The 56,670-nt window shown below is 62.0% G+C and carries 51 protein-coding genes (1 of these 51 only partly in view); 23 read left to right on the top strand and 28 right to left on the bottom strand.

Annotated elements, in window-relative coordinates; translation table 11 throughout:
- Together gppA and rhlB are read right to left on the bottom strand one after the other, a co-directional pair.
- Positions 1-508: the 5' end (the start) of a guanosine-5'-triphosphate,3'-diphosphate diphosphatase gene (gppA, locus tag OKB87_RS21740; protein WP_043165729.1), read on the bottom strand. 983 nt of this gene lie to the left of the window's left edge; 508 of the gene's 1,491 nt are visible here — the first part of the coding sequence; it begins with the start codon at positions 506-508; its stop codon lies off the left edge, out of view.
- Positions 509-522: 14 nt separating this feature from the next.
- The gene (gene rhlB / locus OKB87_RS21735; RefSeq protein ID WP_252376168.1) at positions 523-1,812 is read right to left on the bottom strand and encodes an ATP-dependent RNA helicase RhlB; all 1,290 of its coding nucleotides are present in this window, start codon (positions 1,810-1,812) and stop codon (positions 523-525) included.
- 113 nt (positions 1,813-1,925) lie between these two features.
- Here rhlB and trxA point away from each other — a divergent pair, with 113 nt between their 5' ends.
- The 5 genes from trxA to fre all read left to right on the top strand — a co-directional run bounded on the left by trxA (position 1,926) and on the right by fre (position 7,206).
- The gene (gene trxA / locus OKB87_RS21730; protein WP_005307306.1) at positions 1,926-2,252 is read left to right on the top strand and encodes a thioredoxin TrxA; all 327 of its coding nucleotides are present in this window, start codon (positions 1,926-1,928) and stop codon (positions 2,250-2,252) included.
- A gap of 207 nt (positions 2,253-2,459) precedes the next feature.
- A complete protein-coding gene (gene rho, locus OKB87_RS21725; RefSeq protein ID WP_005307308.1) occupies positions 2,460-3,725 on the top strand; it encodes a transcription termination factor Rho in 1,266 nt (421 codons plus the stop codon).
- 106 nt (positions 3,726-3,831) lie between these two features.
- On the top strand, positions 3,832-4,839 hold the full coding sequence (locus OKB87_RS21720; protein WP_270828508.1) for a hypothetical protein: 1,008 nt from the start codon (positions 3,832-3,834) through the stop codon (positions 4,837-4,839).
- A 30-nt stretch (positions 4,840-4,869) separates the two neighbouring features.
- Complete coding sequence (gene ubiD / locus OKB87_RS21715; RefSeq protein WP_270828507.1) at positions 4,870-6,339, top strand: 4-hydroxy-3-polyprenylbenzoate decarboxylase; 1,470 nt, start codon at positions 4,870-4,872, stop codon at positions 6,337-6,339.
- Positions 6,340-6,507: 168 nt separating this feature from the next.
- Complete coding sequence (fre, locus tag OKB87_RS21710; RefSeq protein WP_016348960.1) at positions 6,508-7,206, top strand: NAD(P)H-flavin reductase; 699 nt, start codon at positions 6,508-6,510, stop codon at positions 7,204-7,206.
- Positions 7,207-7,325: 119 nt separating this feature from the next.
- Here fre and ubiK read toward each other — a convergent pair whose 3' ends face one another.
- Positions 7,326-7,583 carry a ubiquinone biosynthesis accessory factor UbiK gene (ubiK, locus tag OKB87_RS21705; RefSeq protein WP_270828506.1) on the bottom strand — a complete coding sequence of 86 codons (258 nt, stop codon included), beginning with the start codon at positions 7,581-7,583 and terminating at the stop codon, positions 7,326-7,328.
- A gap of 301 nt (positions 7,584-7,884) precedes the next feature.
- Here ubiK and OKB87_RS21700 point away from each other — a divergent pair, with 301 nt between their 5' ends.
- Entirely contained in the window at positions 7,885-10,302 is a 2,418-nt protein-coding gene (locus OKB87_RS21700) for a VolA/Pla-1 family phospholipase (RefSeq protein WP_270828505.1), read from the top strand.
- Positions 10,303-10,441: 139 nt separating this feature from the next.
- Here OKB87_RS21700 and glpG read toward each other — a convergent pair whose 3' ends face one another.
- Positions 10,442-11,275 (bottom strand): rhomboid family intramembrane serine protease GlpG, encoded by an 834-nt coding sequence (glpG, locus tag OKB87_RS21695; protein ID WP_011704134.1) that lies wholly within the window; start codon positions 11,273-11,275, stop codon positions 10,442-10,444.
- Positions 11,272-11,595: a thiosulfate sulfurtransferase GlpE gene (gene glpE / locus OKB87_RS21690; protein WP_011704135.1), complete on the bottom strand. Its 324-nt coding sequence runs from the start codon at positions 11,593-11,595 to the stop codon at positions 11,272-11,274. Before glpE ends, glpG begins: the two co-directional genes overlap by 4 nt.
- A gap of 168 nt (positions 11,596-11,763) precedes the next feature.
- Here glpE and OKB87_RS21685 point away from each other — a divergent pair, with 168 nt between their 5' ends.
- Complete coding sequence (locus OKB87_RS21685) at positions 11,764-12,351, top strand: LysE family translocator (RefSeq protein ID WP_029302601.1); 588 nt, start codon at positions 11,764-11,766, stop codon at positions 12,349-12,351.
- On the opposite strand, the gene OKB87_RS21680 is transcribed toward OKB87_RS21685, so the two are convergent.
- From OKB87_RS21680 to OKB87_RS21655, 6 genes are all read right to left on the bottom strand, one after another.
- Entirely contained in the window at positions 12,348-13,181 is an 834-nt protein-coding gene (locus OKB87_RS21680; protein WP_270828504.1) for an AraC family transcriptional regulator, read from the bottom strand. The genes OKB87_RS21685 and OKB87_RS21680 overlap by 4 nt on opposite strands.
- Positions 13,182-13,184: 3 nt before the next feature.
- Positions 13,185-13,886, bottom strand: a complete 702-nt coding sequence (locus OKB87_RS21675) for an ABC transporter ATP-binding protein (protein ID WP_011704138.1) — start codon at positions 13,884-13,886, stop codon at positions 13,185-13,187.
- Positions 13,887-13,896: 10 nt separating this feature from the next.
- Complete coding sequence (gene livG / locus OKB87_RS21670) at positions 13,897-14,670, bottom strand: high-affinity branched-chain amino acid ABC transporter ATP-binding protein LivG (protein ID WP_024945484.1); 774 nt, start codon at positions 14,668-14,670, stop codon at positions 13,897-13,899.
- A gap of 100 nt (positions 14,671-14,770) precedes the next feature.
- The gene (locus OKB87_RS21665; protein WP_017410832.1) at positions 14,771-16,039 is read right to left on the bottom strand and encodes a high-affinity branched-chain amino acid ABC transporter permease LivM; all 1,269 of its coding nucleotides are present in this window, start codon (positions 16,037-16,039) and stop codon (positions 14,771-14,773) included.
- A 94-nt stretch (positions 16,040-16,133) separates the two neighbouring features.
- Entirely contained in the window at positions 16,134-17,060 is a 927-nt protein-coding gene (livH, locus tag OKB87_RS21660; protein ID WP_011704141.1) for a high-affinity branched-chain amino acid ABC transporter permease LivH, read from the bottom strand.
- 64 nt (positions 17,061-17,124) lie between these two features.
- On the bottom strand, positions 17,125-18,246 hold the full coding sequence (locus OKB87_RS21655; RefSeq protein WP_016348967.1) for a branched-chain amino acid ABC transporter substrate-binding protein: 1,122 nt from the start codon (positions 18,244-18,246) through the stop codon (positions 17,125-17,127).
- A gap of 435 nt (positions 18,247-18,681) precedes the next feature.
- On the opposite strand from OKB87_RS21655, the gene OKB87_RS21650 reads away from it, so the two are divergent.
- Positions 18,682-19,686 carry a substrate-binding domain-containing protein gene (locus OKB87_RS21650; protein ID WP_270828503.1) on the top strand — a complete coding sequence of 335 codons (1,005 nt, stop codon included), beginning with the start codon at positions 18,682-18,684 and terminating at the stop codon, positions 19,684-19,686.
- Between the two features lie 69 nt (positions 19,687-19,755).
- Here OKB87_RS21650 and OKB87_RS21645 read toward each other — a convergent pair whose 3' ends face one another.
- Both OKB87_RS21645 and OKB87_RS21640 read right to left on the bottom strand, forming a co-directional pair.
- On the bottom strand, positions 19,756-21,075 hold the full coding sequence (locus OKB87_RS21645) for a 6-phospho-alpha-glucosidase (protein WP_270828502.1): 1,320 nt from the start codon (positions 21,073-21,075) through the stop codon (positions 19,756-19,758).
- Between the two features lie 2 nt (positions 21,076-21,077).
- Positions 21,078-22,664 (bottom strand): alpha-glucoside-specific PTS transporter subunit IIBC, encoded by a 1,587-nt coding sequence (locus OKB87_RS21640; RefSeq protein ID WP_270828501.1) that lies wholly within the window; start codon positions 22,662-22,664, stop codon positions 21,078-21,080.
- A 284-nt stretch (positions 22,665-22,948) separates the two neighbouring features.
- Here OKB87_RS21640 and OKB87_RS21635 point away from each other — a divergent pair, with 284 nt between their 5' ends.
- Entirely contained in the window at positions 22,949-23,656 is a 708-nt protein-coding gene (locus OKB87_RS21635; protein ID WP_270828500.1) for a GntR family transcriptional regulator, read from the top strand.
- A gap of 79 nt (positions 23,657-23,735) precedes the next feature.
- Here the strand turns inward: OKB87_RS21635 and norR are convergent, their stop codons facing one another.
- Positions 23,736-25,262 (bottom strand): nitric oxide reductase transcriptional regulator NorR, encoded by a 1,527-nt coding sequence (norR, locus tag OKB87_RS21630; RefSeq protein WP_270828499.1) that lies wholly within the window; start codon positions 25,260-25,262, stop codon positions 23,736-23,738.
- Between the two features lie 170 nt (positions 25,263-25,432).
- Between norR and norV the strand changes: the two genes are divergently transcribed.
- The 5 genes from norV to OKB87_RS21605 all read left to right on the top strand — a co-directional run bounded on the left by norV (position 25,433) and on the right by OKB87_RS21605 (position 31,350).
- Positions 25,433-26,917, top strand: a complete 1,485-nt coding sequence (norV, locus tag OKB87_RS21625) for an anaerobic nitric oxide reductase flavorubredoxin (protein WP_270828498.1) — start codon at positions 25,433-25,435, stop codon at positions 26,915-26,917.
- Positions 26,914-28,092, top strand: a complete 1,179-nt coding sequence (norW, locus tag OKB87_RS21620) for an NADH:flavorubredoxin reductase NorW (protein ID WP_270828497.1) — start codon at positions 26,914-26,916, stop codon at positions 28,090-28,092. Before norV ends, norW begins: the two co-directional genes overlap by 4 nt.
- Positions 28,093-28,139: 47 nt before the next feature.
- Entirely contained in the window at positions 28,140-28,478 is a 339-nt protein-coding gene (locus OKB87_RS21615; protein ID WP_270828496.1) for a DUF1971 domain-containing protein, read from the top strand.
- Between the two features lie 139 nt (positions 28,479-28,617).
- Positions 28,618-29,835, top strand: coding sequence for a 4Fe-4S binding protein (locus OKB87_RS21610; RefSeq protein WP_270828495.1), 1,218 nt, complete (start codon positions 28,618-28,620; stop codon positions 29,833-29,835).
- A gap of 288 nt (positions 29,836-30,123) precedes the next feature.
- Positions 30,124-31,350, top strand: coding sequence for an aromatic amino acid transporter (locus OKB87_RS21605; RefSeq protein WP_270828494.1), 1,227 nt, complete (start codon positions 30,124-30,126; stop codon positions 31,348-31,350).
- A gap of 91 nt (positions 31,351-31,441) precedes the next feature.
- Here the strand turns inward: OKB87_RS21605 and OKB87_RS21600 are convergent, their stop codons facing one another.
- From OKB87_RS21600 to OKB87_RS21590, 3 genes are all read right to left on the bottom strand, one after another.
- The gene (locus OKB87_RS21600) at positions 31,442-31,921 is read right to left on the bottom strand and encodes a DM13 domain-containing protein (protein ID WP_270828493.1); all 480 of its coding nucleotides are present in this window, start codon (positions 31,919-31,921) and stop codon (positions 31,442-31,444) included.
- A gap of 112 nt (positions 31,922-32,033) precedes the next feature.
- Positions 32,034-32,438, bottom strand: coding sequence for a g-type lysozyme inhibitor (locus OKB87_RS21595; protein ID WP_076362839.1), 405 nt, complete (start codon positions 32,436-32,438; stop codon positions 32,034-32,036).
- 260 nt (positions 32,439-32,698) lie between these two features.
- Complete coding sequence (locus OKB87_RS21590; protein WP_025202441.1) at positions 32,699-33,079, bottom strand: hypothetical protein; 381 nt, start codon at positions 33,077-33,079, stop codon at positions 32,699-32,701.
- Positions 33,080-33,643: 564 nt separating this feature from the next.
- Between OKB87_RS21590 and OKB87_RS21585 the strand changes: the two genes are divergently transcribed.
- Positions 33,644-34,150, top strand: coding sequence for an AAA family ATPase (locus tag OKB87_RS21585; protein ID WP_270828492.1), 507 nt, complete (start codon positions 33,644-33,646; stop codon positions 34,148-34,150).
- Positions 34,151-34,658: 508 nt separating this feature from the next.
- Positions 34,659-34,973 carry a hypothetical protein gene (locus OKB87_RS21580; RefSeq protein ID WP_119197153.1) on the top strand — a complete coding sequence of 105 codons (315 nt, stop codon included), beginning with the start codon at positions 34,659-34,661 and terminating at the stop codon, positions 34,971-34,973.
- Between the two features lie 82 nt (positions 34,974-35,055).
- Here OKB87_RS21580 and glyS read toward each other — a convergent pair whose 3' ends face one another.
- Positions 35,056-37,125, bottom strand: coding sequence for a glycine--tRNA ligase subunit beta (gene glyS, locus OKB87_RS21575; RefSeq protein ID WP_270828491.1), 2,070 nt, complete (start codon positions 37,123-37,125; stop codon positions 35,056-35,058).
- A gap of 9 nt (positions 37,126-37,134) precedes the next feature.
- On the bottom strand, positions 37,135-38,058 hold the full coding sequence (gene glyQ / locus OKB87_RS21570; protein WP_005339464.1) for a glycine--tRNA ligase subunit alpha: 924 nt from the start codon (positions 38,056-38,058) through the stop codon (positions 37,135-37,137).
- 210 nt (positions 38,059-38,268) lie between these two features.
- On the opposite strand from glyQ, the gene OKB87_RS21565 reads away from it, so the two are divergent.
- On the top strand, positions 38,269-38,850 hold the full coding sequence (locus tag OKB87_RS21565; RefSeq protein ID WP_270828490.1) for a DNA-3-methyladenine glycosylase I: 582 nt from the start codon (positions 38,269-38,271) through the stop codon (positions 38,848-38,850).
- A gap of 76 nt (positions 38,851-38,926) precedes the next feature.
- Here OKB87_RS21565 and OKB87_RS21560 read toward each other — a convergent pair whose 3' ends face one another.
- The gene (locus OKB87_RS21560; RefSeq protein WP_270828489.1) at positions 38,927-40,963 is read right to left on the bottom strand and encodes a bacteriohemerythrin; all 2,037 of its coding nucleotides are present in this window, start codon (positions 40,961-40,963) and stop codon (positions 38,927-38,929) included.
- Positions 40,964-41,215: 252 nt separating this feature from the next.
- Here OKB87_RS21560 and OKB87_RS21555 point away from each other — a divergent pair, with 252 nt between their 5' ends.
- The gene (locus OKB87_RS21555; protein WP_011704158.1) at positions 41,216-41,872 is read left to right on the top strand and encodes an OmpA family lipoprotein; all 657 of its coding nucleotides are present in this window, start codon (positions 41,216-41,218) and stop codon (positions 41,870-41,872) included.
- Positions 41,873-42,017: 145 nt separating this feature from the next.
- Here the strand turns inward: OKB87_RS21555 and OKB87_RS21550 are convergent, their stop codons facing one another.
- Positions 42,018-42,365 carry a RidA family protein gene (locus OKB87_RS21550; RefSeq protein WP_016348988.1) on the bottom strand — a complete coding sequence of 116 codons (348 nt, stop codon included), beginning with the start codon at positions 42,363-42,365 and terminating at the stop codon, positions 42,018-42,020.
- Positions 42,366-42,386: 21 nt separating this feature from the next.
- Positions 42,387-42,632: a sulfurtransferase TusA gene (gene tusA, locus OKB87_RS21545; RefSeq protein ID WP_005307416.1), complete on the bottom strand. Its 246-nt coding sequence runs from the start codon at positions 42,630-42,632 to the stop codon at positions 42,387-42,389.
- A gap of 171 nt (positions 42,633-42,803) precedes the next feature.
- Here tusA and OKB87_RS21540 point away from each other — a divergent pair, with 171 nt between their 5' ends.
- Positions 42,804-42,995, top strand: a complete 192-nt coding sequence (locus tag OKB87_RS21540; protein WP_005307420.1) for a hypothetical protein — start codon at positions 42,804-42,806, stop codon at positions 42,993-42,995.
- Positions 42,996-43,067: 72 nt separating this feature from the next.
- Here OKB87_RS21540 and OKB87_RS21535 read toward each other — a convergent pair whose 3' ends face one another.
- From OKB87_RS21535 to OKB87_RS21510, 6 genes are all read right to left on the bottom strand, one after another.
- Positions 43,068-44,306, bottom strand: coding sequence for an ABC transporter substrate-binding protein (locus tag OKB87_RS21535; protein WP_043126371.1), 1,239 nt, complete (start codon positions 44,304-44,306; stop codon positions 43,068-43,070).
- 4 nt (positions 44,307-44,310) lie between these two features.
- Positions 44,311-45,756 carry an ATP-binding protein gene (locus OKB87_RS21530; RefSeq protein WP_016348991.1) on the bottom strand — a complete coding sequence of 482 codons (1,446 nt, stop codon included), beginning with the start codon at positions 45,754-45,756 and terminating at the stop codon, positions 44,311-44,313.
- A gap of 51 nt (positions 45,757-45,807) precedes the next feature.
- A complete protein-coding gene (locus OKB87_RS21525) occupies positions 45,808-46,530 on the bottom strand; it encodes a response regulator (RefSeq protein ID WP_016348992.1) in 723 nt (240 codons plus the stop codon).
- Between the two features lie 325 nt (positions 46,531-46,855).
- Positions 46,856-48,019 carry an acetyl-CoA C-acyltransferase FadA gene (fadA, locus tag OKB87_RS21520; protein ID WP_011704164.1) on the bottom strand — a complete coding sequence of 388 codons (1,164 nt, stop codon included), beginning with the start codon at positions 48,017-48,019 and terminating at the stop codon, positions 46,856-46,858.
- A 21-nt stretch (positions 48,020-48,040) separates the two neighbouring features.
- Positions 48,041-50,188 (bottom strand): fatty acid oxidation complex subunit alpha FadB, encoded by a 2,148-nt coding sequence (gene fadB, locus OKB87_RS21515; protein WP_270828488.1) that lies wholly within the window; start codon positions 50,186-50,188, stop codon positions 48,041-48,043.
- 202 nt (positions 50,189-50,390) lie between these two features.
- Entirely contained in the window at positions 50,391-52,328 is a 1,938-nt protein-coding gene (locus OKB87_RS21510; protein ID WP_270828487.1) for an acetoacetate--CoA ligase, read from the bottom strand.
- A gap of 190 nt (positions 52,329-52,518) precedes the next feature.
- Between OKB87_RS21510 and pepQ the strand changes: the two genes are divergently transcribed.
- Genes pepQ through hemG form a run of 4 tightly spaced genes read left to right on the top strand, consistent with a single transcriptional unit; the run spans position 52,519 to position 56,484 of the window.
- Complete coding sequence (gene pepQ, locus OKB87_RS21505; RefSeq protein WP_011704167.1) at positions 52,519-53,841, top strand: Xaa-Pro dipeptidase; 1,323 nt, start codon at positions 52,519-52,521, stop codon at positions 53,839-53,841.
- On the top strand, positions 53,841-54,458 hold the full coding sequence (locus OKB87_RS21500; RefSeq protein ID WP_268014055.1) for a YigZ family protein: 618 nt from the start codon (positions 53,841-53,843) through the stop codon (positions 54,456-54,458). The genes pepQ and OKB87_RS21500 overlap by 1 nt, the downstream gene beginning before the upstream one ends.
- A gap of 36 nt (positions 54,459-54,494) precedes the next feature.
- Complete coding sequence (locus tag OKB87_RS21495; RefSeq protein ID WP_011704169.1) at positions 54,495-55,952, top strand: TrkH family potassium uptake protein; 1,458 nt, start codon at positions 54,495-54,497, stop codon at positions 55,950-55,952.
- Positions 55,953-55,959: 7 nt separating this feature from the next.
- Positions 55,960-56,484: a menaquinone-dependent protoporphyrinogen IX dehydrogenase gene (hemG, locus tag OKB87_RS21490; RefSeq protein ID WP_024945460.1), complete on the top strand. Its 525-nt coding sequence runs from the start codon at positions 55,960-55,962 to the stop codon at positions 56,482-56,484.
- The last annotated feature ends 186 nt before the right edge of the window (positions 56,485-56,670 follow it).

Here is a 56,670-nt window from a genome sequence, read left to right as displayed (position 1 = left end):
GGTTGTTGAGCCAGGTGACGCAGCCCATGTGCAGGCTGTTGAGCAGTTTCGCTTCGCTGTGTTCGCCGATCACCAGCTCGGTACTGGCGCCGCCGATATCGATCACCAGCCGGTTGCCTTCGCCGGCCGAGGTCCAGGAGACCCCCTCATAGATGGTCTTTGCCTCTTCCTCGCCCGAGATGATCTCGATGCTGTGGTTGAGCACCCGTTCCGCTTCGCTGAGGAACTCGTCGACGTTGGTGGCAAGGCGCAGGGTGGCGGTGCCCACTACCCGGATGTTGTCGGCCGGAATGTCCTGCAACTGTTCGGAGAACAGGCGCAGGCAGTCCCAGCCCCGCTCCATGGCGGCACGGCTGAGACGAAACTCCGGATCGAGCCCGGCGGCGAGGCGAACCTTGCGCTTGACCTTGGTGACGGTGCGCAGGGCACCGGCGACCTCGCGCACCACCAGCATGTGAAAGCTGTTGGAGCCGAGGTCGATGGCGGCATAGAGCGGCGAGTTGTGCAACTGGGCCAGTCCTTTCAGCTCTTGCGGGGCGGACGACGGCGGTTGTTGCTGTTGCCACCGCCTTGGCGATCGCGCATGTTGCGATTCACCGGCTGACGGTTGCGGAACACCCGCTTCGGTGCGGTCACATCATCCAGCAGCGCCTCGCGGTCATACTTGCTGACCGGGATCGGGTGGTGGATGTACTCCTCGATGGCCGGCAGGTTGAAGGCATAGTCTTCACAGGCCAGACTGATGGAGTGACCGCTCTTGCCGGCACGACCGGTACGACCGATGCGGTGTACGTAGTCTTCGGCGTCGTCGGGCAGGTCATAGTTGAAGACGTGGGTCACGTCCGGGATGTGCAGACCGCGGGCGGCCACGTCGGTGGCAACCAGAATGTCGAGCGTGCCCTTGGTGAAGTCTTCCAGGATCTTCATCCGCTTCTTCTGCGGCACGTCACCGGTCAGCAGGCCGACGCGGTGGCCGTCGTTCTCCAGCCAGGCATGAACGTCTTCACAGACGTGCTTGGTGTTGGCGAAGACAATGGCTTTCTCCGGCCACTCCTCTTCCATCAGGGAGAGCAGCAGCAACATCTTGTCTTCGTTGGAGGGGTAGAACAGCTCCTCCTTGATCCGCACGCCGGTCATCTGCTCCGGCTCGATCTGTACATGTTCCGGGTGGTTCATGTGTTCGTAGGCCAGCTCCTGCACCCGCAGAGAGAGGGTGGCGGAGAACAGCATGCTCAGACGCTCGGTGGCGGGCGGCATGCGGCGGAACAGGAAACGGATGTCCTTGATGAAGCCGAGATCGAACATGCGATCCGCTTCGTCCAGTACCACGACCTGAATATTGCTCAGATCGATGACCTTGGACTTGAAGTAGTCGATGATGCGGCCGGTGGTGCCGATCAGGATGTCGACCCCTTGCTCCAGCACGGCCAGCTGCTTGTCGTACCCTTCGCCACCGTAGGCGAGGCCGAGCTTGAGGCCGGTCGAGGCGGACATGCTCTCCGCGTCGTTGTAGATCTGGACCGCCAGCTCCCGGGTCGGGGCCATGATGATGGCGCGCGGCTGGTTGATGAGGCGCGGCTTGGTCAGCGGATGGGTCAACAAATAGTTGAAGGTGGCGGCCAGGAAGGCAAGGGTTTTGCCGGTCCCTGTCTGGGCCTGACCGGCGAGGTCATGACCTTCTACCAGCAGTGGCAGAGACAGTGCCTGGATGGGGGTGCAATAGTGAAATCCCTTTGATTCCAGACCAGCCAGAACTTCGGGTTCGAGGCCCATTTGGGCGAATTTGTCGGTCGTTAAATGTGTTTTGCTCATGGCGGTAGGTTATCAGGTTAGGCTTGCAATAATAAACAGGATCATTTCAAATAGGGCAACTATTGCCTTTGTTGATACGTCAATAAAGCCTTAATTACTGACTGGAGTTGGAGATGAGTGACAAGATTGTTCAGCTGAGCGATGCCAGCTTCGAGGCAGATGTAATCAAAGCCGATGGCGCCGTTCTGGTCGACTTCTGGGCCGAATGGTGTGGTCCGTGCAAGATGATTGCCCCGATCCTGAACGAAGTCGCCCAAGAGTATGCCGGTCGCGTGACCGTGGCGAAATTGAACATCGACCATAACGCCGACACTCCGCCCAAGTATGGCATTCGTGGTATTCCGACCCTCTTGCTGTTCAAAAATGGCGAAGTGGCAGCGACCAAGGTCGGTGCCCTGTCCAAGACTCAGCTGAAAGAGTTCCTGGACGGTAACCTGTAATAATCAAAGAGGAGCGCATTGCAATAATGCGCTCCTTCTGTTTTATCACCTAGACGCTCACCCCGATTGGTGCTAATTTATCGCTCGTTTGCTAACCTTTTTGCCTGACTCTTTGCTCACACATCAGCCTGGCAAATCAAATCCGATCAGCATCAATCCAGCAGACTGTCTCCTCATTTCAATCCTTGCTTACAGACTTTCACCACTATGAATCTGACTGAATTAAAGAACACTCCTGTGTCCGAGCTGGTACAGCTTGGCGAATCCATGGGGTTGGAAAATCTGGCTCGGGCGCACAAGAAAGACATTATTTTCGCGATCCTCAAGGCGCACGCCAAGGGTGGCGAGGATATCTTTGGCGACGGTGTGCTGGAAATCCTGACCGATGGTTTCGGCTTCCTGCGTAGTGCAGACGGCTCCTACCTGGCCGGCCCGGACGACATCTATGTCTCCCCGAGCCAGATCCGCCGTTTCAACCTGCGTACCGGCGATACCATCTCCGGCAAGATCCGGCCGCCGAAAGAGGGCGAACGCTACTTCGCGCTGCTCAAGGTCAACGAGGTCAACTACGACCGTCCGGAAAACTCCCGCAACAAGATTCTGTTTGAAAACCTCACTCCGCTGCACGCCAACGAGCGTCTGCGCATGGAGCGTGGCAACGGTTCCACCGAAGACATCACCGCCCGCGTACTGGATCTGGCTTCCCCGATCGGTAAAGGCCAGCGCGGCCTCATCGTCGCACCGCCCAAGGCCGGTAAGACCATGCTGCTGCAGAACATCGCCCAGAGCATCGCCTACAACCACCCTGACTGCGAACTGATCGTCCTGCTGATCGACGAGCGTCCGGAAGAAGTGACCGAGATGCAGCGCATGGTGAAGGGTGAAGTGATCGCCTCCACCTTCGACGAGCCGGCTTCCCGTCACGTTCAGGTCGCCGAAATGGTGATCGAGAAGGCCAAGCGCCTGGTCGAGCACAAGAAGGACGTGGTGATCCTGCTGGACTCCATCACCCGTCTGGCCCGTGCCTACAACACCGTCATCCCGTCATCCGGCAAGGTACTGACCGGTGGTGTGGACGCCAACGCCCTGCACCGCCCGAAGCGCTTCTTCGGTGCCGCGCGCAATGTTGAAGAGGGCGGCAGCCTGACCATCATCGCCACCGCGCTGATCGATACCGGCTCTAAGATGGATGAAGTCATCTACGAAGAGTTCAAGGGTACCGGCAACATGGAACTGCACCTGTCGCGCAAGATTGCCGAGAAGCGCGTCTACCCGGCCATCGACATCACTCGCTCCGGCACCCGCAAGGAAGAGCTGCTGACCACCGGCGACGAGCTGCAGAAGATGTGGATCCTGCGCAAGATTGTGCACCCGATGGGCGAGATCGACGGCATCGAGTTCCTGATCGACAAGTTGGCCATGACCAAGACCAACGATGAGTTCTTCGACGCCATGCGGCGCCAGCAGAAGTAACCGACTCGAAAATCATCAAACCGCGGCCCAGGTCGCGGTTTTTGTTTATCTATTTTACGGTCGCCTGAGTAGTATGAAACCTCGATGTCACAAGGATAGGGACGTCATGAAGCATGTACTCCTGATATTGCTGAGCTGGTTGCTGGTGCTGCCGGTCGGGGCTGCCGAGACGCAGCCGCCCCGGGCTGCACTGGTGGCCGACGAGGGGCTGCAGGGTCACCTCGACTATCTGACCGGCCGGCTGCAGCTGGGGCAGTTTGCCGCCATCGACACCCTGCTGGACTCCCTGGCCGTGGGGCAGCGGGAGTATCTGTTGTGCCAGCTGCTGGCCACCCTCAATAGCCAGCCCAGGGCCACCACTCCACAACTGCTGGCCTGGGTGCGTGCCCAGTCGTTCAAGGCCCCCAGCTGGTTGGTGGAAAAAGAGGTGGACGGCTTTCTGGTGCAGCAACCCGCCTACGACTTTGCCGCCGCCGCGCGGCAGGTGTTGAGCCGCTGGCAGCAGCAGGCCTGGCAGGACAACTATCGCCAGCAGCTGGAAGAGGGCACGTTCGAGTTCAAGCAGATCTACAACAGCCGCAATCCCGATCTGGCCCAGCAGCAGCAGGCGCTGCTGACCGTACTCGATCGGCAGCCACTTCCGCTCCTGCAGCGGGAGGCGCACACGCTGGCCGCCATGAGCATCTTCCTGCCCGACAACCGGCTGCTGCGGCTGCTGGCCGAGCGTACCGGTGACAGCGCCCTCTATCAGAAGCTGTGGCATCAACCGGTGGATCACGACAGCGTGGCCGCGCTCGCCAGCGTGGGCCGTTTTCATCAGGGCCAGGCGGCCAGCGATCTGCTGATTGCCGCCAGTCGCAATGCCCGTCTCAAGCTGCCCGCTCTGCAGCAACTCAGTCAACTTTCGCCGCTGCCAGACACGGCCCAGCAGTTCCTGCTGGCGGAGCTGGGCAATCGCCAATACAGCGGTCAGGTGGCCAGCCTGCTGCTGCAGATGGACGAGCCCAGGCTGCTGGCCCAGCTTGCCGATCGGCTGACCCGGCAGGAAAAGCGCCATGCAAGTCCGGTGATGCTGCCCGATTCGGGTACACCCGCCGCCCGCCCAGGGTTATAATGCGGCATCGCCTGAACACAGGGTACCTGCATGAAATACAAGGATTTGCGTGATTTCATCGCGCAGCTGGAACAAAGCGGACAACTCAAGCGCATCAGTCGCGAGATAGACCCCTATCTGGAGATGACCGAGATCAGCGACCGCACCCTGCGGGCGGGCGGGCCTGCCCTGCTGTTCGAAAATCCAAAGGGTTATGCCATGCCGGTGCTGACCAACCTGTTCGGCACCCCGGACCGGGTCGCCATGGGCATGGGCCAGCCCAATGTGGCCGCCCTGCGCCAGGTGGGGATCTGGCTCTCCTACCTGAAGGAGCCGGAGCCGCCCCGTGGCTTCAAGGAGCTGATGGAGAAGCTGCCGATCTTCAAGCAGGTGCTCAACATGCCGACCAAACGGCTCTCCTCTGCCCCCTGTCAGCAGCGGGTGCTGGAGGGAGAGGCGGTCGATCTGGACCAGATCCCGATCCAGCACTGCTGGCCCGGCGACGTTGCCCCGCTGGTGACCTGGGGTCTGACCATCACCCGCGGCCCCTACAAGAAGCGGCAGAACCTCGGCATCTATCGCCAGCAGAAGATCGGCAAGAACAAGCTGATCATGCGCTGGCTGGATCACCGCGGCGGTGCCATCGATTTTCGCGAGTGGCAGGAGGCCCACCCGGGTGAGCGCTTCCCGGTGGTGGTGGCGCTCGGTGCCGATCCGGCGACCATCCTCGGCGCGGTGACGCCGGTGCCGGATACCCTCTCCGAATACGCCTTTGCCGGTCTGCTGCGCGGCAGCCGCACCGAGGTAGTAAAAGCCATCAGCTGCGATCTGGAGGTGCCCGCCAGCGCCGAGATCGTGCTGGAAGGCTATCTGGAGCCGGGCGAGATGGCTCCCGAAGGGCCTTATGGCGATCACACCGGCTACTACAACGAGGTGGACGAGTTCCCGGTGTTCACCATCACCCACATGACGATGCGCAAGGATGCCATCTATCACAGCACCTACACCGGCCGTCCGCCCGATGAGCCGGCGGTGCTCGGGGTGGCGCTCAACGAGGTGTTCGTGCCGCTGTTGCAGAAGCAGTTCCCCGAGATCGTGGACTTCTACCTGCCGCCGGAGGGGTGCTCCTACCGGATGGCGGTGGTGACCATCAAGAAGCGCTATCCTGGCCACGCCAAGCGGGTGATGCTGGGGGTCTGGTCCTTCCTGCGCCAGTTCATGTACACCAAGTTCGTGATCGTCTGTGACGACGACATCAATGCCCGCGACTGGAAGGACGTGATCTGGGCCATCACCACCCGGATGGACCCGGCCCGTGACACCACCCTGATCGAGCACACCCCGATCGACTACCTGGACTTCGCCTCGCCGGTCTCCGGGCTCGGCTCCAAGATGGGGCTGGACGCCACCAACAAGTGGCCGGGGGAGACCAATCGGGAGTGGGGCCAACCCATAGTCCAGGACGAGGCGGTGAAGCAGAAGATCGATGTCCTCTGGGACGAGCTGAACATTCTCGGCTGACGACCGGCGGCAGGCCCGACGGGCCGTGCCGCCTGGCCGGGATGCAAAAGATTGATGCCATTTGAGCTGAATTGGGTATGCTCGACTGACCTGACCACTTTGCTGGTCGCCAGTCCACAGTGAATCAAGAGCGAAAGCGGGCCGAGCGAGCCCGTCACAAGGATAAGAATGCAACGTATCAAGTGCCGCGTAGAGGAACTGCGCGAATATGTCGACACCATCTGGCACGTGGCCTTGACGCCACTGCAAGAGGTCAGCTTCAAGCCGGGCCAGTATCTGCTGGTGGTGATGAGCGATTCGGACAAGCGTCCCTTCTCCATCGCCAACTCGCCGACCCGTCCGGGCATGCTGGAGCTGCAGATCGGCGCCACCCCGGAAAACGCCTATGCCGGTCAGGTGCTGGCCCGCATGCGCGAGCAGGGGGAGATCGAGATTGAACTGGCTGCGGGCAAGGCCTTCCTGCGGGAGGAGTCACCCCGGCCGCTGATCCTGATGGCCGGTGGCACCGGCTTCTCCTATGCCCGTTCCATTCTGGAATACCTGATCGATACCGGCAGCAAGCGCCCGGTGTTCTTCTACTGGGGCGTGCGCCAGGCGCACTGGCTCTACGAGCAGGAGCAGATGCAGCAGTGGGAGCGCGACTACGCCCCGCTCACCTTCATCCCGGTGGTACAGGAGCCGGAAGCGGACTGGACCGGCAAGACCGGGCTGGTGCACAAGGCCATCATGGATGACTTCGTCAGCCTGCATGACTACGACATCTATGTCGCCGGTCGTTTCGAGATGGCAGGCGCGGCGCGGGAGGAGTTCAAGATCCTGGGTGCCGAGCCAGAGCGCATCTTCGGCGACGCCTACGAATTCATCTGAGTTCGGCATGAGGAGCGTGACCGAGGAGGCCTCGCTGAATCAGCCTGCTGCTTGCCTTGCGGCAGGCCAGAAACAACAAACCCCAGCCTGGCTGGGGTTTGCTTTATGGGCGACCTGCGTTATTCGCCCTTGGCGCCGAGCTGCTGCTCGAGCTGGGCCAGCTTGACCTCGAGCGCGGTCAGCTTCTCGCGGGTGCGCAGCAGCACCTTGGTCTGCACGTCAAACTCTTCGCGACTGACCAGGTCCAGCTTGCCCAGCTGGGACTGCAGCACCTGACGGATCTTCTTCTCCACCTCTTCACCCATGCTGCGAATGCCGGGCGGCAGGGAGTTGTGCACCTGTTTGGCGATCTCTTCCAGTTTCTTCGGGTCGATCATGTGGTTCTCCTTAAGCAATGCGCCATTCTACCGGCAATCGATCCGCTTTGCCGAGATCGAGGGTCGCTTTTTGCCAGCTGCCATACGGGCCGTCGCTGGTCGGGTCTGGTATTCGGGATGAAGCTGTTAACCTATCGAGTCCCGTTTCTATTCCAATTCCTTGATGCTGTACACAAAAAAAGCAGATCAGATGACCGACCAGAGGCTTAATAATTGTTGCGTTGCTGTTAAGATGTACCGGTCGGGTTCTCACCCAACTCAGTCAGCATTTCATGGATAACAACTAAAAAGAGATAAGGATATGAAAAAGAAGCTAATTTACGCCGCAGTTGTCAGTGCTATGCTGGCTGGCTGTGGTGGCAGTGACGATAACAAAGGCGACACCTCCAGCTATCTCGACTATCTGTTGACCGGTTCCAACGCCGTGCGCCCCAGTGCTCTGGCAGCCCGGGCCAGCGATGGCACCCTGAAATTCTCCACCGAAACGGCAGATCTCTCCAACCCGGTGTCGGCCATGTCGACCCTGGATGGCTGGTCCACGACCCAGGCTATCCAGATCGTGCCCGTGACCTCATCCGGCATCCAGGTGCAGGCCCCGGCCGCGGCGGAGTTTGCCGCCTCGGTCGCGCCGCTCTACCTGCTGGAGCTGAGCTTTGACAGCGCCGCCCTGCGCCCGAACGGCGTGAAGAAGGTGCTGACCTACGGGGTGGACTTCGTGGTGGCCGCTTCGGCCGGCAAACTGAACCTGGTGCCGCTCAAGCCGCTGAATCCCTCCTCCTACTACATGATCGTGGCCACCGACTCCCTCAAGGACAGCAGCGGCAACGCGGTCAAGGCCGGCAACGACTACGGCAACTACAAGAACAACGTCGGCAGCAATGCCCAGGAGCAGACCATCAACGGTCTGATCGCCCTGCAGGAAGGCCTGTTCAAGGCTGCCACCGGCGTCTCCACCGATCACGTCATCTTCTCCGACTGGTTCGGTACCCAGTCTGGTGCCGACGTGCTGGTGGCGGTGAAAGGGGCAGCGGCGTCCGTGCTGAAGAGCCCGACCCTGGATGCGGCCGCCCTGTGGAAGCAGGATGCCAAGGGCAACACCAGCCTGCCGGGCACCTATACCCTGAGCGTGACCGGCAGCAATGCCTTCCTGACCCAGCTGGACGCCGAGCAGTTCCTGCCGCAGGAGCAGAAAGATGCGATCGCCACCGCCTTCGGCCCCGGTGCTCCACTCAACCCGATTGCTCAAGCGACCAAGGTCTATACCGGTACCGTCAAGCTGCCTTACTTCCTCGCCTCACCGGCCACCGCCGGTTCCTGGGACAAGGCCAAGACCCAGTCCTGGCACGGCGCCATCCCCAGCCTGTACGCCATCGCCAATGCCCTGAAAGCGTCCGACAGCGAAGTGATCGCCGGGCTGGTGGGTGCGGGCGTGGACCCGGCCCTGCTGGCGACGCTGATTGCCGATCCGACCCGTCAGGCCGAGCTGCTGGCTGAGGCAAGCAAGCTGATCGGGGTGACCCTCACCTCCGGCGGCAAGCCGCTGGATGCCGAGCAGAACATCGGCCGCTTCAACCCGCTGCCCATGCTGGAAGAGGTGCAGTCGGTGCCGATGCGCATCTTCGCCAAGGATGCCCTCAACACCATCACCGACGTGATCATCTACCAGCACGGCGTGACCTCGGTGAAAGAGAACGCCTATGCACTGGCGCTGGGCCAGATCTATGCCGGTATGCAGGCAGGCAAGAAGGTGGCGCTGGTGGTGATCGATCACCCGCTGCACGGTGAGCGTGGCTTCGCCCTGAGCGGCAGCATGGCGACCGTGACCACCTCCGACAACCCGACCCCGTATCTGAACCTGAGCTACCTGACCGTGGCCCGCGACAACCTGAAACAGAGCGTGGCGGATCTGCTGGGCCTGCGTCTGGCGGTCGGTCTGGCCAATGCCAAGGGTGCCATCGGCACCGCCGGCAGCCTCAAGGTGCACTTCCTGGGCCACTCCCTGGGTGCCATCTCCGGTACCAACCTGCTGGCGGTTGCCAACCAGCCGATCGGCAATGCGCAGGCGGATGCTCTGTTCAAGTTCGACACCGGCGGCCTGGCCATGCCGGGTGGCGGCATCGCGCCGCTGCTGCTGAACTCGCCGACCTTCGGTCCGACCATCAAGATGGGCGTGCTGACCAGCGGCAGTGCCGAGCTGAAAGCGGGCTTCACCGCCTACGCGCCCAACTGCAAGACCGCGGTGCCTACCTGCTTCGTCAACGAGTTCCTGCCAAGCCTGAGCACCACCCAGCAGGCGGCGGCGGCCAGCACGTTGCAGAGCTACAGCTTCGCGGCCCAGTCGGTGCTGGATTCGGCTGACCCGATCAACCTCGGCCGCGGCATCCAGAGCAGCTTCCCGCTGTTCGCCACCGAGATCGTCGGCGATGGCGCGCTGAGCCTGTCTGACCAGGTGATCCCGAACAGCATCGCCTCCGCCCCGCTGGGTGGTACCGAGCCGCTGTTCAAGGTGCTGGCACTGCAGCCGCTGACCGCCACCGGTGCGGCCAGCCACAACGCGGCCCGCTTCGTGGCCGGTGGCCACAGCTCGCTGCTGGCGCCGGACGAGAACTTCGACCCGAGCGGCGATGTGACCACCGAGATGCAGTCCCAGTTCGCCAGCTTCTTCATGAGCGGCGGTACTGCGGTCAAGGTGACCAACGGTAGCCTGCTCAAGCAGTAAGCCAGTCGGCCAATAAAAACGCCGCCCCTCGGGGCGGCGTTTTGTTTTCCGGCATCGCACTTGTCGCCGGTTCAGATTGGCCTGGTTGGTGGCCGCTCTGGCTGGCAAGCTGATTGCTCACCTCGATGACCACTACCACTCAGGCGGGCTGATGGTGTCTGTCCAGCCAGCCCTGCAGCAGCCCGACCAGCAGACCGGCCAGGTGGGCCATGTTGGCGGTACGGGTGCCGAGCAGATCGAAGAAGCCGAGCGCCAGCCAGAACAGCATGAAGCCCATCAGCGCCGGTGGCAGGGTGAGGCCGCAGGCCGGCTGCAACTTGCTGCGCAGCCAGCAGTAGCCGAGCAGGGCATAGACCACCCCGGAGAGGCCGCCAAACAGCGGGCCGCTGGCGAAGAACTCGGCCAGGTTGGGCAGGGCGGCGCCTACCAGCAGCAGGATCAGCAGCTTGCCGCTGCCGAGCCGTTGTTCGATCTGGCCCCCCAGATACCACCACCACAGCAGGTTGAACACCAGGTGCAGCACCGAGAAGTGGATGAAGGCCGGGGTGAAGTAGCGCCACGCCTGCCAGTCGGTGAACTGGGCCAGGGTCGGGTGGAAGGCCAGCTCATCGAAGATCGGCAAGCCGATGGCATCGAGCCCGTAGATGGCCAGACAGGCGATGATCACCACCAGAGTCAGCGGCCCGGCCTGATGCAGGAAGTCGGTGACCGGGTCGGTCATCCCCTTGCTGTAGTCGATGCGGGCATCGGCCCGGCCGGATTGCCAGGAGGCTTCCATGTAGCGGGGGTGGGTCGGCTCGGCCAGGAAGCGTTTCACCTCCAGCTGGGCCTGGGCGAGGCGCTGTTCGTCTGCCAGCCAGACCGAGACGCCAAGCTCGGACTGGGTCAGTTCGCACGAGATGCCGAGGGTGGAGAGATAGTCCACCAGCGCCTGGGCCATGCGGGCATTGTCGAGCACCAGCAGCTGGATCATGCGTCGCCCGCCTGGATCGGGAACTCCCTGCGCCACGCCTCGAAGCCGCCATCCAGGCTGTAGACCTCATCGTACCCCTGTTGCAGCAGGTACTGGGCGGCGCCCTGGCTGCTGTTGCCGTGATAGCACATCACGATCACCGGGGTATCGAAGTCCACCTCGTTCATGAAACGCACCAGGGTGCCGTTGGTGAGGTGGAAGGCGCCGACCGCGTGGGCCGTCTCGAACGACTGGGGGTCGCGAATATCCACGAGGCGGGCTGCACCGGCGGCAAGCTTCTGGTGGGCATCATGGGCACTGATATGGGCAAACTGGTCCATTAACATGTCCTGCGAATAGGTGATTGAGGGTCAGTTTACCGCAAGCGGGGGCCGGCGCTAAGCCCGCAATGTGTCCGGTTATTGCCGTGACCGATCGCAATTTCCTTCAATACCGGGGGCGGGGTGCCGGCTAGGCTGGGGCACCTTTTGTTGCTACGAGCGTTATTCATGGAGACGAGTCTGCTGTTATCCATGGCCGGGTTTGCCCTGGCCATGTCCATCACCCCGGGGCCGGTCAATCTGGTCGCCCTCGGCAGCGGCGCCAGGCACGGCTTTGCGGCCAGCCTGCGCCATGTGGTCGGGGCCACCCTGGGGTTCATTCTGTTGCTGCTGTTGATGGGATTGGGGCTGGGCGCCACCCTGCTGCAGTGGCCGCTGGCGGCGGATGCACTGCGCTGGGCCGGGGTGATCTTTCTCGGCTGGATGGCCTGGCAGCTGCTGGTGGACAGCGGCCGGGTGGAGGGGGTCGACGGGGTGGCACCCTCCTTCTGGTACGGGGCACTGATGCAGTGGCTCAATCCCAAGGCCTGGCTCGCCGCCAGCATGGGGATGGGCGCCTATGGCAGTGCGGGCGGGGTGGGGCAGGTGGCCCTGTTCAGCGGCCTCTACCTGGTCATCTGTCTCGGCTCCATCGCTTGCTGGGCCTATGCCGGCAGTCGCCTGCAGGGGTTGCTGCTCGCGCCGCAGCGGCTGCGCTGGTTCAACCGGGCGATGGCGCTGTTGTTGCTGCTCTGCGCCGCCTATCTGGTGCGCTAGCTCTGCCGGATCAGCTGATTGCGGTAGTGACCCGGGGTTGCAGCGACCCGTCGTTTGAACTGGCGCTGGAAGTGGGCCTGATCGGCAAAACCGCTGGCCAACGCCACCTCCGCCAGCGGCTCTCCCCGCCTGAGCAGGGTGCGGGCATGGCGGATGCGCTGATCGAGCAGGTAGGCGTGGGGCGTCATGCCGTAATGGCGGCTGAAGCTGCGCACGAAGTGGGAGGGGGTGAGCCCGGCCACCACGCTCAATTGCGCGAGGGTGAGGGGGCTGCTGCAGTCGTCCTGCATCAGCTCGGCGGCCCGCTGCAGGTGCTGCGGCGGCCGATCGTCCCAGCTGGCCGGGGTGAGCCTGGCCAGCAGCTGGCGACTGAACTGGTGACAGGCCACCTCGCATGCGAGCGGCTCCGGCTCCTGCCACAACTGCTGATGGAGCCGGCACAGCTCCTGGTAGAGCAGGGGATCTCGGCTTGCGGTCATGTCGAAGGGACGAAACGCGTCGCCCAGCCCCGCCTCTTCCTGCTGGCGCTGTAGCCAGCCGGTGTCGAGGTAGAGCATCAGATAGGACCAGGGTTCATCCGCAATCGGGTTGCAGGCGTGCACCTCTTCCGGGTTCATCAGCACCAGGTGGCCGCGGCCGACCTCCTGCCGGCTGCGCTGGTTGAGGTAGTGGCTGTGGCCGCCGGTGATGGCGCCGATGGAGAAGTGGGGGTGGCTGTGCTTGTCATAGCAGACGCGGCGGCCATCCTGCACCGCCCGTGCCTCGATGAAAGGCAGGGCCGGATCGTGCCAGAAACTGTGGTGATCCGGCGCCGTGTCGGCCCTGCTCATGGGTCAGCCGCCGAGATAGGCCTGGCGGACGGCCGGGTTGGCCAACAGGGCCGCCCCGGTGTCCTGCAGTACCACGTGGCCGTTCTCCAGCACATAGCCGCGATCGGCCAGCTTGAGCGCCTGGTTGGCGTTCTGCTCCACCAGGAAGATGGTCATGCCGTCGCGGCGCAGCTGCTCTATGGTGTCGAAGATCTGCTGGATGACGATGGGGGCCAGCCCCAGCGAGGGTTCATCCAGCAGCAACAGGCGCGGTTTGCTCATCAGGGCGCGGCCGATGGCCAGCATCTGCTGCTCGCCGCCGGACATGGTGCCGGCGCGCTGCTCCAGGCGCTCGTGCAGGCGGGGGAACAGGGTGAAAATCTGATCCAGCAGACCGCGCTGCTCGGCCTTGTCGACGAAGAAGGCCCCCATCAGCAGGTTCTCCTCCACCGTCAGGCGAGCGAAGATGCGGCGCCCCTCCGGCACCACGGCGATGTCCTTGCGCATGATGCGGGCGGTGGAGAGCGAGTCTATCTGCTCTCCCTCGAACCAGATGGAGCCGCTGCTGGGCTTGGGTTCGCCGCACAGGGTCATCAGCAAGGTGGTCTTGCCGGCGCCGTTGGCACCGATCAGGGTGACGATTTCCCCCTCTTTTACCTGGACGCTGACGTCGTGCAGCGCCTGAATTTTGCCGTAGTGGGTCGATACGTTGCGAAGTTCTAACATCTTTTTGTCCTTACGACTCGCCCAGATAGGCCTTGATCACTGCCGGATTGCTGCGGATCTCGTCCGGCTTGCCGTGGGCCAGCGGGGTGCCCTGATTGACCACGAAGATGCGGTTGGAGATCTCCATCACCAGCTTCATGTCGTGCTCGATCAGCAGCACCGAGACCCCGAACTCGTCCCGCAGGTTGGAGATGAGCTCGTTCAGCTCGTCGGTCTCGTGGGGGTTGAGGCCGGCGGCCGGTTCGTCCAGCATCAGCAGCTCGGGCCGGGTCGCCATGCAGCGGGCAATCTCGAGCCGGCGCTGCTGGCCATAAGCCAGGTTGCCGGCGGCGCGGTTGGCGAGATCCTTGAGCCCCACCTTCTCCAGCCAGAAGGCGGACTGCTCCAGCCCCTCCCGCTCGGCACGGCGAAAGGCCGGGGTCTTGAACAGCCCGGCCAGAAAGCCGGTGTTGAGGTGCCTGTGCTGGGCCACCAGCAGGTTTTCCACCGCCGTCATGTCCTTGAACAGCCGCACGTGCTGAAAGGTGCGCACTATCCCCTTGCGGGCGATGAGGTGACCGGGCAGCCCCTGGATCTCCTCACCCTTGTAGCGGATGATGCCGCCGCTCGGGCGGTAGAAGCCGGTCAGGCAGTTGAAGACGGTGGTCTTGCCCGCCCCGTTGGGACCTATGATGGAGATCACCTCCCCCTTGTCCACGTCCAGCTTGACCCCGTTGACCGCCAGCAACCCTCCGAAGCGCATCGACAGATCAGAGACTTCCATTAACTTCTGATGAGTACTCATTTTCTCAGCTCCCGGGTCAGAGTGGAGTGAGCCAGCGCCAACAGCCCACCCATGTGGCGCATCGACAGATCAGAGACTTCCATTAACTTCTGATTGGCACTCATTTCTTTAACTCCAGATGCGGACGGGTCATCGGCAGCAATCCCTGTGGCCGCCAGATCATCATGAACACCATCAAGAGGCCGAACATCAGCATGCGGTACTCGTTGAACTCGCGCGCCAGCTCAGGCAGCACCGTCATCACGATGGCGGCCAGCACCACCCCGATCTGGGAGCCCATGCCGCCCAGCACCACGATGGCGAGCACGATGGCCGACTCGATGAAGACGAAGGACTCCGGGCTGATGAAGCCTTGGCGCGAGGCGAAGAAGCTGCCGGCGAAGCCTGCGAAACAGGCGCCAATGGTGAAGGCGGTCAGCTTGATGATGGTGGGGTTGAGCCCCAGCGACTTGCAGGCGATCTCGTCTTCCCGCAATGCCTCCCAGGCGCGGCCGAGCGGCATGCGCAGCAGGCGGTTGATGACGAACAGGGTGGCGATCACCAGCACCAGCGCCATCAGGTAGAGGAAGATCACCTTGTGGTTGGCGTTGTAGGCGATGCCGAAGAACTCGTGGAAGGTCTCGAAGCCGCCATCCTTGACGGTGCGGTTGAACTCCAGACCGCCCAGGGTCGGCTTGGGAATGCCGGAGATGCCGTTCGGGCCGCCGGTCAGGCTGGTCATGTTGTTGAGCAGGATGCGGATGATCTCGCCAAAGCCCAGGGTGACGATGGCCAGATAATCCCCCCGCAGCCGCAGCACCGGGAAGCCGAGCAGGAAGCCGAAGGTGGCCGCCGTCAGCCCGGCGATGGGCAGGCACTCCCAGAAGCTGAGCCCGAAGTAGGTGTTGAGCAGGGCATAGCTGTAGGCGCCGACCGCGTAGAAGCCGACGTAGCCGAGATCCAGCAGGCCGGCGAGGCCGACCACCACGTTCAGACCCAGCCCCAGCATGATGTAGATGAGGGCCAGGGTGGCCAGATCGATGGCACCGCGCGAGGCCATGAAGGGCCAGCTCACCGCGAACAGCAGCACCAGCACGGCGGTGAGGTTATAGAGCTTGGGGGCCTCTTCGGGGCTCGGCAGCACCAGCTTGGTGAAGCCGACCGAGAAGCCGCTGATGGAGGCCTGAAACAGCCGGCTTATCTGGCCGCGCAGCATCTGGAACCAGAACACCAGGGTGGCGCCGCCCAGCAGCCAGGCCAGCGACACGTCGAGCCGGCTGGTCACCAGCAGGCGAGTACCGTCGGTTTCGAGCTTGAAGCCGAGCAGCCAGAAGGAGAGCACCAGCAGCACCAGGCTGGCGATGCAGGCATGAATGAATTGTTTTTTCATACCTTTTCGACCTCCGGGCGACCCAGGATGCTGTATATGGACATGAACAGCAGCATCAGACAGGTGATAGGTGCATGAATGAATTGATGTTGCATCATACCTTCTCCACCTCCGGGCGACCCAGAATGCCGGTGGGCATGAACAGCAGCACGCCGATCAGCAGGGCAAAGGCCATCACATCCTTGTACTCGGTGCTGAGATAGCCGGCGGTGAGCGCCTCGACCACGCCGAGCAACAGACCGCCCAGCACGGCGCCGGGAATGCTGCCGATACCGCCGAGGACTGCCGCGGTGAAGGCTTTCAGTCCGGCCATGAAGCCGAGGTAGGGGTTGATGACGCCGTAATACATGCCGAGCAGCACGCCGGCGACGGCGGCCAGGGTGGCCCCTAGCACGAAGGTGATGGAGATGACCACGTGGGTGTCTATCCCTAACAGGTTGGCCATCTTGATGTCTTCCGAACAGGCGCGGCAGGCGCGGCCCATGCGGGAGCGACCGATGAACTGGGTCAGCGCCAGCATGGTGATAAAGGTCACCACGAAGATGATGAGCTGCATCCAGGAGAGGCTGGCCTGGAAGCCGTCGGCTTCACCCAGGGTCCAGCCGCCGGAGATCAGGGTGGGCATGGCGATGTCGCGCGAGCCCTGGGCCATCCGCATCATGTTCTGCAGGAAGATCGACATGCCGATGGCGGAGATGAGGGGGATCAGCCGGTTGCCGCCCCGCAGCGGGCGGTAGGCGACCCGCTCTATGGTCCAGCCATAGGTGCCGGTGATGACGATGCTGACCAGGAAGGCGCCCCCCAGCAGCAGGAAGGTGCTGTCGATGCCCATCATCATGAGCCCCGCCATCACCATGAAAGCGACATAGGAGCCGATCATGTAGACCTCGCCGTGGGCGAAGTTGATCATGCCGATGATGCCATAGACCATGGTGTAGCCGATGGCGATCAACGCATAGGTGCTGCCTATGGTTAACCCGTTCAGCAACTGCTGAACCAGGTAAAGGAAGTGTTCGGACATACTGCGTTCCCTGTACTTGCCCGCAAAGAAAGGAGGGGTGACTCATGTCACCCCGACCGGCAGATTATTTGACTTGAGTGGAGGTACCGTCGGCGTGCCACTGGAACACACCGAATTCAAAGCCTTTCAGGTCGCCACTCGGAGCCCAGCTCAGGGTGCCCATGACGGTATCGATCGGTGCGGCCTTGATGGCGGCAGCCACGGCAGCCGGGTCATCCTCACCCGCCTTGGCGATACCGGCAGCCAGGGTTTGCACTGCGGCATAGGTGGTCCACACGAACGGACCGGAGGAGTCCTGACCCTTGGCCTTGAACGCGGCCACCAGCGGGGCGTTGGCCGGCACCAGGTCATATTTGTTCGGCAGGGTCACCAGCAGGCCTTCGGAGGCCGGACCGCCGATGGCGGAGATGTCCTTGTTGCCGACCCCTTCCGGACCCATGAACTTGGCCTTGAGGCCCTTCTCGCCAGCCTGACGCAGGATCAGACCCAGCTCGGGGTGATAGCCGCCGTAGTAGACGAAGTCGACGTTCTCTTTCTGCAGCTTGGCGATCAGGGCGGAGAAGTCCTTGTCACCGGCAGTGATGCCTTCAAACGCCACCACCTTGACGCCAGCCTTGTCCAGCGCCGCTTTCACGCTGGAGGCGATGCCTTCGCCGTACTGTTTCTTGTCGTGGATGACGGCCACGCGCTTGGGTTTGACCTGCTCGATGATGTACTTGGCGGCGGTCGGACCCTGGTCGCTGTCCAGGCCGATGGTACGCAGCACCAGCTGATAGCCGCGCTCGGTGATCTTGGGGTTGGTGGAGGCCGGGGTGACCATCAGCACGCCTTCATCTTCATAGATGTCGGAAGCGGGCAGGGTGTTGTCGGAGCAAAGGTGGCCTACCACGAATTTGACGCCGTCGTTGATCACCTTGTTGGCGACCGCCACGGCCTGCTTGGGATCGCAGGCGTCGTCATAGATGACTGCTTCGATCTGCTTGCCCTTGATGCCACCGGCCTTGTTGATCTGCTCGACCGCCATCTTGCCGCCGGTGAACTGCATGTCGCCGTACTGGGCGACCGGGCCGGTGACCGGACCGGCGATGCCGATCTTGATGGTGTCCGCCGCGTGGACCAGTGATACCGATCCGAACAGGGCCATAGAAACCGCTGTCCTGACTGCCATTTTGCTCAACTTATTCATCGATTCGTCCCTTAATCAGTGGATTGTTTCATTTTCCGTGTGCCATTCCGAACCGTGATCCCGCCAGTCCGGCAATAGGTATGGTTCTATCATTCCTCGCTGGGCAATAACAAGCTGTTAAAGATACTAACCAGAGAGGGTGGAATAGTGCTTTTTTGAAACAAATAACCAATATTTAAATGTGATTTAGATATTGATGCTGAATGTGTTGATTAACATCTTCTCAACAAGGTGTGCTTTCGATAAATGATAGATGAAAAAACTGACGATATTTTACCCTGACACTGCTCCCATTTTGACCAAAATCCGTTTGCGCAAATAGAAATGAGCGCCTAGATTAGCCAGCATTGACAATTCATTGGCAGTGCTCGTTAAAACCAAGCCTTTATTCGGGAAATCTGCTAATGTTCCGCCTTTGATCTTCAGGAGACAGAGATGGCCACTATCAAGGATGTCGCCTCCCGCGCAGGCGTATCCATCTCCACCGTCTCACATGTACTCAATCACACCCGTCGGGTCAGCGAAGACGCAACCCAAAAAGTGCTTGAGGCGGTGGCAGAACTCAACTACGCGCCCAACTCGGTAGCGCGCAGCCTCAAGATAAACTCGACCAAGACCATCGGCATGCTGGTGACTACCAGTGCCAACCCCTTCTTTGCGGAAGTGGTGCAAGGGGTGGAGGCGTATTGCTTCGAGCAGGGCTACAGCCTGATCCTCTGCAACACCGAGAACCAGCCGCCCCGTCAGCAGCACTACCTGCGCATGCTGATGGAGAAGCGGGTCGACGGTCTGCTGGTGTTGGGAACCGACATCGATACCCCGCTGCGCGACATGCTGCGCATCCACAAGAACGTGCCGCAAGTGGTGCTGGACTGGGGTACCGAGTGTGACTTTGCCAACGTCATCAACGACAACGCCCGCATCGGTGCGCGTCTGGCCGTGCGCCACCTGCTGGAGCAGGGTCACCGCGACATCGTCTGCATCACCGGTCAGCTGGCCAAGCCGACCACCCAGCAGCGACTGGACGGGGTGCGCGATGCCCTGGGCGAGCAGGGTCTGACCCTGAAAGACGAGCAGATCTTCGAAGGGGATTACGAGAGCCAGAGCGGATTCGATGCCATGCAGCGGATCCTGGCCCTCAAGCCGCGGCCGACCGCGGTGTTTGCCTTCGACGATCCCATGGCGATCGGCGCCATCTGCGCCGCCTGGGAAGCCGGGGTCAAGGTGCCGGACGATATCTCCATGATCGGTTATGACGACGTGGAGATGGCGCGCTTCTCCAGCCCGCCGCTGACCACCATCCGCCACCCCAAGGCCGAGCTCGGCCTGTTGGCGGTGCAGCAGTTGGTGAGCCGGATCCGCAACAAGGAGCTGGAAGTCGAGTCGATGACGGTCCAGCCGGAGCTGATCGTCCGCCGCTCGGTCAAGTCCCTGTGCTGATCGCGCCACGGCAGAGCCATCAACAAGAAAACCCCCTCGCTAGCGAGGGGGTTTTTGTTTGGCCCGCGTTTATTGCAAGGGCGGCCAGTACTCCTTGTTGGCGGCGATCAGGTCGTCCAGGATGGCTTTGGCCACCGAGGCGCTCGGCACCGTCTTGGAGAGGGTGATCGCCTGCCACAGCTTCTGATAGGAGCGCTCGATCCATGCCTCCACCACCAGCTTCTCGACGGCCACCTGCTGGCCCATCATGCCCTGCTGGAACAGCGGGATGTTGCCCACCTGCAGCGGCTCGGGGCCGCTGCTTCCCACCAGGCAGGGGATCTCGACCATGGCCTCCGGGTCGAAGTTGGGGATGGCGCCCCGGTTCGGCACGATCAGCAGCATCCGCTCCTGGGTGTTGAAGGCGATGGCGGTGGCCAGATCCACTATGTAGGAGGCGTGCTCGTCGATCTCCAGCTCGCCGGCCGCGGCGTTGCCGGCCGCCACGATGGCGCGGCAGGCGCTGAACACGTGCTTCTCGCGGTGTTCCATCACCTCGTTGGCGCGGGTGTGCTCCGGATTGGAGTGGGTCACCACATAGTCCGGGTAGAGGTAGTACTTCAGATAGGTGTTGGGCAGGGTATCCGGATCAAGCGCCCACACGTCCTTGGCCTTGGCGAAGGTGTCGTTCCAGCTGGCCTCGGCGTGGCCGGCCTGCTTGGGCACATAGCCGTGTTTGGCCACGTGGGCCTTGATGGCCGGCATCAGGTCGTTGCCCGCCAGATCCTCGATGCGGGTCCACCAGCCGAAGTGGTTGAGGCCGTAGTAGCGTACCCGCATCTCCTTGCGTGACGGCAGGCCGGCGATCTGGGCCATCCGTCCCTCGATGCCGATGGGCATGTCGCAGATGTTGAGGATCCTGGCGTGGGGGCGCAGGCGACGGGTCGCCTCCGCCACGATGGCGGCCGGGTTGGAGTAGTTCAGCATCCAGGCATCCGGCGAGTACTGCTCCATGTAGTCGACCAGTTCCAGCACGCCGCCGATGGAGCGCATGCCGTAGGCGATGCCGCCCGGGCCGCAGGTCTCTTGGCCGACCACGCCATGGCGCAGCGGGATCTTCTCGTCCAGCTCGCGCATGGGGTACTTGCCGACCCGGATGTGGGCCATCACGAAGTCCACCCCGCTGAAGGCCGCCTTGGGGTCGGTGCCATAGCTGAAGGCGATGTCCGGGGCCTGCTCCCGCAGCAGGACGCGGCAGGCTTCGGTGATCACCTCCTGGCGGGCGCCATCGTTGTCGTAGAACTTGATCTCCCGCAGCGGGAAGCGGTGCTGGTTCTCCAGCAGCATGAGAACGATGCCCGGGGTAAAGGTGCTGCCACCGCCGGCAATGACGACAGAGAATTTTTTCATGATCATGACTCCGTTACGAAAGAAGAGGAGGAGGGGTTGTTCATCAGGCTCTCCATGTTTTCCCTTAGCTGGGGCACATGCAGACCGATAATGATCTGGATGCTGTCACCGTGGCGGACCACGCCGTGGGCACCCAATTGTTTGAAAGCATCATCCGGTGCCGCTAGGCCCGCATCGCGTAGCGATATGCGCAGCCGGGTGGCGCAGTTGTTCAGGCTGTTGATATTTTCCACACCACCGAGCGCCGCCAGAATATGGCCGGCAATATCATGGCCGCGCTGTTTTTTGGCGGCCTGATAATCGGCCTTGGAATACAGTTTTATTTCGCTTTCATCCCGCCCAGGGGTTTTCAAATTGAATTTCAGAATGAGCGTGCGGAATATCAGGAACCAGATCCCGGTAAAGGTCAGGCCGATGGCAATCTGGGTAAACATCATGCCGGCGTGATTGTGGAACATGGGGATCCAGTTCTGCGGCAGGAACTGGTCGAGCAGACCACCACCCATGTTGCCGACGACCCCGAACAGGTACATCACGGTCGCCATGGTGGCCGCCAGCAGGGCATGGATGGCGAACAGCAGGGGCGAGATGAAGAGGAAGGTGAACTCGAGCGGCTCTGTGATCCCCACCAGCATGGCGGTCAGGGTGGCCGGGATCAGCAGGCCGGCCACCTTGGCCTTGTTCTCTTTGGCGGCGGTGGCGTAGATGGCGAGCGCAATCCCCATGGCCCCGAAGATCTTGGAGTTGCCGTGCAGGGCGAAGCCGCCCTGGGGGAACAGCTCGATCAGTGGCCGGGTGCTCTGGCTGAACTCCAGCATGTGCTGAGCCCAGTAGAGCTGGATGCCACCTTCCACCGCGGCCGGGCCGAAGATGAAGGGGCCGTAGATGAAGTGGTGCAGGCCGGTCGGGATCAGGATCCGCTCGAGGAAGGTGTAAACCCAGACGCCGAGCGGGCCGGAGACCAGCATGAATTCCTGCAGGGAGGCGATGCCCATCTGCACCTTGGGCCAGCCCAGCAGGGTCAGCCAGGCGCAGGGGATCATCACGAAGAAGGCGACGATGGTGACGAACGAGCTGCCCTGGAAGATGCCGAGAAAGACCGGCAACTGCCGGTCGAACAGCCGGTTGTGCAGGGCGGTGACGATGCCGGAGATGGCGATGGCACCTATGATGCTGGTGTCCAGGGTCTTGATGCCGGCCACCATGGCCAGCCCGCTCTCACCACCCACCGCCTGGTTGAAGTCGACCCCGAAATAGTCGCCCCAGGTCATCCCCATGGCATTGATGAAGTAGTTCCAGGTCATGAAGCTGACCAGCACGGAGAGGCAGGCGCGGGCCTGAGCCTTGTTTGCCAGCCCGATCGGCAGGCCGATGGCAAATATCAGCGGCATATTTCGAAATACCGTCCAGCCACCCTCTTCAATAATATGGACTATTTGAAAAAACAGTCCCTGAGGATTGGCCAGCGTCTCTCCCACGAACATGGGATTTTTCAGCATGATTGCAATGCCTACCACCATACCTGCGAATGGAAACAGTAATACAGGCGTAAACATTGCCCCGCCAAAACGTTGAATTTGACTGAGCATATAGCGTCCCTTTTTATTAGAGAATTGTCTGACTGCTGTTGTCGTACTGCTGAATTGAACCTAACAACAAGCGATCAGGCCCTCATGAAATATGTGGTGGTTATGTGATCCGGCGCATGCACTTATTTAGACAAAGAGATCTAAATTTTGCGATATTGTTGTACGTCTTGTTTTTGTGACGTTTTTATCGGGTTATTTGAATTTAAAATTTTTTATTTTCAGCTGGTTGAAATAAAGGCGAGCAAATGGGCCGCCACCCCGGCTGGGTAAAGAGAGGTCTAGTAGTGATCTACAAATCGGTGGCGGATCGATTGCGTATCCGGGTCAACGGGGCGGATTGCCGGGTGGGGGATGTCCTGCCGAGCGAGAAAACCCTGGCGAGTCAGTTCGGGGTATCGCGGATGACGGTGCGCAAGGCGGTGGACATGCTGATCGAGTGGGGGCTGGTGGAGCGGCGCCACGGCAGCGGCACCTACGTGACCAAGAAGGACGTGCAGCACGAGACCAAGGGGCTGAGCGGTTTCACTGAGCTGATGCGTGAACAGGGCCGCAGCCTGACCAGCGAGGTGCTGGAGTTTCGCACCATGCCGGCCCCACCCGCCATCGCCAGCCAGCTCAGGGTCAAGGTGAACGAGCCGGTCTACTTCTCCAACCGGGTGCGCTCGGTGGACGGCCGGGCCCTGCTGGTGGAGGAGAGCTATATGCCGGTGCGGCTGTTTCGCCCCCTCTCGGTGGCCCACCTGGAGGGATCCAAGTTCGCCTACATCGAGAACGAGTGCCAGCTCCCCATCGCCGGCAACTACGAGAGTTTCAGCGCCGTGCTGGCCGACCGGCGCATGGCCGAGCTGCTGCACATCGAGCAGGGGGCGCCCATCCTGCGGCTCACTTCGCTCTCATACGGTGAGAACGGCGAGTTTCTCAACTACTCCATCATGTTCCGCAATGCCAACGACTATCACGTCGACTACCACCTGCGCCGCGCCCGCGGCTAGCCCGTCCCCCATCTTGCTGCGTATGCCAACCCCCTCGCCAGCGAGGGGGTTTTTGTTTGATGGGCCCTGGATGCACGCCTCAGGCCTTGAGGCCAAGCCGCTTGGCGAGGCGGTGCAGGTTGCCACCGTCGAGCTCCAGCGCGCGGGCGGTGGCGGCCCAGTTACCGTCGTGGGCGGCCAGGGTCTGCTCGATCAGCGCAAGCTGGAAGGCGTCGGTGGCGGCGCGCAGGCCGAGGCCGCCGGGCAAGGGGGTCATTGGCGCCATGGCGGGGCTGGTGGAGGGGGGTAGGGGGCCGGCCGCCAGGTTGAAGTGATGGCTGGCGAGGGTCGGGGCCTGGCTGCCCTGTTCGGCCCGCGCCAGCACGGCGGCGCGGTGGATGGCGTGCTCGAGTTCCCGCACGTTGCCGGGCCAGTCGTGGCGCTCGAGCAGTTGCAGCGCTTGTGGCTGGATGCGCAGCCGCTCTAGCCCCAGGCTGAGCCGGCAGCGCTCGCAAAAGTAACCGGCCAGCAGGGGAATGTCGCCGGGGCGCTCGCGCAGCGCCGGGGCGTGGATCGGGAACACGCTCAGCCGGTGGTAGAGGTCGGCCCGGAACTGCCCCTCGACCACCGCCTGCTTCAGATCCCGGTTGGTGGCCGCCAGGATGCGCACGTTCACCTTGAGCGGGGTGTCGTCACCGATCCGCTGCAGATCGCCGTATTGCAGCACCCGCAGCAGCTTGGCCTGCAGCGCCAGGGAGAGCTCGCCGATCTCGTCGAGGAACAGGGTGCCCCGATCCGCCAGCTCGAACTTGCCCGCCCTGTTGTGGATGGCGCCGGTGAAGGCCCCCTTCACGTGACCGAACGGCTCGCTCTCCGCCACCGACTCCGGCAGGGCGGCGCAGTTGAGGTAGACAAGGGGCGCGTTGGCGCGCTGGGAGCCGCGATGCACCGCCTTGGCGATCAGCTCCTTGCCGACCCCGGTCTCCCCCAGGATCAGCACGTTCAGCTCCGAGTTCGCCACCACCTCGATCTCGTGGCGCAGCCGGGCCATGGCGGGGGACTGGCCGATCATCTCCGGCTGCTCAGGTCCGGGCCGGGCGCCGGGGGCGAGCGGCTCGCTGCTCTGGCGGGCGAGTCGCTCCAGCAGCAGGGCGTTGCTGAGGGCGGCGGCGGCCAGGGCGCCCACCAGCCGCAGCTCCTCGTCGCTGATGGCGTCGAACTGGGTCGGGTTCATGCCGTCTATGGTCAGGGCGCCGATCAGCGCCTGATCCGAGAACAGCGGCAGGCCGACGCAGGCGTGCACCCTGAAGTCGTCGTGATCCGGCAGCAGGCCGTCATAGGGGTCGGGCAGGCTGCTGTCGGCGGGGAAGCGCACCACGTCGCCGGCGCGGGCGATGGCCTCCATGCGCGGGTGATCCTTGAGGGCGAAGCGGCGCCCCAGCACGTCCTGCATCAGGCCGTCGATGGCCAGCGGGATGAACTGGCCCCCCTCGTAGCGCAGCAGGGCCGAGGCATCCGAGTTCAGCAGGCTGCGCACGCTCTGGATCAGGCGGTGAAAGCGGTCCTGATGGGAGATGCCGAGTTGCAGGTCGAGGGCGATGCGCGCCAGGCTGTCGGTCGAGATCACGATAATTGTCCAAATGACAGTGTGTTTGTGATTTTGACTATGAATGGTGGTTGTCTAAATGACAATAATGACTGTGTGCATCCATTAAAAACAACAAGTTACAGGTTGGCACGTCCGCTGCAATAGCTGGTTCAGTCGAACATACACTATTGCATTCGAGGAACTGCCTGATGAGCATTCACGTCAAGAACAACATCCACTGGGTCGGCCAACGGGACTGGGAGGTACGCGACTTCCACGGTACCGAGTACAAGACCCACAAGGGCACCAGCTACAACAGCTATCTCATCCGCGAAGGGAAGAACGTGCTGATCGATACCGTCGATCACAAGTTCAGCCGCGAGTTCGTGCAGAACCTGGCGGCGGAGATCGATCTCGCCGCCATCGACTTCGTGGTGATCAACCACGCCGAGGAGGATCACGCCGGCGCCCTGACCGAGCTGATGGCCCGCATCCCCGGCACCCCCATCTACTGTACCCGCAACGCCATCGACTCCATCACCGGCCACCATCACCACCCGGAGTGGAACTTCCAGCCGGTCAAGACAGGGGACAGCCTGGACATCGGCAACGGCAAGCAGCTGGTGTTTATCGAGACCCCCATGCTGCACTGGCCCGACAGCATGATGACCTACATGACCGAGGATGCGGTGCTCTTCTCCAACGACGCCTTCGGTCAGCACTACTGCGACGAGCACCTGTTCAACGACGAGGTGGACCAGACCGAGCTGATGGAGCAGTGCCAGCGCTACTACGCCAACATCCTCACCCCCTTCAGCCCGCTGGTGACCGCCAAGATCAAGGAGGTGCTGGGCTTCAACCTGCCGGTGAGCATGGTAGCCACCTCCCACGGCATCGTCTGGCGCGAGGATCCCACCCAGATCATCCTGAAATACCTGGAGTGGGCGGATCAGTATCAGGAGGATCGCATCACCCTGTTCTACGACTCCATGTCCAACAACACCCGCATGATGGCCGACGCCATCGCCCAGGGCATCCACGAGGTGGACCCCGGCGTGGCGGTGAAGATCTTCAACGTGGCCCGCCACGACAAGAACGAGATCCTGACCCAGGTGTTCCGCTCCAAGGGGATACTGGTGGGCTCCTCCACCATGAACAACGTCATGATGCCCAAGGTGGCGGGCATGCTCGAGGAGATCACCGGCCTGCGTTTTCGCAACAAGCGCGCCTCGGCCTTCGGCAGCTACGGCTGGACCGGCGGTGCGGTGGACCGGATCCAGACCCGGCTGATGGATGCAGGCTTTGACATCAGCCTCTCCCTCAAGGCCAAGTGGCGGCCGGATGGCTCGGCCCTGGCCGAATGCCGCGAGCACGGTCGCCGGCTCGCCCGTCAGTGGGCGCTGCATCCGCTGGACGCGCCCCGCCCGCTCGCCACCACTCCGGCGGCGGTGGCACCCGTCCCCGCGATGCCTGCTGTTGAGCCGAAAGCCGCAGCGGCTGCCGCTGAATGGGATGACGACCAGGCCATGCTCTGCACCGTCTGCCAGTGGGTCTACGACCCAGCCCAGGGCGAGCCGGATCAGCTGGTGGCGCCGGGCACCCCCTGGGCCCAGGTACCTGACAGCTTTCTCTGCCCCGGCTGCGGCATCGGCAAGGAGGTATTTGAACCCTGTGCCCTGGAGGCCTGTGTATGAACGCAGCAACGCAGAGTGACGCCGGCATCAGCCGGGAGATAGTGGTGATCGGCAGCGGTTTCGCCGCCCAGCAGCTGGTCAAGAGCTTGCGCAAGCTGGACGCCGAGCAGCCTATCCGCCTCATCACCGCCGACAGCGGCGACGAGTACAACAAGCCGGACTTGAGCCACGTGGTGAGCCGGGGCTGCGCCGCCGCGGCCATGACCCGTCTTGGCGGCAGCGACTTTGCCGAGCAGCAGCGCATCACGCTGTTGCCCCATTGCCCGGTGCTAGCCATAGATCCCGCCCGGCGGGTGGTGAAGACCGAGCAGGGGGAGTTCCCCTATGGCCGGCTGGTGCTGGCGACCGGTGCCAGCGCGGCCCGTCCCCCCATCCCGGGGGCCGAGTTGCTGATCACCCTCAACAGCCAGCAGGAATATGCCGCCGCCGAGGCCAGGATCCGGCAGGCCAGCCGCATTCTGGTGCTGGGGGCGGGCCTCATCGGCTGCGAGCTGGCGATGGACATGGCGAGCGCCGGGAAAGAGGTCACCCTGCTGGACTTGGCCGAGAGCCCGCTGAGCACCCTGTTGCCGGCGGCCCTGAGCCAGCCGTTGCTGCAGGCACTGCGTGAGCAGGGAGTGAAGCTGCAACTGGGACAGGGCATTGCCGGCTTAGGCCCGCAAGATCCGGATCGTCCAAATGATGGCTTGCTGGTCACCCTCAGTGACGGCCGCATCAGTGAACAGGATCTGGTGATCGCCGCCATCGGTCTGCGGCCAAATCTGGCCCTGGCCGAGAGTGCCGGTCTCGAAGTCGGGCGCGGCATCCGGGTCGATGACAGGCTGCAGACCAGCGATCCCCATATCTTCGCGCTGGGGGATGGCATCGAGTGGCGGGGGCAGCTGCTGCCCTTCCTGCAACCCATAGTGCTGGGGGCCAACGCCCTGGCCAAGACCCTGCTCGGCACGCCGACCGCGCTGACCCTGCCCCCCATGCTGGTGAAGGTGAAGACGCCGCTCTACCCGCTGCAGCTGGCCGGCCGTACCCTGGGTGAGGATCTCGCCTGGCAATGCCGCTGGAACCGCCAGGGCATGGTGGCCGAGGCGCGCGGTGCCGATGGCGAGCTGTGCGGCTTCGTGGTGGGGGGCGATCAGATGAGCGCCGCCTTCCCGCTGCTGCGCCAGCTGCCCCGTTGATTCATTGATTGAGGCCGGGTCGACCCGGCCCTCTGAGGAGAAAACTTATGTCACTGCACCTTATTCCTGCCCACTGGGTGGTTCGTCGCTCCACCCCCTTCTTCACCCGTCAGAACGTGCCCCAGGCCCTGCTCACCCATCACAACACCGCGGCCGGCGTGTTCGGCCAGCTCTGCGTGATGGAGGGCACCGTCACCTATCACGGCTTCGCCAACGAGCAGGCCGAGGAGCCGGAGATGAGCCTGGTGATCCGTGCCGACCAGTTTGCCACCAGTCCGCCCCAGTACTGGCACAGGGTCGAGCTGTCGGAGGATGCCCGCTTCAACATCCACTTCTGGGCCGAGCAGGGTTCGTCGGATCAGCCCCTGTTCAACAGCCGGAAATAATAAGGTTCCACAGCCGCAAGGGGTGAGTCACCGGGGATGGATCGGCGCGAATGACCCCACTGCCCATGCAGATCAAATTAATCAACTCAGATGTTCGTTATCCTGAGCCCCTGATCCGAATGAGCGCAGTGGGGAAAGAATGAGTGTGATCGAAGCCGTGACCCTGGCCTCTGGCCTGGTCTATCTGGTCCTGCTGTTGTGGCAGGGGCGATCCGGTTGGTCATGGACTATCTCCCTCGTGCTTGCCGGTGCCACCTGGCTGGTGGCGGCAGACGCTGTACTCTGGCTCGCGCTGGGGCTGGTGGTCGGCGGCCTCGGCCTGCTGCATCGCCTCCGGCCCTTGCCAGCGCTGGCCGAGATCAACAGTCAGTCGCTGCGGGCCTGGACCCGCCACCTGCTGCTGCTCTGCTGGGGGCTGGTGACGGTGCAGTACGGCGTCCATATCTGGCAGCTGGGGCAGGGGGAGACCCCCTGGCTGATGCGGCCGGACGTGGTGGACGGCTTCCTGCCTATCGCCGGCGGGCTCGGGTTGCGGGCCTGGCTCGGCCAGGGGCTGGTGGATCCCCACCATCCGGCGGCGACCATCACGGTGCTGGTGCTCAGCCTGTCGGCCCTGCTGCTGGGGCGGGCGTTCTGCGCCTGGTTCTGCCCGCTCGGGCTGGTGGGGGAGTGGTTGCACGGCCTGCGCGCACGCCTGCTGCCGGGGGAGTGGACGCCGCCGCGCTGGCTGGACCTTGTCCTGCGCGGCCAGAAGTTTCTGGTGCTCTGCTTCCTGCTGTTTATCGTGTCGATCGCGGTGCCAAGCATTGCCCTGCCCGGCTACTTCACCAGCCCCTACCATCAGGCGGCGGACATGAAGATGGGGGCCTTCTTCTTCAACCTGAACCTGATCTCCGGCCTCTGCCTCGGCTGGGTGCTGTTGCTCACCGTCGCCTTCCGGCAGGGCTTCTGCCGCTATCTCTGCCCCTACGGCGCCTGGCTGGCCCTGCTCGGCCTGCTGACGCCGCTGCGCATCCGACGCGACCCGGCCCGCTGCCTGCGTAGCGCCAGCCACGACTGCGACAAGTGCAGCCGGGCCTGCCCGTCCCGCATCCAGGTGCACCAACTGATCGCGGTGCAGAGCCTGGAGTGCACCAGCTGTCTGAGCTGCGTCGCCGCCTGCCCCAAGCGGGCCGATGCGCTGCACTTGGGCACGCAGGGGCGCCGGCTTGTTCCCCGCCAGTTACTGGGGCTGCTCTGCCTGTTGCTGCTGGTACTGCCGCTGCTCGCTTACGGCCTGCTGGGGATCTGGGTCAGCCAGACGCCGCTTGTGGATCGCGCCCATCTGCTGCAACTGCTGCCGCAATTGACCCATTGAGTGGCGAGGAGCCAGTTGCAGGCTGTCTGCGAAGGGCACGCCGGACAGCCTGAACATGCACCCGCATTTGATACCTGAGGGGTAGCAGGGTAAAGTCCCTTCCCCGACCTGACGGCCCTGCTGCCGTGTCGGGCCGGCAGCCCGCCTTGAGCGCACCTTGCTTCCCTTGCGAAGCAGCCAGTGCCGGGCGCCGGCACCTAGATGAGCGCGATCTACCATGACAACCGGCGTAGCAAATGCAACGGTCCGCGGTCGCGATCAGATCCACAATCGTCTTTGGAGAAGTAAATGGGACAGAAACCATCGTTGGTGGGCGGGGCATGCATCATTGCCGGCGTCTGTGTAGGGGCCGGCATGCTGGGCTTGCCGAGTGCGGGGGCGGGCGCCTGGACCATCTGGTCGGTGCTGGCCATCACCCTGACCATGATCGTGATGACGCTCTCCGGCTGGATGCTGCTGGAGTCCTATCAGGGCTATCCGCTGCGCGTGTCGTTCGATACCGTCACCCGCGAACTGCTGGGGGAGAAGCTCAACGCCCTCAACAACCTCACCGTCTATTTCGTCGGCGGCATCCTGCTCTACGCCTACATCACCTCGGCCGGCCTCATCATCGACGGCATGACCGGCATTGGCAGCCAGTTGGGCTCAGTCCTGTTTACCCTGGGCTTCTCCGGCCTGGTGTGGCACTCCACCCGGGCGGTGGATCGCATCTCAGTCGTGCTGGTCATCGCCATGGGGCTGAGCTTCGTGTTCGGCATCTCGGGCCTGTCGCTCAACATCAAGCCGACCCTGCTGTTCGATACCCTGAGCGAGCACGCCAGCTATGCCCCCTATGCGCTGGCCATGCTGCCGGTGGCGCTCACCTCGTTCGGTTATCACCACTCGGTGTCGTCCATGCGCGCCTACTACGGTGAGGAGCGCCGCGCCCGTTACGCCATCCTCGGCGGCACCGCCATCGCCCTGCTGTTCTACCTCATCTGGCTGGTGAGCGTGTTCGGCAACCTGCCGCGCAGCGAGTTCGGCCCGGTGGTAGCGCAGGGCGGCAACGTCGACGTGCTGCTCAAGGCCTTGGCCTCGGTGATCGAATCCGAGGCGGTCGCCAACGCCCTCAACCTCTTCTCCATGGCTGCCATCCTCTCCTCCTTCATCGGGGTGGGTCTGGGGGTGTTCGACTATCTGGCGGATCTGTTCAAGTTCGACAACGGCCGCGGTGGCCGCGCCAAGTCGTGGGCGGCCACCTTCCTGCCGCCGCTGCTGCTCTCCCTGCTGTTCCCGTTCGGCTTCCTGATGGCCATCGGCTATGCGGGCGCCGTGGCCACCCTGTGGACCTGCATCATCCCGGCCCTGCTGGCCTGGAAGGTGCGCGCCGGCAAGGGCAAGCAAGGGGATAAACAGGAGGGCTTCCGGGCGCCGGGCGGCATGCCGATGATCGCCGGTGTCTTCCTGTTCGGGGTGCTGACCGCGGCGTTCCACCTGCTCAACATGGCGGGCATGCTGCCCGTCTACACCGGCTGACCCCCCCGGCCTGCCTCGGCAGACTGCGACAAAAAACGGCGCCTGATGGCGCCGTTTTTTTATGATGCAGCACTGGCGGTCACCTGTGGCGTTACTGCCGGTAGCGGGCGGCGGTGATGAACTGGCCGAAGGTCTCGCACCAGATGATCACGCTGTCGTAGTCGGCCGGGTTCACATCGGCAGGGAGGGGGACGATGAAGTTGTCGAAGGTCTTTACCGGCCCGATTTTCACCATCTTCTCCTTCAGGCGGGCAAAGTCGGCCTCGGTCTCGACGAAGGTGGGTGACAGGTAGAGCTGGTAGTCGGGCCCAGGTGCCAGCTTGCCCATCAGGCTGATGGCATCGGGTCCGATGCTGACCTGCCCCTCACCCCAGTGCAGCCGGTCGCTGTCTTGCAGATCCCGGCGAAAGGTGCCGTGAAAGCTGGCCTGAGCCTGCCGGGCGGCAACCTGTTCGTTGGTGGGGGCGGCTGGGGCTATCAGGATCGGCAGGGCATAGATGCCGGCCGCAAAGCCGGCGGCGCCCACCAGCAGATGGCTGGCCAGCAGCAGGGCCAGGGTTTTGCGTTGCATGGCTGTCTCGGTCGTTGATTAATTGATGGCACCACCCTACCAGCAGGCCGCCGTCATGCCCACCCCGGAATGGGGCATGACGGTGGTTGTACGGGCAACGTGTGGGCGGGGTTTACTGGATGCTGACCGCCAGGGTGTGGGGCACTTGCTCGCCACGGCGGGCGGAGGCACGCATCTGATAGACCTGGATCAGGTACTTGCCGGAGGCGGGCAGGGCGCCTTGCCACTGACCATCGCCATCGTTGCTGCCTAGCGCCTCGGCCTGACCGGGTTGGGCGCCGGGGGCGAAGACATTGAAGTTGGCGTTGCTGCTGCCGCCGATCTTGACCGTCATGGTCTGGCCCGCCTTGGCCACCAAGGTGTAATGGATGGTGTCATAGCCGGTGAAGTTGCCCTTGAGCTGGGCGCTGTGTGCCCCCTTGGCAAACTGCACCGGAACCGTGGTGACCTTGTCGGCGGCCTGCGCACCGGCGGCCATGGTGATGGCCAGCAGGGCGGCCTGGATTGCTCGTTTCATCGTTGCACCTCGTGAAGAGGCCCTGTCACCCTGGCAGAGCCGCCTCGACAAGATATGCCCAAATCGGCGGGTTGCCTATCCGGCTCAGAGATATCGTCCCGGCCGAGTTGGCATGAACAGGTGAGATAGGTGGCGACGCTGCTTCGCATGTTGCAGCGCAAGGCAAGCGACGGTCGTGCGGGTTGTTAAAGCCGGGCGCAGCTGCCTGGCCCGGCTTGGTGTTCACTCCCTTTATCACACGAATCAGTGCGCGGGCAGGATTAGGGGTTGAAGCTGCGGGTAATCTTCAACTGATGAATCCCACCGGAGCATTGGGAGTCATTGCCCCAGGCACTGACCGGCAGGCCGCGATCCAGCGCCAGCAGGGCCATCTCGAACATGCCTCTGCCGGGGTAATCATTCAGGTTTTTGAAGACATGGAAGCTCGTGCTGCCCTGCTCATAATTCTTTTCCCATGAAATCACCACCGCATTGCCGGCGTCGGGGCCGCCACTGGCCGATTTGATATAGCCGGCATGCACATCGGTCAACATGACCCGATCAAGACACTGCACGTCGACCCGGTAAGTGGCCAAGGCACTGGTAGATAACATCAGGGTGGACAAGGCGGCCAACATAACGAACTTCTGTTTCATTATCATTCTACACATCTCCATTTGTGTGTTTTGGGTGAATGGCGGAAATTAAAATGGGGAGGTGGAAAAGGCCATGCCTATTTAATTCTGATAAGTCTGATATTGATTTTACATATTGCTTTGCAAGTGCATTGTTTGGGCGCCCTATTTTTACTTGAAAATAAGGTATTGATTTTCAAAGGTTTGTTTTTGAATTCGGATGTCATCATTTTTCATCATCACGGTGATATGAAAGATGGTTGGATATATAAAAAACGCCATTTCAATGCTGCGTTATTTATTTTTAGGTATGTCTTGGCATAAATAACAGCTTCATTGATGAGGCGCAACAAGAAGAAATGGGGGGTACCAAATATTTTTGTGGTTATTGCTATCCATCAGCCAGCCTGCATATGAATTTGGATGATCGGTAGAGAGGCAGGCTTATATTCGCGCGTATTCGATGATGGCTGTCGAGCAAGAGAAGCCACTGGCGGGCATATTCCGTGCAGCCCTGAACAAGATGCTGTGGGCGCGATGACAATCCGATACCCTATGGCTCGGGTTCTTCTTTTATCACGGGAATGGAACATGCTGATCATCTTCAGTGGTTTGCCGGGCAGCGGAAAAAGCACCATAGCACGGGCTCTGGCCCGGCGGTTGAGGGCCGTTTACCTGCGCATCGATACCATAGAGCAGGCCATTCGTGATGTTGAACGGACGGCTGAAGAGATGGGGCCGGCCGGTTATTTCGTCGCCTATGGGCTGGCCAGAGAGAACCTGGTACTTGGCTCGATCGTCATCACGGATTCCGTTAACCCCATCCAGCTCACCCGGGATGCTTACCACGACATCGCCCGCTCGGTCGGGGTGCCCTGTCTCGATGTCGAGGTGGTCTGCTCCAATCCGACGCTGCACCGCGAGCGGGTCGAAAACCGGACGGTGGATATCGAGGGGTTGGCATTGCCGGATTGGCAGGCGGTGATCGATCGCGACTATCAACCCTGGGACAGTGAGCGTCTGATACTGGATAGCGCCACCCTGTCGGCTACCCAGAGCGTGGAAGCGATTGTCGCCGCGTTGGCAAAGCCGTTGTAGGTTCGATTGGCGCAACGTCATCGGACGAACGAGTGGCCTTGGTTGCGGTTGCTGTCGTGCAACAGAGGCGGCCAGCCGGAGGAGGAAATACGGCTGGTTGTGATGGCGGGGGAATCCATTTACGCGAACGTCCGATTACGCCTGACGGCTAATCGAACCTACGGGCTGTCGGTAGAGCAGAGTGTGGAAAAGATTGTCGCCGCGTTGGCACAGGAATCGTAGGTTCGATTAGCGCAGCCTAATCGGACGATCGAGAGGCTGTTGTTTCGGTTGTTCCTGCGAGTCTGCGGTGGCCAGCCGGAGGAGGAAATACGGCTGGCAATTATGGCGGGAGAGTTGATTTACGCGAACGTCCGATTACGCCTGACGGCTAATCGAACCTACGGATTTCAATACCCCAGCCTTCATGGAGTAATAATCCTCCCTTTATGGATACTTGTGAGTTGCAACACGAAAAAACTATAGGTTGATGGTTATATTGAGCTTCCTGTCATTTAAAGGAGGGGTTATGCAAGAAGCTCAATTTATTGATGCAATTCATGCCAAAACAAAAATAAGGCTAACTTTCTTTTCTAAAGAGGATGGTAGGCCCTTAGTGCGTTTATGTGCTCCTATGGACTTCGGCCCTAGTCGCCGAGCTCACAATAAAGACAACCGTTATCATCTTTGGGATTATGAAAGTGATGAGAAGAACCATGTGCTCTCACTTTTGCCAGATCAAGTCTCAAAAATGGAATTTTTAAACCAGAATTTTTGTCCAAGCGAATTTGTGACATGGCCACCAAATTGGTTTGTACCAAGAGATTGGGGACAATATAGCTAGTTAGCTAGTCAATACTTGAATATTTCAAAACAAAAACGGCGCCTTAACGGCGCCGTTTTTAATATCACTCACCCAACCAAGATCACTGCAGTAGGGAGATATCCGCGACTTGCAGGAACAGGTTGCGCAGGTTGTTCAGCAGTGCCAGACGGTTGGCCTTGAGGGCTTCGTCATCGGCCATCACCATCACCTCGTTGAAGAAGGTATCGACCGGCTCGCGCAGGGCGGCCAGACGGGTGAGGGCAGCCTGATAGTCGCCGGCGGCGAACAGCGGGGCCAGTTCGGCTTGCAGTTCGGCAACCTGGGTGGCCAGCGCCTTCTCGGCGGCATCGACCAGCAGTTCCGGTTTGACGGCAGTCGGCAATTCGCCTTCGACCTTGGCCAGAATGTTGCTCACGCGCTTGTTGGCGGCAGCCAGTGCCAGTGCGGCATCCAGTGTGCGGAAGTGGCTGACGGCCTTGACGCGACGATCGAAGTCGAGCGGACGGGTCGGGCGGCGGGCCAGTACGGCCAGCACCACGTCGGCACCGATGCCTTCGTCCTGATAGGCGGCGCGAAAGCGGCCCAGCATAAAGTCGACCACGTCGGTGACGACGGTTTTGTTGGTCAGCTTGTCGCCGTAGACGCGTACCGCTTCTTCAACCAGTTCAACCAGATCCAGATCCAGCTGCTTCTCGGTCATGATGCGCAGGGCACCGATGGCGGCGCGACGCAGGGCGAACGGGTCCTTGTCACCCTTCGGGAGCATGCCGATGCCGAAGATACCGGCCAGGGTGTCGAACTTGTCGGCCAGCGCGACGGCGCAGGCAACCAGACCGGACGGCAGGGCATCGCCGGCAAAGCGCGGCATGTACTGCTCGTTGAGGGCCACGGCCACTGCTTCGTCTTCGCCATCGTGACGGGCGTAGTGCATCCCCATGACACCCTGGGTGTCGGTGAACTCGCCGACCATGTTGGTCATCAGGTCACACTTGGAGAGCAGACCGGCACGCTTGGCCTGAGCCACGTCGGCGCCGATGCGCTCGGCGATAAAGCCGGCGACGGTCTCGATGCGCTCGACCTTGGCCTTGACGGTGCCGAGCTGTTGCTGGAACAGCACGGTTTCAAGGCGCGGCAGACGGGAGGCCAGGGTCTGCTTGAGGTCAGTCTTGAAGAAGAACTCGGCGTCAGAGAGACGGGGGCGAACCACCTTCTCGTTGCCGCTGATGATCTGGCTCGGGTCTTTGGACTCGATGTTGGTGACGAAGATGAACTTCGGCAGCAGCTTGCCGTTCTTGTCGTAGACCGGGAAGTACTTCTGGTCACCCTTCATGGTGTGCACCAGCGCTTCAGCCGGCACGGCCAGGAACTTCTCTTCGAAGTTGGCGGTCAGCACCACAGGCCACTCGACCAGTGCGGTCACTTCTTCCAGCAGGGCGTCGTCCAGATCAGCCACGCCACCGAAGGCGGCAGCGGCCGCTTCGACGTCAGCCTTGATCTTGGCCTTGCGCGCCATGAAGTCGGCAATCACCATGCCGCGCTCCTGCAGGATCTGCGGGTACTGGCTGGCGTTGTCGATGGCGAATTCGCTCTCGCCCATAAAGCGGTGACCGCGGATGGTGCGGGCAGAGTCGATACCCAGAATGTGGGCGGGAACCAGCTCGCCATCCAGCAGCAGGGTCACGGTGAAGACCGGACGCACGAACTGGATGGTCTTGTCGCCCCAGCGCATCATCTTCGGGATCGGCAGCTTGGCCAGTGCGGAGGCGACCAGTTCGCCCAGCAATTCTTTGGCCGGACGGCCTTCAACCTTGGCGGTGTGAACCAGCCACTCGCCCTTGTCGGTGACCAGACGCTCGGCCTGCTCAACGGTGATGCCGTTGCCACGGGCCCAGCCTTCGGCAGCCTTGGTCGGCTTGCCTTCGGCATCGAACGCCTGAGCCACGGCCGGGCCGCGCTTCTCGACGCTCTTGCTCGGCTGTTCGCCGGCCAGCTCGCTTACCTTCAGCGCCAGACGGCGCGGTGAGGCAAACCACTCGACGTCGCCAAAGGCCAGATCGGCCTTGGTCAGTTCGGCTTTGAAGTTGTCGGCAAAGGCTTCGGCCAGGGAGCGCAGGGCTTTGGGCGGCAGCTCAGCAGTACCGATCTCTACCAGAAATGTATGTTGTGCCATGTCCGTTCCTTAACCTTGCTTGTTCTCACTGCGCTGACACATAGGGAAGCCCAGCGCTTCGCGGGAGGCGTAGTATGCCTCTGCCACGGCCTTGGTCAGGGTGCGAATGCGCAGGATGTAGCGCTGACGCTCGGTGACCGAGATGGCCTTGCGGGCATCCAGCAGGTTGAAGGAGTGAGCGGCTTTGAGGATGCGCTCGTAGGCAGGCAGCGGCAGCGGTTTTTCCAGTGCCAGCAGGTTTTGGGCTTCCTTCTCGTACTGCTCGAAGCAGTGGAACAGGAACTCCACGTCGGCGTGCTCGAAGTTGTAGGTGGATTGCTCCACTTCGTTCTGGTGGAACACGTCGCCGTAGGTGGTCTTGCCCAGCGGGCCGTCAGACCAGACCAGATCGTAGACACTGTCCACGCCCTGAATGTACATGGCCAGACGCTCGAGACCGTAGGTGATCTCGCCGGTGACCGGCTTGCACTCGAGGCCGCCAACCTGCTGGAAGTAGGTGAACTGGGTCACTTCCATGCCGTTCAGCCACACTTCCCAACCCAGACCCCAGGCACCCAGAGTCGGGTTTTCCCAGTTGTCTTCCACGAAGCGGATGTCGTGGATTTCAGGGTCCATGCCCAGCTCTTTCAGGGAGCCCAGATAGAGTTCCTGAATGTTGTCGGGGGAAGGCTTGATGATCACCTGGAACTGGTAGTAGTGCTGCAGGCGGTTCGGGTTTTCACCGTAGCGGCCGTCAGTCGGACGGCGGGACGGTTGCACGTAAGCGCAGGCGATGGGCTCCGGGCCCAGGGCACGCAGACAGGTCATGGGGTGGGAAGTACCGGCACCCACTTCCATATCCAGCGGCTGAATGATGGTACAGCCCTGGCGGGACCAATAGTCCTGCAGCTGCAGGATCAGGCCCTGAAAGGTTTTGACATCGAATTTTTGCATAATTTTTTTCGCGCGAAATGAAAATCAGAGCAAGATTTGCTGAATGTGAACCGAGGGAGTATACCGTCTGGCATGGTCGGATAATAGGCGAAATTACAGCGGATTAATGTGATGGCGCTGCGCCGGGCCTGGGCGGGAGGGGTTGTGGGCACTCCCGCGCCCGGGTTGCCATCGACCCCGGGGATTGGATGAAATGACAGGAGAGAGGGAATGGAGTTGCGTTGCGCCTGGGTGACCAAGGACCCGGAATACATTGAATACCATGACAAACAGTGGGGAAGGCCGGTGTATGACGCCCGCGAGCTGTTTGCCAAGCTCTGCCTCGACGGCCAGCAGGCGGGGCTGTCGTGGATCACCATCTTGAAGCGCACCGAGAGCTACCATCGCGCCTATGCGGATTTTGATCCGGTGCGCATCGTGCAGTTCGACGAGCAGGATGTGGAGCGGCTGATGCAGGATACCGGCATCATCCGCAACCGGCTCAAGGTGCAGTCGATCATCAAAAATGCCCGCGCCTATCTGGCGCTGGAGGCCGAAGGCATCGACTTTGTCGATTATCTGTGGGGCTTCGTGGGCGGCGCCCCCATCGTCAACCTGCGTCAGGGCAACGGCGACATTCCGGCGACCTCAGCGGAGTCGGATGCCATGTCCAAGGCGCTCAAGAAGCGTGGCTTTACCTTCGTCGGCAGCACCATCTGCTACGCCTTCATGCAGGCGGTGGGGATGGTGAACGATCATCTGGTGACCTGCCCCTGCCACGCCGAGTGCCAACAGGGGCCTGCGCGCCAATAAACCGGGCGCAAGGTAAAAGAGAAGGGAGGCTGATGCCTCCCTTTTGCATATCGGCATGGCCTCAGCCATGGGGCCGTCAGGCGATCCCGGCCTGACGGAGCGTGCCTGAATACTGTTTGTCGACCTTTGAGATGTGGTTGAGCAGCCAATTCTTGAGAAACACCAGCAGCTCCATGTTGAACTCCTCGTCGTCCGTGCCGTTGCGCTGCATCAGGGTGTCGAGCTCCGCCAGCAGCCGGGCGTGTTCCTGCTTGTGGCGGCGCAGTTCGGGGTAGCCCGCCTGTTCCATCACGCGCTCCTCGTCGGCGAAGTGCTGGGTGGCGAGCTTGAGCAGCTCGTCGAGCCGCTGTTTGCGCAGCTGGGCCGGGCTCTTGTCGAGCACCGCCTGGTAGAGCCGGTTCATCGCCTCGAACAAGCCCAGATGCTGGTTGTCCATGCTGGGCACCTGCACCATGAAAGCCTCGTTCCAGTGCAGCAGCTCCTGATCCTGGCTGGCAGAGCCAGCCTTGCTGACGTCGAACTGATCGCTGATGAGGCCGATCTCCTCGTTGGCCTGGTTCATGTCCCGGGTGTGGCTGCGGCTCTGGCGCGCCAGCTCCAGGCATTCGCGGGCGATGCTGGCGACCTCCATCACATTGCGGTTGGTCTCTTCGGTGACCTGGGCCTGCTGGCCGGCGGCGGTGGCGATGTGGCCGTTCATGTCGTTGACCCGGGTGATGGCTTCGACGATGGCGGTCAGGGTCTCGCCGGTGCCCGCCGCCTGGCTGACCGCCTGTTCGCTCACGTTGCGGGTGGTGTGCATGGTGGTCACCGCATGGCGGGTGTTGTGCTGCAGCGCCTCGATACGCTGCTGGATGTCGACGGTGGCGGCCTGAGTGCGGGTAGCCAGCTGGCGCACCTCGTCGGCCACCACCGCGAAGCCGCGACCCTGCTCACCGGCCCGGGCCGCCTCGATGGCGGCGTTGAGCGCCAGCAGGTTGGTCTGTTCCGAGATGATGCGGATCACCTGCAGGATGTTGCCGATCTGGGTGCTCTCCTGATCCAGTTGGGTCACTTCCCCGGCGGATTGCTCGATGTGGTCGGCCACCTGCCGGATCAGGGAGATGGTCTGGCTCACCTGCCGCTGGCCGTCGTGGGCCTGCTGCTGGGTGAGCAGGGTATCCTGGCTGGCCTGCTCGGTGTTGTGCTCGATGTTGTGGACGGTGGCGGTCATCTCGTTGATGGCGGTCGCCAGCATGTCGGTGTTCTGCTGAGCCTGCTGCATGCTGCTGAGGGTGCTGCCGGAGTGCGACATGAGCAGGGCCATCTTGTCGTGGGTCTTGCGCGAAACCTGCTGCACCGTACCGATCAGGCTGTCGATATTACCGAGGAAGCGGTTGAACACCTCCGCCAGATAGGCGAACTCGTCCTTGCCCTGGCTGTGCAGCCGGAAGGTGAGGTTGTGGCTGTGGTTGGCCAGCTCGACCAGCTGGCCCATCAGGTGCTGCAGCGGGCCGACGGTCTTGAAGTAGATGAGCAGCAGCATCAACAGGATGATGGCCAGGCTGACGGCCAGCTGCAGCATGTCCTGATGCTGCAGGGTCTCGCTCTGGCTGCGGATCTCCTGCTCTCGCTGCTGGAACTGTTGTTGCTGCTGTTCCAGTACCGCTTCGACCTGGCTGGCGATGTTGTCGGTAAGGGCGTCAAACCCTTCGGTCGGCTGCTTCATTAGCTGGTTGCCGGCCTCGCGCCCCTCCTTGAGATAGATGTCCACCATCCGCTTGCCGATCTCCAGCTGGCGGGTCAGCAACGGGGTGAGCAGCGCCTTCAGCTGCGGCAGCCGCTCCAGCAACTGGCGGGCCGCCTGGGCGTGCTGTTCGGCCTCGCCGATGGAGTCCATCTCGCCGGAGACGGCGGCATCGGTCAGGAACTGCTGGACCTGGGTGGTGTGATAACGCAGCTCCTGCAGGGCGATCTGCTCGTTGGCGCTGACGATGAGCTGGTTGGGTAGCTCGCCGAGGCGGGCGGTCAGGCTGCTGCGCCAGAGCCCGCCTAGCGCCATGGTGATCAGAATTATAAGGCTGGCACTGAGCAGCAGGTGCCGGATCGAGACGTTGCGAAGCAGTGCGGACATGAGAGACCTCTGAGCACTATTGATGGTGTATTCAATAGTAGTCAATGGAGACGTATTCGGTCCGTTGAACAAGGAGATAGGTCACAGTTGCGCTCTTGATCCGGCTACCGGTTCAGGCGGCATCCAGCCGGCCTGCAGATACTGGGGGGGTGGGCAGAGAGGAGCGTAATGTTGATAACGTCACACCTTGGCACACCTCTGGGGTAGAATGCGCCCTCTTTGGATTTGAGTCGGTTTTTTTAGAGGTTTTTCATGCATTTCAAGACACTTGTTCCCGCAGTTGCCCTGCTCGTAGCCCTGACCGGCTGTACCACCAACCCCTATACTGGCGAATCCCAGACCTCCAAGGGTGCCTGGGGCGCGCTGGCTGGCGCGGCCACTGGCGCCGCCGTGGGCGCGCTCTCTTCCAGCAAGGGTGACCGCAAGAAAGGGATCCTGACCGGCGTGGCCGCCGGCGCTGCTCTGGGCGGTGGTATCGGCTACTACATGGACGTACAGGAAGCCAAGCTGCGCGAGAAGCTGCAGGGCACCGGTGTCAGCGTGACCCGCAACGGTGACCAGCTGATCCTCAACATGCCGAACAACGTCACCTTCGACAGCTCCAGCGCCCAGCTGAAAGCGGCCGGTGCCAACACCCTGTCTGGCGTGGCCATGGTGGTCGGTGAGTTCGACAAGACCCGTCTGAACGTGGTCGGTCACACCGACAGCACCGGCTCCCGCGAGCTGAACATGAAGCTCTCCGCCCAGCGCGCCGATGCCGTCGCCGCCCAGTTGATCGGCCAGGGTGTGACCGGTAGCCGTATCTCCACCAGCGGCGTGGGCCCGGATCAGCCGGTAGCCACCAACAGCACCGCCGAAGGCAAGGCCCAGAACCGTCGGGTGACCATCACCCTGACCCCGACCGCCTAAGCGGTCCGGTTCGCAGCCATGAAAAAGGCCCCGCCAGCGATGGCGGGGCCTTTTGCTATCTAGTGCTGCAAGCAGTGGCGCCTTGTTCTTTGCCCCCTTCTCCCCTTGCGGGAGGAGGGGCGGGGATGAGGGGGATAACTGCCTCTTAGACTGCCGCCGTCAGCTGCACTTCGACCTTGTAGCCTTCGTGGGCCAGGCGGGCCTGTACGCAGGCGCGGACCGGCGCTGTGCCCGCCGGGATCCAGGCATCCCACTGCTCGTTGAAGGCCGCGATGTCCGCAATGTCCTTGAGGTAGATGTTGGCCATCAGGATCTTGTCGACGCCGGAGCCGTTGGCTTCCAGCAGGCGCTGCAGGCTTTCCAGCACTTCACGGGTCTGCTGGTGAATATCGGCGGTATCGGTGGCGGGTACTTCCACCACGTAGAGGGTGCCGTTGTGAATGACCACGTCAGACCAACGCTGGGTGGTGCCGATTCGGGTAATGGCTGGCATGGATTGCTCCGGTGTTGGGGCTTACTGACCCTTGCGGATCAGATAGCGGTAAGGGGCCTGCTCTGTCTCACTGGCGACCAGGGTGTGATCCATGAAGCGGCAGAAACTGGGGATGTCGCGGGTGGTTGAGGGGTCGTCGGCACTGACCAGCAGGGTCTCCCCGTCAGCCATCAGCCGCACTTTTTTACGAACCATCATCACTGGCTCGGGGCAACGAAGCCCGATTGCGTCCAACTCGTGAGTTGCGTCGCAGAATAAAGCACTCATCAATAATCAACCTTCAACCAAATCAGCTGCCAATAATACTCACGGCGAAAAAATAATCAAACCACTCTGGCAACTGGCAGCATATGTAACCAAAGTGTTATCTGGGCCTACCCACTCCCCGCCGTATGAGTAATATAAAAATTGAACCATATTCAACAAGGAGGTGTGAATATGCAGGTCTCCTACGGCAGATTACAAGCCTACGCAGGCATGGGGTTCTTGTCTTTCGCCATGATAGTGATGGGCAGTCCGATCGGTAATACCGGCACCTGGTTCGGTTCCATGGTGATGATCGGACTGGGGCTCTGGATCGAGCTCAGCGATTACTACGACGAGGATGAGGACGAAAACGATCAATCCTGACCCCAATACTTTCACAACGACAAAGGCGGATATCTCATCCGCCTTTGTCGTTTCTGGCCTCCGCGAAAAGCGTCAGCGGGTCGAGCGCATGGCCCGCTCCAGATGCAGCGCCGTCTGCTGCGGGTTGGCTCTGGGGTCGTTGAAGAAGTTGCTCAGCACATCCATGATCGCCTGGCGCATGTTGGTCGGCGTCGCCATCCCTTCCGCCATGCTGGGCAGCAGGTTGCCCTCCCGCTCTGCCAGCAGAAAATCCTGATAGGAGCGGATGGCGCAACGGTCGAACTTGCTCATGTCCGGCTTGGTCAGTGCCGGGATCGAGCCTTTCACCCGGTTGAACTCTTGCTGGAAGCGCGGTGTCATCAGCAACTGGGCCAGCTCGCCCTGGGCCTGCAGCTGGGCGGGATCCCGCTGCTTGAACATGGCGATGGAGTCGAGGTTGTAGCTGAACAGGTTGGCACTGCCGGGGCTCGGCAGGCACTCGATATCCTCGCCGGGCCGATAGTTTCCAGCGCTCAGTTCGCCCTTCACCCAGTCCCCCATGATCTGCATGGCGGCGCCGCCGCTTTCCAGCAGGTTGGTGGCCTGGTGCCATTTCAGACCGGCGTATTTTTCCGGTACATAGCCGCGCAGCTGCTGAAAGCGGGTCAGTACCCGCACCATGTCGGGGCCGGTCAGGGTGGCGCTGTCCTGCTCCACGAAGGCTTTGCGGTAGAACGCCTTGCCCCCTTCGCCGAGCGCCACCGTCTCGAACAGCACCGCCAGCTGCCAGGGCTCGTTGCCGATGGCGAGCGGGGTGATCCCTTGCTGCTTGAGCCGATCGGCCACGGTCACGAACTGGGCCCAGCTGGTGGGCGGAGTCAGCTTGTTGCGCTCGAAGATCTTGCGGTTGAGCCACAGCCAGTTGACCCGGTGGATACCGGTCGGCACCGCCATCAGGGCACCGTTCTGGCTGAGGGTCTCCCGCACCATGGGCGGTAGCTGGGGATACCAGCCGAGGTGTTCGGCCATGGGAGTGAGATCGCGCAGGAAGCCGAGCCCGGCCCATTCCCGCAATTCGAACCCCTTGAGGTGGGCCGCCTCCGGCGGATTGGCCGCCAGTGCCCGGCTTTTCAGCACCGTCATGGCGCTCTTGCCGCCGCCGCCCTGCACCGCGAAGTCGTTCCACTGGTTGCCCTGCTCGGTCCACTCGGACTTGAGCACCTCTACCGCCCTAGCCTCGCCGCCGGAGGTCCACCAGTGCAGCACCTCCACCTGGGAGGCGGCAACGGGTGCTGAGAGCAGGGCGATGACAGAAAAAGACAACCACTTCATAAGGTTACTGCCTTGGTAGGGAGAGGGTGGCCTGTAGGCCGCCCTGCGGACGATTTTCCAGCACCAGATCGCCGCCGTGGGCGTGGGCTATGTTGCGGGCAATGCCCAGACCCAGACCGGTGCCGGCCAGATCCGTGCTGAGCCGATAGTAGGGCTCGAAGATGCGTTCGAACTGATCCTCCGGCAGGCCGGGACCCTCGTCCATGATGAACAGGATCAGCATCTCCTCGTCGTCCATGATGATGATGCGCACCCGTTGGCCGTATTTGATGCCGTTGTCCACCAGGTTACCGATGCAGCGTTTGAGGGCCAGCGGCTTGCCGCGGTAGGGCTGCTTGCAGTGGCCTTCGATGGTCAGCCGCTCGTCGTGCAGGTTCATGGCCTCCGCCATCTGCTCCAGCATGGCGTCGATGTCGAGCTGCTCGATGTTCTCGTGGATGTCGGTGTCTTTCACCGTCTGCAGCGCCCCCTTCACCATCAGCTCCAGCTCGTCCAGATCCTTGTTGAACTTGGCGATCTGCTGCTCGTCGTCGAGCAGTTCGACCCGCAGCCGCAGCCGGGTGATGGGGGTCTTGAGGTCGTGGGAGATCGAGCTGAACAGCCGCTCTCTATCGTCGATATAGCGGCGGATGCGGTGCTGCATGATGTTGAAGGCGCGGGTGGCCGCCACGATCTCGGAGGCCCCCTCCTCTTTCAGGGAGGGCTGGTCGATGTCCTTGCCGAGGTTGACCGCCGCCTTGGCCAGCCGGCGCAGCGGCCGGGTCTGCCAGCGCACCAGCAGGAAGGTGAAGAAGCAGAGGAACACCGTCATCAGGGCGATGAAGCGCACCTGGTTGCTGGGCATGACGGTATCGTCGAGCGTCATGTAGGGGGCCGGCAGCAAGGCCGCCAGATAGAGCCACTCGCCCGGCTCTATCTCGATCTGGGTCACCAGCACAGGTGGATTGATCGGCTCCAGCGACAGGGTGTAGCGGGCCCAGGAGGAGGGCAGATCCGCCAGCAGGGTGTCGTTGTTGAAGACGTGCAGCTCTTCGGGGCGCGAGAAATCCACCTTGATCGCCATGGCATCGGAGAGCTTGCGGGTCAGCACCCCCTGCACTTCTTTGAGCACCAGCGTCTTGCGCTCGCTGTCGGGGATGGCGCTGATGTGGATCTCCTCCTCGTTCAGCGACACGAAGAAGCGGCTGCCACCCATGTTGCGCAGCTGGTCCAGCGCGATGTGGCGGTACTGCAGCGGCAAGGATTTGAAGAAGTTGACGGTGGAGGCGGCCGACAGCGCCAGATTGCGGGTGGTGCTGAGCATGCCTTCCAGCTCCCGCTTCTGGATCTGCTGCATCCAGATGCCGGTGAGGATGGTCTGGGAGAGCAGGATCGCCAGCAGCAACAGCAGCAGCATCCGCGACAGCAGGGAACGGGGCACCAGCGCCCGCCAGAACCACCTGGTATTCATGGGATCTCTCGCCTTGTGTCGATCAGCATGCCGTCGCTACCTTGCTGGCTCTCATGGGATCTCGTGCACCTCGGCGATCAGCATGTAGCCGCTGCCGCGAATGGTCTTGATGATGCGCGGGCTCTTGCCGTTGTCACCCAGCTTCTGGCGCAAGCGGCTGATCTGCACGTCGATGCCGCGCTCCATCGGCAGGCTCTCGCGACCGCGGGTGGCGTCAGAGATGGTATCCCGGTCCAGCACCACGCCGGGCTGTTGCAGGAACATGCCGAGCAGCAGGGCATCGCTGCCGGAGAGGTCCAGCAGGCTGCCGTCCTCGTGGGTCAGCTGGTGGCTCAGGGTATCCAGGGTCCACTCGGCGAAGCGCAGCCGGCGGCTCGGTTCTTTCTCTTTCTCCGGCTGGCGGAATTCGGCGCGGCGCAGCAGCGCCTTGATGCGGGCCTGCAGCTCGCGCGGGCTGAACGGCTTGGCGATGTAGTCATCGGCACCGAGTTCGAGGCCGATCACCCGGTCCGCTTCGTCGGAGGCGGCGGTCAGCATGATGATGGGCACCTGGGAGTCGCGACGGATCTGCTGGCAGAGGGTAAAGCCGTCGTCACCCGGCATCATGATATCGAGAATGATGAGGTCCGGGTTGTGCTGGGCGAGCTGCTTGCGCATCTCGTTGCCCTCCGCTGCGGTCAATACCTCGAAGCCGGCCCTGGTCAGGTATTCGTTGAGCAGCTCGCGGATCTCTTGGTCGTCGTCGACGATCAGCAGTTGTTTGCTCGTTGACATATGTATGTGCATCCACCCATTTTTTTGTGCAGATTGAACCTGTCAGGGGCGCAAAAAGCAAGCAAGCCCCCCATCTAATGTGAGGTTATGGGCAATATCCTCCCATATCCTGCCGTGCAAATAAAAAAGGCCGACCCAAACGGGCCGGCCAATACGCAGATTCCGACGGCAGAAGTGCACCCCGTGTGGCGCACTCCACAGACTCGATAACAGGCCGGGCAGGCCGACCCCAAAACCGGTGACAGGAGCCCGCTTCGCCGGGAAGCAGGAGCGGGTTCCTCTCTGTCAAAACAGCCCCCGGCCGGCGAGCCGGCCAGGGAGCAACTTACACTCGTTCGAACACGGTGGCGATGCCCTGACCCAGGCCGATGCACATGGTGGCAACCCCCAGGGTGGCGTCCTTCTCTTCCATCAGGTTGAGCAGGGTGGTGGAGATGCGGGCGCCGGAGCAGCCGAGCGGGTGACCCAGGGCGATGGCACCACCGTTCAGGTTCACCTTCTCATCCACCACGTCTTGCAGACCCAGATCCTTCACGCAGGGCAGGGACTGGGCGGCAAACGCCTCGTTCAGCTCGAACAGGTCGATGTCGCCGATGGTCAGGCCGGCCCGCTTGAGCGCCTTCTGGGTGGCCGGCACCGGGCCGTAACCCATGATGGCGGCATCGCAGCCGGCGACGGCCATGGCACGTATCTTGGCGCGCGGGGTGAGGCCGAGCGCCTTGGCGCGGTCCGCACTCATCACCAGCATGGCGGCGGCGCCATCGGACAGGGCCGACGAGGTGCCGGCGGTGACGGTACCGTTGACCGGGTCGAACACCGGGCGCAGCTGGCTCAGGGTTTCCACCGTGGTCTCCGGGCGGATCACTTCGTCGTAGTCGTAGAAGAAGCGGGCGCCGCTGGCGTCATGGCCTTCCAGCCCGACGATCTCCTTGGCGAAACGCCCTTCCACGGTGGCGGCGTGAGCGCGGCGGTGGGAGCGGGCGGCAAATTCGTCCTGCTGCTGACGACTGATGCCGTGCAGCTTGCCGAGCATCTCGGCGGTCAGCCCCATCATGCCGGAGGCTTTCGCCACCGATTTGGCCATGCCGGGGTGGAAGTCCACCCCGTGGCTCATCGGCACATGACCCATGTGCTCGACGCCGCCGATGATGAAGATATCCCCATCACCCACCTGGATGGCGCGAGAGGCGTCGTGCAGCGCCTGCATGCTTGAGCCGCACAGGCGGTTGACGGTGACCGCCCCCACCTGCTTGGGAATGCCGGCCAGCAGCGCGGCGTTGCGGGCGATGTTGAAGCCCTGCTCCAGGGTCTGCTGCACGCAGCCCCAGTAGATATCCTCGATCTCGTTCGGGTCGAGGTTGGGGTTGCGCAGCAGGATGGATTTCATCAGGTGCGCGGACAAGTCTTCTGCACGCACGTTGCGGAAGGCACCGCCCTTGGACCGGCCCATCGGGGTCCGGATACAGTCGACAATGACTACGTCTTTCATGAATGGATCTCCTTTCCGCAATCAGTAGAAGGTTTTGCCCTGGGCGGCCATCTCGCGCAGCTTGTCGCTGACGCGGTAGAGCGGGCCCAAATCGGCATACTGGTCGGCCATGGCCACGTAGCGATCCAGACCAATGGTGTCCAGATAGCGGAACACGCCGCCGCGGAAGGGAGGGAAGCCCAGACCGTAGACCAGCGCGATGTCGGCTTCGGCTGGTGTGGCGACAATGCCCTCTTCCAGACAGAGCACCACCTCGTTGATCATCGGGATCATCATGCGGGCGATGATGGCTTCCTTGTCGAAATCCTGTTTCGGCTTGGCAATGGGGGCCAGCAGCTCGTAAGCAGCGGCGTCAGCCACCTTCTTCGGCTTGCCCTTCTTGTCCTGCTCGTAGGCGTAGAAGCCCTTGCCGTTCTTCTGGCCGAAGCGGTTCACTTCGTACATCACGTCGATGGCGGTGCGACCTTCCTTGCTCATGCGTGCCGGGAAGCCCTGCGCCATCACGTCACCGGCATGGTGACCGGTGTCGATACCGACCACGTCCAGCAGGTAGGCGGGGCCCATGGGCCAGCCAAACTCCTTCTCCATTACCTTATCGACGGCGGCAAAGTCGGCGCCATCAGCGACCAGCTTGTTGAAGCCGAAGAAGTAGGGGAACAGCACCCGGTTGACGAAGAAGCCGGGGCAGTCGTTGACCACCACCGGGGACTTGCCCATAGCGGCGGCATAGGCCACCACGCGGTTGATGGTTTCATCGGAGGTCTGCTCGCCGCGGATGATCTCCACCAGCGGCATGCGGTGCACCGGATTGAAGAAGTGCATGCCGCAGAAGTTCTGCGGGCGCTTCAGCCCCTTGGCCAACAGGGATATGGGGATGGTGGAGGTGTTGCTGGCGAGCACGGCGTCTTCGCCAATGATCCCTTCCACTTCGCCCAGCACGGCAGCCTTCACTTTCGGGTTTTCAACCACAGCTTCGACTACGACGTCCACACCCTTGACGTTGTCATAGCTGAGGGTCGGCGTGATGGCAGAGAGTACCTGGCCCATCTTGATGCCGTCGATGCGGCCTTTTTCGAGCTGGCCGTTGAGCAGCTTGGTGGCTTCACCCATGCCAAGTGCCAGCGCCTTCTCGTTGATATCCTTCATCACCGCTGGAATGCCCTTGCTGGCAGACTGGTAGGCGATGCCGCCGCCCATGATGCCGGCACCCAGTACGGCGGCGTGGCCGGTGGCCTTGGCTGCCTGCTTGGCAGCCTTCTTGGCCAGCGCCTTGATGTGCTGATCGTTGAGGAAGATACCGACCAGCGCCTTGGCGACATCGGTCTTGGCCAGCTTGATGAAGCCTTGCGCCTCGACGGCCAGCGCCTCGTCACGACTCATGCCGGCAGCCGCTTCGACGGTTTTCACCGCCGTCATCGGCGCCGGGTAATGTTTGCCCGCCACGGCGGCAACCATGCCGGCGGCGGTGGTGAAGCTCATCATGGCTTCCAGTTTGGAGAGGCGCAGCGGGGCTTTTTTGGCGGCGCGGCGACCCTGCCAGTCCAGCTTGCCTTTGATCGCGTCCTTGATCATCTGCACCGCAGCGCTCTGCAGTGCCTCTGGCGCGACCACGGCGTCGATGGCGCCCACCTTGAGGGCGTCATCGGCACGGTAATCCTTGCCGGTGGTGATCCACTCCAGCGCGTTGTCGGCGCCGATCACCCGCGGCAGACGGACGGTGCCGCCAAAGCCGGGCATGATGCCGAGTTTGGTCTCGGGCAGGCCGATTTTGGCGGTGGTGTCGGCCAGACGGAAGTCGGTGGAGAGAATGGTTTCGCAGCCGCCGCCCAGGGCGTGGCCCTTGATGGCAGAGAGGGTGGGCACCGACAGATCTTCGATGGCGCTGAAGATGTCGTTGGCCTTTTTCAGCCAGCCGAGCAGATCAGCCTGCGGCAGATCGAACAGTTCCAGGAATTCGGTAATGTCGGCGCCGACGATGAAGGCGTCTTTGCCGGAGGTGAGGATCAGACCTTTTAGTTCACGTTCTTGTTGTAATGCGGCGATCGCTTCGCTCAGGGAGAGCAGGGTAGCGCGATCCAGCTTGTTGACTGAACCCGGAGCATCGAACCTCAGCTCGGCAATGCCGTCTTCGAGGTAGCTGACCGTCAGGGTTTCGCCTTGGTAGATCATGAGAGTGTCTCCTTGTTCCCACATGGTGGGGGGTGGTGCTCCTTTATCCCCAGCAGGGGGCGAGGCTCACTATTGATCCAAAAGAAGACAATTTCAACACCTATTTAAAACATTCGTTTAACAGATCCCGAGTAAAAGCTCGCCTCAGATTAACAACCAAAATAAAGGCGTCTGATGACGCCTTTATTAACCTTGTGTGGCCTCAGCTGGCCAACTCGGGCCGGTCGCGATACTGGCTCAGCACCTCGGGATCGGCGAGGGCGTGGGTGTTGTTGACGGGCCGGTTGTGCACCACTTCCCGCACCGCCAACTCCACTATCTTGCCGGACTTGGTGCGCGGAATGGCGTCCACCTGCAGGATGCGGGCCGGTACGTGACGGGCGGTGCAGTGCTGGCGCACCTGCTGGCGGATACGCTCACGCAGCGCTTCGTCCAGCATGAGGCCTGGCTTGAGCTTGACGAACAGCACCACCCGCTCGTCCTGTTGCCACTGCTGGCCGATGACGATGCTCTCTTCTACTTCCTCCAGCTGCTCGACGTAGCGGTAAATCTCGCTGGTGCCGATGCGCACGCCGCCCGGGTTGAGGGTGGCGTCGGAGCGACCGTAGAACAGGATGCCGCCGGTCGGGGTCAGCTCGATCCAGTCGCCGTGGCACCAGATGTTGTCGAACCGCTCGAAGTAGGCCGCGTGGTACTTGTCGCCGCTGTCGTCCCCCCAAAAGCCGATGGGTTGGGCCGGGAAGGGTTTGGTACAGACCAGCTCGCCTTTTTCCCCCTGCACCGGCTGACCCGCTTCGTTGAACACCTGTACCGCGAGGCCGAGGCCGCGTCCCTGGCTCTCGCCGCGGTAGACGGGGCTGATGGGGTTGCCGATGACGAAGCAGGAGCAGATGTCGGTGCCGCCGGAGATGGAGCTGAGCTGCACATCCTGCTTGATCTGCTGATAGACGTAGTCGAACCCCTCCGGCGACAGCACGGAGCCGGTGCTGCAGATAAGCCGCAACTGCGGCAGCTGGTGGGTCTTGATCGGGGCATAGCCCTGCTTGTGTAGCGCATCCAGGTATTTGGCCGAGGTGCCGAATAGGGCGACCTCTTCGTCGCGGGCGAGATCCCACAACACGTTGCCGTCCGGGTAGAAGGGGGAGCCGTCGTAGAGCACCAGGGTGGCGCCGGAGGCGAGGGCGCTCACCAGCCAGTTCCACATCATCCAGCCGCAGGTGGTGAAGTAGAAGATGCGCTCCCCGGGCTTGATGTCGCAGTGCAGCTGGTGTTCTTTCAGATGTTGCAGCAGGGTGCCGCCGATGCCGTGCACGATGCACTTGGGCTTGCCTGTGGTGCCGGACGAATAGAGGATGTAGAGCGGGTCATTGAAGGCCATGGGCTCGAACTGCAGGCTGGCATCCGGCTGGCTGGCCAGGATCTGGCGCCAGTCGTGGCTCAGCTGCAGGGGATGGCCCAGCAAGGGGATCATGACCGTCTGCTCTATGCTGTCGATCTGGCTGACGACCCCCGCCACTTTGTCCTGAATGTCGATGGCTTTGCCGTTGTAGCGATAGCCATCCACCGCAAACAGCACTCGCGGCCGGGTCTGGCCGAAGCGCTCCACCACGCTGGCTTCGCCGAAATCGGGGCTGGTGGAGGTCCAGATCGCTCCCAGGCTGGTGGTCGCCAGCATGGCCACCACGGTTTGCGGGATATTGGGCAGGTAGGCCGCCACCACGTCGCCCCGGCCGATGCCCTGGCCACGCAGCCACTGGGCCAGCCTGGCGACCTGATCCGCCAGCTCGCGCCAGCTCAAGGTCTGGCTGGGGCTACCCTCGATGCGGGAGATGATGGCCGGCGTGTCATCCTGGCGGCGCAACAGGTTTTCGGCGAAGTTGAGCCGGCTGTCGGGGAACCAGCGGGTGCGCTGCATCTCCTGGCGGTTCTCCGCCACTATGTTGCCGAGCTCGCCTTTGACGCCGCAGTGCTGCCACACCAGCGGCCAGAAACGGGTTGTCTTCTCCACCGACCACTGGTAGAGCTGGGCGTAGCTGTGCAGCTGCAGGCCGTGGAAGCGGTTGACCTCGGCCATGAAGTGCTGGAGGTTGGATTGCTGAATCCGCTCCTGATCCGGTTGCCACAGGCAAAGGTTGTGCATGAGTAGTCCCTGACTGCATGTATCTACCGGCAGTGTATTGAATTGTTTTTTATTTGTTAATGGTTGGTTTTTGTTTCATAACAAAAGCCTTGTAACGTATGCGTTACCTCACGAAGCGATTGCTTGACGGTTCGAGCCTTGATTCGCTTGATGTTATGCTGAAACCACATTTCTCCCGGAGCAGGACGCCATGAGCAGCTACAGCCAACTTTTTGCCCAGCACCTCGACACCTTGCAGCAACGCACCCGCGACATACTGCAACAGCAGGGACTGAGCGGTCTGGCCATCCACTCCGGCCAGACCCACCGCATCTTCCTCGATGATCAGGATTACCCCTTCAAGGTGAACCCCCAGTTCAAGGCCTGGTTGCCGGTGCTGGACAATCCCCACTGCTGGTTGCTGGTGGACGGGGTGAACAAGCCGGTGCTGCTGTTCTACCGGCCGGTGGATTTCTGGCACAAGGTGGCGGAGCTGCCCAACGCCTTCTGGGTCGACTTCTTCGATATACGCTTCCTGACCCGTCCGGAGCAGGTTGCCGATCATCTGCCGGCCAACAAGCAGGAATGGGCCTATCTGGGCGGCCACCTGGAGGTGGCCGAGCTGCTGGGGCTGGGCCAGCCCAATCCGGAAGCAGTGCTCAACTACCTGCATTATCATCGCGCCTACAAGACGGCCTACGAGCTGGAATGCCTGCGCGATGCCAACCGCATCGGGGTGCGCGGCCACATTGCGGCCAAGGACTCCTTCATGGCGGGGGCGAGCGAGTTCGAGATCAACCTGGCCTACATGAAGGCGGTCGGGCAGGGGGCCAATGAGGCGCCCTACGGCAATATCGTCGCCATCAATCGCAATGCGGCCATCCTGCACTACACCCACCTCTCCGCCCAGCGGGTGCCCGATGCGGAGCGCTACTCCTTCCTCATCGATGCCGGCGTGGATGTGCACGGCTATGCCTCCGACATCACCCGGACCTGGGCTTGGCGCCGCGGTGAATTTGCCGATCTGATTGCGGCGCTGGATGCCCAGCAGCAGGAGATCATCGAGGAGATCAAGCCGGGCCGCCGTTACAGCGAGCTGCATCTGCAGATGCACCACCGACTGGCACGCCTGCTGCAAGCCACCGAGCTGGTAGACATGTCGGTGGACGAGATGATCCATACCGGGGTGACCAACGTCTTCTTCCCCCATGGTCTCGGCCACTTCCTCGGCCTGCAGGTACACGATGCCGGCGGTTTCATGCAGGATGAGCGCGGTACCCACCTTTCTGCCCCCGAACAGTTCCCCTATCTGCGCTGCACCCGGGTGATGGAGGTGGGCCAGGTGTTCACCATCGAGCCGGGTCTCTACTTCATCGACAGCCTGCTGGAGCCGCTGCGCCTCGGTGAACAGGGCAAGCGGGTCAACTGGAACAAGGTCGAGGCGCTGCGCCCCTATGGCGGCATCCGCATCGAAGACAACGTGGTGCTGCACGCCAACGGGGTGGAAAACCTGACCAGACAAGCAGGGCTCTGATGGCGGCAGATTATTCCATACCGGCCGCACCGCTGGAGGTGAGTGAAGAGATCAAGAAGAGCCGCTTCACCACTTATATTGCCCACACGCCGACCGTAGAGGCTGCCAAAGCCTGGATCGGCGAGATAAAACAGCAACATCCCGGGGCCCGGCATCACTGCTGGGCCTTTGTTGCCGGTGCCCCGCAGGACAGTCAGGTGTACGGTTTCAGCGATGACGGCGAGCCCTCGGGTACCGCTGGCAAGCCCATGCTGGCCCAGCTGATGGGGGCCGGTCTCGGGGAGATCGCCGCCGTGGTGGTGCGCTATTACGGTGGGGTACTGCTGGGCACCGGCGGCCTGGTCAAGGCCTATGGCGGTGGCGTGGGCGCCGCCCTCAAGCAGCTCGAAACCCGTATCAAGCGCCAGCAGACAGCCTCCCTCATCCAGTGCGACTATACCGATATGGGAGCGGTGGAAGCACTGATCCAGGCGCATCAGGGCCAGTTGCTGGCAGCCGACTACGGCGCCAGCGTCACCCTGCAGGTGGCGTGGGAATCCGCTGTTTGGAGCAGAATCGCACAGGAATTGACCGACCGAACCCAGGGTCGGGTATCCCTTCGTCCCTTAGATGGCTAGAATCCATCGCTCTTTTAGTCTGAAGAGGGAGCCGGAATGCAGATTCTGAGCATCATTCGTATCGTTGGCCTGCTGGTCGCGCTGTTCAGTTCGACCATGTTGCTGCCCGCGCTGGTCGCCTTTGGCTATCGTGATGGCGGTGGCGCCGAGTTCGTCAACTCCTTCTTCATCGCACTGCTGCTCGGTGCCGCACTCTGGTTTCCCAACCGCCATCAGAAGAAAGATCTCAGATCCAAGGAAGGCTTCCTCATCGTCGTGCTGTTCTGGGTAGTGCTGGGCAGCGTGGGGGCCTTGCCGTTCCTGCTGGGAGAGGTGCCCGGTATGACGGTGTCGGAGGCCTTCTTCGAGTCGTTTTCCGGCCTGACCACCACGGGGGCGACCGTGCTCACCGGGCTGGACAATCTGCCCAAGGCGTTTCTGTTCTATCGCCAGCTGCTGCAGTGGCTGGGGGGCATGGGGATCATAGTGCTGGCGGTGGCCATACTGCCGCTGCTCGGCATCGGGGGCATGCAGCTCTATCGCGCCGAAATTCCGGGGCCGGTCAAGGACAACAAGGTCACCCCGCGCATCGCCGAGACGGCCAAGGCGCTTTGGTTCATCTATCTGCTGCTCACCTCCCTCTGCGCCCTGGCCTACTGGATGGCGGGCATGACCCTGTTCGATGCCATCTGCCACTCCTTTTCCACCCTGTCGGTGGGCGGCTTCTCGACCCACGACGCCAGCATCGGCTTTTTCAACAGCCCGGCCATCAACCTGATCACCGTGGTGTTTCTGCTGCTGGCGAGCGTCAACTTTGCCCTGCACTTCATGGTGTTCGCCCACAAGCCAGTGCGGCTGAGCAACTATCTGCGCGACTCCGAGCTGAAGGTGTTTCTGAGCATCCAGTGCGTGCTGGTGCTGATCTGCTTCGTTTCCCTCTTGTTTCACGGCCATTACGCCACCTGGCAGGAGGCGCTCAACCACGGTCTGTTCCAGGCGGTGTCGCTGGGCACTACCACCGGCTACAGCACGACCAGCTATGCGGAGTGGCCCTCTTTTCTACCCATGCTGCTGATGTTCTCCGCCTTCATCGGTTGCTGCGCCGGCAGTACCGGGGGCGGCATCAAGGTGATGCGCTTCATGATCCTGTTCCTGCAGGGGATGCGCGAGCTGAAGCGGCTGGTGCACCCGCGCGCCATCTATACCCTCAAGCTGGGGCGTCGTGCCGTGCCTGAACGGATCGTGGAGGCGGTGTGGGGCTACTTTGCCACCTACATCATTCTGTTCTTCATCTTTATGTTGCTGCTGCTGATGACTGGCTTGAACGAGGTGACTGCCTTCTCCGCCGTGGCGGCGGCGTTCACCAACGTGGGGCCGGGGCTGGGCGAGGTGTCGGCCAACTTCGGCAAGATCTCGGCAACGGCGCAATGGATACTGGTCGTCGCCATGCTGTTTGGCCGATTGGAAATCTTCACTCTTCTGGTACTGTTTACCCCTGCATTCTGGCGTAGTTGAGGTTGGTATGGACAAGATTCTGGTGCTTTATTCTTCCCGTGACGGGCAAACACGAAAGATCGTCGATGCCATGCTGGCAGAGACCGAGGGTTGTGAGGTGGTGATGCAGGATCTGCACAGCCTGCCGAAGTGCAATCTCAGCAAGTTCAAGAAGGTGCTGATCGGTGCCTCCATTCGTTATGGCAACTTCCACCCCAGTCTGTTCAGCTTTATTCACGCTCATCACGAACAACTGGAAGTGGCCAACGCCGCCTTCTTTTGCGTCAACCTGACCGCTCGCAAGCCGGAGAAGCAGACCCCGCAGACCAACGCCTATATGAAGAAGTTTCTGCGCCTGTCCCCCTGGAAGCCGAAAACCCTGGGTGTGTTTGCCGGTGCGCTGCAGTACTCCCGTTATAACTGGTGGCAGACTCGCATCATCCAGCTGATCATGAAGATCACCGGTGGCAGCACGGATACCAGCAAGGACCTCGAGTTTACTGATTGGGAAAAAGTGCGCGGCTTTGCCCGGGATTTCTGGTCAAAAAGATAGCAATCCATTGTCCTGAATGGCCTGAGCCCCGCAGTTGCGGGGCTTTTTGTTGTATAAATAGGCGTTTGAACTGCTGAAAGCCAAAAAATGCCAATTTTTGCAAAATTCCCCTTGTCATCGCGGCGCGGCTCCCTATAATGCGCCCCTACCAGCACGGCGGAACACGCCAACCTGATGAGCCAGCTT

The sequence above is a fragment of the Aeromonas sp. Y318-1 genome (assembly GCF_027706125.1).
GTDB classification, from domain to species: Bacteria; Pseudomonadota; Gammaproteobacteria; order Enterobacterales; family Aeromonadaceae; genus Aeromonas; species Aeromonas hydrophila.
Note: the sequence above shows the minus strand (reverse complement) of the source record. Positions and strands in the feature narration are given on the sequence as shown.

Bases quoted from the DNA above. Each gene is read 5' to 3' on its own strand.
- OKB87_RS21680 (WP_270828504.1), bottom strand. From the start codon at position 13,181: ATGAGCAGGGCCGACACGGCGCCGGATCACCACAGTTTCTGGCACGAT.
- rho (WP_005307308.1), top strand. From the start codon at position 2,460: ATGAATCTGACTGAATTAAAGAACACTCCTGTGTCCGAGCTGGTACAG.
- OKB87_RS21525 (WP_016348992.1), bottom strand. From the start codon at position 46,530: ATGTCAACGAGCAAACAACTGCTGATCGTCGACGACGACCAAGAGATC.
- OKB87_RS21535 (WP_043126371.1), bottom strand. From the start codon at position 44,306: ATGAAGTGGTTGTCTTTTTCTGTCATCGCCCTGCTCTCAGCACCCGTT.
- fadB (WP_270828488.1), bottom strand. From the start codon at position 50,188: ATGATCTACCAAGGCGAAACCCTGACGGTCAGCTACCTCGAAGACGGC.
- glyQ (WP_005339464.1), bottom strand. From the start codon at position 38,058: ATGCAAAAATTCGATGTCAAAACCTTTCAGGGCCTGATCCTGCAGCTG.
- OKB87_RS21500 (WP_268014055.1), top strand. From the start codon at position 53,841: ATGGCGGCAGATTATTCCATACCGGCCGCACCGCTGGAGGTGAGTGAA.
- OKB87_RS21585 (WP_270828492.1), top strand. From the start codon at position 33,644: ATGCTGATCATCTTCAGTGGTTTGCCGGGCAGCGGAAAAAGCACCATA.
- OKB87_RS21495 (WP_011704169.1), top strand. From the start codon at position 54,495: ATGCAGATTCTGAGCATCATTCGTATCGTTGGCCTGCTGGTCGCGCTG.
- OKB87_RS21615 (WP_270828496.1), top strand. From the start codon at position 28,140: ATGTCACTGCACCTTATTCCTGCCCACTGGGTGGTTCGTCGCTCCACC.
- OKB87_RS21640 (WP_270828501.1), bottom strand. From the start codon at position 22,664: ATGCTCAGTCAAATTCAACGTTTTGGCGGGGCAATGTTTACGCCTGTA.
- glpG (WP_011704134.1), bottom strand. From the start codon at position 11,275: ATGATCCAGCTGCTGGTGCTCGACAATGCCCGCATGGCCCAGGCGCTG.
- OKB87_RS21650 (WP_270828503.1), top strand. From the start codon at position 18,682: ATGGCCACTATCAAGGATGTCGCCTCCCGCGCAGGCGTATCCATCTCC.
- OKB87_RS21595 (WP_076362839.1), bottom strand. From the start codon at position 32,438: ATGAAACGAGCAATCCAGGCCGCCCTGCTGGCCATCACCATGGCCGCC.
- hemG (WP_024945460.1), top strand. From the start codon at position 55,960: ATGGACAAGATTCTGGTGCTTTATTCTTCCCGTGACGGGCAAACACGA.
- OKB87_RS21540 (WP_005307420.1), top strand. From the start codon at position 42,804: ATGCAGGTCTCCTACGGCAGATTACAAGCCTACGCAGGCATGGGGTTC.
- fre (WP_016348960.1), top strand. From the start codon at position 6,508: ATGCAACGTATCAAGTGCCGCGTAGAGGAACTGCGCGAATATGTCGAC.
- OKB87_RS21565 (WP_270828490.1), top strand. From the start codon at position 38,269: ATGGAGTTGCGTTGCGCCTGGGTGACCAAGGACCCGGAATACATTGAA.
- OKB87_RS21580 (WP_119197153.1), top strand. From the start codon at position 34,659: ATGCAAGAAGCTCAATTTATTGATGCAATTCATGCCAAAACAAAAATA.
- OKB87_RS21530 (WP_016348991.1), bottom strand. From the start codon at position 45,756: ATGAATACCAGGTGGTTCTGGCGGGCGCTGGTGCCCCGTTCCCTGCTG.
- OKB87_RS21550 (WP_016348988.1), bottom strand. From the start codon at position 42,365: ATGCCAGCCATTACCCGAATCGGCACCACCCAGCGTTGGTCTGACGTG.
- OKB87_RS21560 (WP_270828489.1), bottom strand. From the start codon at position 40,963: ATGTCCGCACTGCTTCGCAACGTCTCGATCCGGCACCTGCTGCTCAGT.
- OKB87_RS21610 (WP_270828495.1), top strand. From the start codon at position 28,618: ATGAGTGTGATCGAAGCCGTGACCCTGGCCTCTGGCCTGGTCTATCTG.
- norV (WP_270828498.1), top strand. From the start codon at position 25,433: ATGAGCATTCACGTCAAGAACAACATCCACTGGGTCGGCCAACGGGAC.
- OKB87_RS21510 (WP_270828487.1), bottom strand. From the start codon at position 52,328: ATGCACAACCTTTGCCTGTGGCAACCGGATCAGGAGCGGATTCAGCAA.
- OKB87_RS21700 (WP_270828505.1), top strand. From the start codon at position 7,885: ATGAAAAAGAAGCTAATTTACGCCGCAGTTGTCAGTGCTATGCTGGCT.
- OKB87_RS21720 (WP_270828508.1), top strand. From the start codon at position 3,832: ATGAAGCATGTACTCCTGATATTGCTGAGCTGGTTGCTGGTGCTGCCG.
- OKB87_RS21665 (WP_017410832.1), bottom strand. From the start codon at position 16,039: ATGAAAAAACAATTCATTCATGCCTGCATCGCCAGCCTGGTGCTGCTG.
- ubiK (WP_270828506.1), bottom strand. From the start codon at position 7,583: ATGATCGACCCGAAGAAACTGGAAGAGATCGCCAAACAGGTGCACAAC.
- OKB87_RS21675 (WP_011704138.1), bottom strand. From the start codon at position 13,886: ATGTTAGAACTTCGCAACGTATCGACCCACTACGGCAAAATTCAGGCG.
- OKB87_RS21655 (WP_016348967.1), bottom strand. From the start codon at position 18,246: ATGAATAAGTTGAGCAAAATGGCAGTCAGGACAGCGGTTTCTATGGCC.
- livG (WP_024945484.1), bottom strand. From the start codon at position 14,670: ATGAGTACTCATCAGAAGTTAATGGAAGTCTCTGATCTGTCGATGCGC.
- trxA (WP_005307306.1), top strand. From the start codon at position 1,926: ATGAGTGACAAGATTGTTCAGCTGAGCGATGCCAGCTTCGAGGCAGAT.
- OKB87_RS21600 (WP_270828493.1), bottom strand. From the start codon at position 31,921: ATGCAACGCAAAACCCTGGCCCTGCTGCTGGCCAGCCATCTGCTGGTG.
- norW (WP_270828497.1), top strand. From the start codon at position 26,914: ATGAACGCAGCAACGCAGAGTGACGCCGGCATCAGCCGGGAGATAGTG.
- glyS (WP_270828491.1), bottom strand. From the start codon at position 37,125: ATGGCACAACATACATTTCTGGTAGAGATCGGTACTGCTGAGCTGCCG.
- OKB87_RS21645 (WP_270828502.1), bottom strand. From the start codon at position 21,075: ATGAAAAAATTCTCTGTCGTCATTGCCGGCGGTGGCAGCACCTTTACC.
- fadA (WP_011704164.1), bottom strand. From the start codon at position 48,019: ATGAAAGACGTAGTCATTGTCGACTGTATCCGGACCCCGATGGGCCGG.
- OKB87_RS21555 (WP_011704158.1), top strand. From the start codon at position 41,216: ATGCATTTCAAGACACTTGTTCCCGCAGTTGCCCTGCTCGTAGCCCTG.
- OKB87_RS21590 (WP_025202441.1), bottom strand. From the start codon at position 33,079: ATGATAATGAAACAGAAGTTCGTTATGTTGGCCGCCTTGTCCACCCTG.
- tusA (WP_005307416.1), bottom strand. From the start codon at position 42,632: ATGAGTGCTTTATTCTGCGACGCAACTCACGAGTTGGACGCAATCGGG.
- ubiD (WP_270828507.1), top strand. From the start codon at position 4,870: ATGAAATACAAGGATTTGCGTGATTTCATCGCGCAGCTGGAACAAAGC.
- OKB87_RS21685 (WP_029302601.1), top strand. From the start codon at position 11,764: ATGGAGACGAGTCTGCTGTTATCCATGGCCGGGTTTGCCCTGGCCATG.
- glpE (WP_011704135.1), bottom strand. From the start codon at position 11,595: ATGGACCAGTTTGCCCATATCAGTGCCCATGATGCCCACCAGAAGCTT.
- pepQ (WP_011704167.1), top strand. From the start codon at position 52,519: ATGAGCAGCTACAGCCAACTTTTTGCCCAGCACCTCGACACCTTGCAG.
- livH (WP_011704141.1), bottom strand. From the start codon at position 17,060: ATGTCCGAACACTTCCTTTACCTGGTTCAGCAGTTGCTGAACGGGTTA.
- rhlB (WP_252376168.1), bottom strand. From the start codon at position 1,812: ATGAGCAAAACACATTTAACGACCGACAAATTCGCCCAAATGGGCCTC.
- OKB87_RS21605 (WP_270828494.1), top strand. From the start codon at position 30,124: ATGGGACAGAAACCATCGTTGGTGGGCGGGGCATGCATCATTGCCGGC.